Source organism: Maribellus sp. YY47 (assembly GCF_023111095.1).
Taxonomy (GTDB): domain Bacteria; phylum Bacteroidota; class Bacteroidia; order Bacteroidales; family Prolixibacteraceae; genus Draconibacterium.
In genome coordinates this window covers 115,212-159,163 of sequence record NZ_JALGYW010000013.1, presented here as the reverse complement: position 1 = coordinate 159,163, position 43,952 = coordinate 115,212, and the positions used below count along the sequence as shown (strand labels likewise).

General features: G+C 42.4%; 33 protein-coding genes (1 of these 33 only partly in view). 16 read left to right on the top strand and 17 right to left on the bottom strand.

The features are described from left to right. Window positions 1–333: 333 nt before the first annotated feature. Window positions 334–1,206: a transglutaminase-like domain-containing protein gene (locus MR764_RS12485; protein WP_247979755.1), complete on the bottom strand. Its 873-nt coding sequence runs from the start codon at window positions 1,204–1,206 to the stop codon at window positions 334–336. A gap of 4 nt (window positions 1,207–1,210) precedes the next feature. Further along, the gene (locus MR764_RS12480) at window positions 1,211–2,080 is read right to left on the bottom strand and encodes a nucleoside phosphorylase (RefSeq protein ID WP_247979754.1); all 870 of its coding nucleotides are present in this window, start codon (window positions 2,078–2,080) and stop codon (window positions 1,211–1,213) included. A gap of 240 nt (window positions 2,081–2,320) precedes the next feature. Between MR764_RS12480 and MR764_RS12475 the strand changes: the two genes are divergently transcribed. Together MR764_RS12475 and MR764_RS12470 are read left to right on the top strand one after the other, a co-directional pair. Continuing rightward, a complete protein-coding gene (locus MR764_RS12475; RefSeq protein ID WP_247979753.1) occupies window positions 2,321–4,135 on the top strand; it encodes a hypothetical protein in 1,815 nt (604 codons plus the stop codon). Beyond that, entirely contained in the window at window positions 4,132–4,485 is a 354-nt protein-coding gene (locus MR764_RS12470; protein WP_247979752.1) for a PAS domain-containing protein, read from the top strand. The genes MR764_RS12475 and MR764_RS12470 overlap by 4 nt, the downstream gene beginning before the upstream one ends. A 2-nt stretch (window positions 4,486–4,487) precedes the next feature. Here the strand turns inward: MR764_RS12470 and MR764_RS12465 are convergent, their stop codons facing one another. Then, window positions 4,488–6,779 carry a patatin-like phospholipase family protein gene (locus MR764_RS12465; protein WP_247979751.1) on the bottom strand — a complete coding sequence of 764 codons (2,292 nt, stop codon included), beginning with the start codon at window positions 6,777–6,779 and terminating at the stop codon, window positions 4,488–4,490. Window positions 6,780–6,977: 198 nt separating this feature from the next. Between MR764_RS12465 and MR764_RS12460 the strand changes: the two genes are divergently transcribed. Both MR764_RS12460 and MR764_RS12455 read left to right on the top strand, forming a co-directional pair. Further along, window positions 6,978–7,841 carry an alpha/beta hydrolase family protein gene (locus tag MR764_RS12460; RefSeq protein ID WP_247979750.1) on the top strand — a complete coding sequence of 288 codons (864 nt, stop codon included), beginning with the start codon at window positions 6,978–6,980 and terminating at the stop codon, window positions 7,839–7,841. A gap of 28 nt (window positions 7,842–7,869) precedes the next feature. Continuing rightward, window positions 7,870–9,237 (top strand): M23 family metallopeptidase, encoded by a 1,368-nt coding sequence (locus MR764_RS12455; RefSeq protein ID WP_247979749.1) that lies wholly within the window; start codon window positions 7,870–7,872, stop codon window positions 9,235–9,237. Between the two features lie 7 nt (window positions 9,238–9,244). Here MR764_RS12455 and MR764_RS12450 read toward each other — a convergent pair whose 3' ends face one another. The 11 genes from MR764_RS12450 to nhaC form a co-directional block, all read right to left on the bottom strand. Next, window positions 9,245–10,027 carry an MBL fold metallo-hydrolase gene (locus tag MR764_RS12450; RefSeq protein ID WP_247979748.1) on the bottom strand — a complete coding sequence of 261 codons (783 nt, stop codon included), beginning with the start codon at window positions 10,025–10,027 and terminating at the stop codon, window positions 9,245–9,247. Further along, entirely contained in the window at window positions 10,024–10,899 is an 876-nt protein-coding gene (locus MR764_RS12445) for an ATP-binding protein (RefSeq protein WP_247979747.1), read from the bottom strand. Before MR764_RS12445 ends, MR764_RS12450 begins: the two co-directional genes overlap by 4 nt. Window positions 10,900–10,903: 4 nt before the next feature. Beyond that, on the bottom strand, window positions 10,904–11,785 hold the full coding sequence (locus tag MR764_RS12440) for an ATP-binding protein (RefSeq protein WP_247979746.1): 882 nt from the start codon (window positions 11,783–11,785) through the stop codon (window positions 10,904–10,906). Window positions 11,786–11,927: 142 nt separating this feature from the next. After that, window positions 11,928–12,269: a NifB/NifX family molybdenum-iron cluster-binding protein gene (locus MR764_RS12435; RefSeq protein WP_247979745.1), complete on the bottom strand. Its 342-nt coding sequence runs from the start codon at window positions 12,267–12,269 to the stop codon at window positions 11,928–11,930. Window positions 12,270–12,299: 30 nt separating this feature from the next. Next, window positions 12,300–12,620, bottom strand: a complete 321-nt coding sequence (locus MR764_RS12430) for a NifB/NifX family molybdenum-iron cluster-binding protein (protein WP_247979744.1) — start codon at window positions 12,618–12,620, stop codon at window positions 12,300–12,302. Between the two features lie 305 nt (window positions 12,621–12,925). After that, entirely contained in the window at window positions 12,926–13,108 is a 183-nt protein-coding gene (locus tag MR764_RS12425; protein WP_247979743.1) for a DUF2892 domain-containing protein, read from the bottom strand. Window positions 13,109–13,123: 15 nt separating this feature from the next. After that, window positions 13,124–13,432, bottom strand: coding sequence for a hypothetical protein (locus MR764_RS12420; RefSeq protein ID WP_247979742.1), 309 nt, complete (start codon window positions 13,430–13,432; stop codon window positions 13,124–13,126). 4 nt (window positions 13,433–13,436) lie between these two features. After that, window positions 13,437–16,673: an efflux RND transporter permease subunit gene (locus MR764_RS12415; protein ID WP_247979741.1), complete on the bottom strand. Its 3,237-nt coding sequence runs from the start codon at window positions 16,671–16,673 to the stop codon at window positions 13,437–13,439. A 9-nt stretch (window positions 16,674–16,682) separates the two neighbouring features. After that, entirely contained in the window at window positions 16,683–17,777 is a 1,095-nt protein-coding gene (locus MR764_RS12410; protein WP_247979740.1) for an efflux RND transporter periplasmic adaptor subunit, read from the bottom strand. Window positions 17,778–17,789: 12 nt separating this feature from the next. Beyond that, the gene (locus tag MR764_RS12405; protein ID WP_247979739.1) at window positions 17,790–19,121 is read right to left on the bottom strand and encodes a TolC family protein; all 1,332 of its coding nucleotides are present in this window, start codon (window positions 19,119–19,121) and stop codon (window positions 17,790–17,792) included. A gap of 534 nt (window positions 19,122–19,655) precedes the next feature. After that, entirely contained in the window at window positions 19,656–21,119 is a 1,464-nt protein-coding gene (gene nhaC / locus MR764_RS12400) for a Na+/H+ antiporter NhaC (RefSeq protein ID WP_247979738.1), read from the bottom strand. Between the two features lie 183 nt (window positions 21,120–21,302). Here nhaC and MR764_RS12395 point away from each other — a divergent pair, with 183 nt between their 5' ends. Further along, window positions 21,303–25,640: a hypothetical protein gene (locus MR764_RS12395; protein ID WP_247979737.1), complete on the top strand. Its 4,338-nt coding sequence runs from the start codon at window positions 21,303–21,305 to the stop codon at window positions 25,638–25,640. A 129-nt stretch (window positions 25,641–25,769) separates the two neighbouring features. Here the strand turns inward: MR764_RS12395 and MR764_RS12390 are convergent, their stop codons facing one another. After that, window positions 25,770–28,427: a DUF5686 and carboxypeptidase regulatory-like domain-containing protein gene (locus MR764_RS12390; protein WP_247979736.1), complete on the bottom strand. Its 2,658-nt coding sequence runs from the start codon at window positions 28,425–28,427 to the stop codon at window positions 25,770–25,772. Between the two features lie 251 nt (window positions 28,428–28,678). Here MR764_RS12390 and MR764_RS12385 point away from each other — a divergent pair, with 251 nt between their 5' ends. The 3 genes from MR764_RS12385 to MR764_RS12375 all read left to right on the top strand — a co-directional run bounded on the left by MR764_RS12385 (window position 28,679) and on the right by MR764_RS12375 (window position 33,032). Continuing rightward, window positions 28,679–30,460 carry an L-fucose isomerase gene (locus tag MR764_RS12385; protein WP_247979735.1) on the top strand — a complete coding sequence of 594 codons (1,782 nt, stop codon included), beginning with the start codon at window positions 28,679–28,681 and terminating at the stop codon, window positions 30,458–30,460. Window positions 30,461–30,532: 72 nt separating this feature from the next. Then, on the top strand, window positions 30,533–31,525 hold the full coding sequence (locus MR764_RS12380; RefSeq protein WP_247979734.1) for a GntR family transcriptional regulator: 993 nt from the start codon (window positions 30,533–30,535) through the stop codon (window positions 31,523–31,525). Window positions 31,526–31,532: 7 nt separating this feature from the next. After that, on the top strand, window positions 31,533–33,032 hold the full coding sequence (locus MR764_RS12375) for a biopolymer transporter TolR (protein WP_247979733.1): 1,500 nt from the start codon (window positions 31,533–31,535) through the stop codon (window positions 33,030–33,032). Here the strand turns inward: MR764_RS12375 and MR764_RS12370 are convergent. Further along, window positions 33,029–33,583: an HDIG domain-containing metalloprotein gene (locus MR764_RS12370; protein ID WP_247979732.1), complete on the bottom strand. Its 555-nt coding sequence runs from the start codon at window positions 33,581–33,583 to the stop codon at window positions 33,029–33,031. The two genes, MR764_RS12375 and MR764_RS12370, sit on opposite strands and share 4 nt — an antisense overlap. Window positions 33,584–33,674: 91 nt before the next feature. Between MR764_RS12370 and MR764_RS12365 the strand changes: the two genes are divergently transcribed. From MR764_RS12365 to MR764_RS12350, 4 genes are all read left to right on the top strand, one after another. Beyond that, window positions 33,675–34,133 carry a CYTH domain-containing protein gene (locus MR764_RS12365; RefSeq protein WP_247979731.1) on the top strand — a complete coding sequence of 153 codons (459 nt, stop codon included), beginning with the start codon at window positions 33,675–33,677 and terminating at the stop codon, window positions 34,131–34,133. Between the two features lie 126 nt (window positions 34,134–34,259). Then, window positions 34,260–36,248: a DUF3078 domain-containing protein gene (locus tag MR764_RS12360; protein ID WP_247979730.1), complete on the top strand. Its 1,989-nt coding sequence runs from the start codon at window positions 34,260–34,262 to the stop codon at window positions 36,246–36,248. Window positions 36,249–36,324: 76 nt separating this feature from the next. Continuing rightward, window positions 36,325–36,702, top strand: a complete 378-nt coding sequence (locus MR764_RS12355; protein WP_247979729.1) for an SRPBCC domain-containing protein — start codon at window positions 36,325–36,327, stop codon at window positions 36,700–36,702. Continuing rightward, window positions 36,702–37,199, top strand: coding sequence for a cupin domain-containing protein (locus MR764_RS12350; RefSeq protein WP_247979728.1), 498 nt, complete (start codon window positions 36,702–36,704; stop codon window positions 37,197–37,199). Before MR764_RS12355 ends, MR764_RS12350 begins: the two co-directional genes overlap by 1 nt. A 7-nt stretch (window positions 37,200–37,206) precedes the next feature. Here MR764_RS12350 and MR764_RS12345 read toward each other — a convergent pair whose 3' ends face one another. Continuing rightward, entirely contained in the window at window positions 37,207–37,677 is a 471-nt protein-coding gene (locus MR764_RS12345; protein WP_247979727.1) for a DUF4268 domain-containing protein, read from the bottom strand. Window positions 37,678–37,730: 53 nt separating this feature from the next. Between MR764_RS12345 and MR764_RS12340 the strand changes: the two genes are divergently transcribed. The 4 genes from MR764_RS12340 to MR764_RS12325 form a co-directional block, all read left to right on the top strand. After that, a complete protein-coding gene (locus MR764_RS12340) occupies window positions 37,731–38,600 on the top strand; it encodes a M23 family metallopeptidase (RefSeq protein ID WP_247979726.1) in 870 nt (289 codons plus the stop codon). A gap of 21 nt (window positions 38,601–38,621) precedes the next feature. Beyond that, window positions 38,622–39,803: a DUF5009 domain-containing protein gene (locus tag MR764_RS12335; protein WP_247979725.1), complete on the top strand. Its 1,182-nt coding sequence runs from the start codon at window positions 38,622–38,624 to the stop codon at window positions 39,801–39,803. Between the two features lie 334 nt (window positions 39,804–40,137). Next, entirely contained in the window at window positions 40,138–43,341 is a 3,204-nt protein-coding gene (locus tag MR764_RS12330) for a TonB-dependent receptor (RefSeq protein WP_247979724.1), read from the top strand. 15 nt (window positions 43,342–43,356) lie between these two features. Then, window positions 43,357–43,952: the 5' portion of a RagB/SusD family nutrient uptake outer membrane protein gene (locus tag MR764_RS12325; RefSeq protein ID WP_247979723.1), read on the top strand. It continues 1,072 nt past the right edge of the window; 596 of the gene's 1,668 nt are visible here — the first part of the coding sequence; the start codon lies at window positions 43,357–43,359; the stop codon falls past the right edge of the window.

The window sequence follows — 43,952 nt, the reverse complement described above, 5'->3', positions numbered from 1 at the left end:
TAATAACAAACGACCTCACTGGTCCTGTGAAATGCTGACACCAGAGCAAATGCACAAACAAGATACCATTAAAATTAAAAGCTATAAAAGAACAGACCGTTTCAAAGCTAGCTTTGAAACGGTCTGTAAATCTATTAACTTAGTCCAATAATCTGTAACGCTTATTTAGGACTAGTCAAAACTTTTGCTGATCATCTTTTGCCACAGAGTTGCACAGAGTAAAACCGGAATTACACGGAGACTTTCAACATGCTTTATAAAAAAAGCTGTCGTTGTTCCGGAATTTAATGGGAATCCTGTTTAAAGTGCAAATTCAGTGAAATATAAGCTGTTTTAAAACAAACGCAGCAACTGTTTGATTTTTTCCTCTTTATCCTGAAAACCTACCGATTGATACGCCTCCTGCATCGATTCGAGCAAGCGTACGATAAACAAAGTATCGGGTTTAGGCTCTGTATAGTCGTACATCGGGAGATAGTCGTTCTTTTTCAGATGATATTCAATTTCTTTTCGGCTGGTAACCGCTCCTTTGTTCGATGGATTTATATAAAACAAAACATCCGAATCAACCGCTGCTCCGTGTACCTTCTTCGCCAATTCGGCATCGACAATGGCCACCAGCGGATTTTTTGGAAAATCGACAAGATGGGCTGGTATTTCCAGCATTCGGGCAACTATGGTGTAAAAAATACTCATCGAAACCGGGTTCCCTTTTTTGGTGTCCAGAAGTTGATTCAGAAAACAGTTCTGGGGCGAATGAGGATTGCTAAGATTAACCGCAAATCCGTTGATATTGAATAAAAAATGATTGAGGATTGTGGTTTTTTCGAGTATGGTAAGCGAGTTGTTAAGCTCCAGCCAGATACTTTTCCTAAGGGTTTCGATTTTCGCCTGAATGTTTAACGGATTGAGATCGGGATACTGAAACCGATCTACATGGCAAAAGCCATTGACCAAACTACGTTCACCGGGATCTTTAGCCAACCATTTTTTTAAGCGCCTTTTGGTTTCTTTAAATTGTAAATGCTGGATAATATTCTCGATCCGTTCCTGGCTATGCTCATCAAAACTCGATTCCCATTTCTTTTCAAGCATGGGAATAATGTCACCTTTACTTTTTAGCAACGCTTTCTCCACTAACGCATACACCATTTCGTCCGGGTCGTCGAGGAGATTAATGAGCGCATCTAAACGGTTTTTGTCCATAGGTTTATTTTGATAGGGTAGTAAGTACAAGTTGGATTAGTTTTTTCATTTCGTCGCGGTAATTCCCGTTGGCGGTAAGCGTTACCCGGTTCGCAATAATCAGGCAAACGGTTAATGCGTGGTGCCCCAGTAAGCGGGAAAGTCCGTAAATCGCAGAACTTTCCATCTCGAAGTTGGTAATGCGAAGGCCCTTGAACGAAAACGATTCAATTTTCTCGTTTAAATGCGGGAAGGCCAGAGGAATTCTCAACTCTCTGCCTTGCGGACCATAAAATCCGGGAGCAGAAATGGTCACTCCGTGCGAGAATTCTTTTGTGCTAAACCGCGATAAAAGTTCCGGTGAAGCATCTACCACATAAGGCGATGCCAATGAACTGTCCCAGGCGGTGTAGGCTTTAAATGCTGCTTCTAACTCCAGATCAGCCACTTTGTCTCTGCCTGCGTAAAAATTCAGCAGACCATCAAAACCGATCGATTTTTCGGAAACAACAAACGAATTTACCGGCAAATCGGTTTGAAGTCCTCCCGATGTTCCAATCCTGACAATGTTCAGGCTTTTATGCTCTTTTTTTATTTCACGGGTTTCCAGATCGATATTGACTAAAGCATCGAGTTCGTTTACTACAATGTCGATGTTATCGGTGCCAATTCCGGTTGAAATCAATGTGAACCGTTTTTTATTATAAATGCCGGTAACTGTTTTGAATTCCCGGTTTTGGGTGGTAAACAATATTTCGTCGAACAAGGTGGCAATGGAATCAACTCTTGCAGGGTCGCCCACCAAAATTATATTGTCTGAAATATTTTCCGGTTTCAGGTGTAAGTGAAAAATGGTTCCGTCGGGGTTCAATATCAATTCAGAATTTCTAATCATACTGGAAATTTAGATGAAAACCAAAACTATTTAAAATTAGATGAATCGCCAATTGCGGTGCGGAAAACATATAAACAACACGTTCTTGAAAATTCATCGGTGTTTTTTATTTTGTTAAAAACTGATGTTTTTGAGACAGTTTCGCTAAAAAATGCCCGCAACGGGAAATGTGTGGCGTTGGTTTTGCAAAATAATGCCCGAAATTTCTATTTTTGAGAAACGAATCTAACATACAAACGGATGTCATTCAAAATCTTTTCACTTCAACTAACCGGTAAAATAAAACCTACATCTACCGTTGAGCAACAACGAATCCAGTTAAAAAGCGATTATGAAGCATTTCTGCAAACGGAGGCTTCTGAAGAATTAAAGGCTTTTCTGGAGTTGGAAGCTTGGGTGAACTCGGATGCCTTCAAAAACAAGAAAAAAGAAGTTGAAGGTCTTTCTTTTAAAGGGAGTAAAGAAGAAAAAGAAGAAAAGGAATTTCAGCGACTAAAAAAGTCGGGACCGATAAAAAAATATTTTGCGGTTGAAAGCTCTTCCGACTTAAAAAGATTTGAAAAAGAACAGGATTCGGATAAGCTGAAAAACTATTACACGCTGCTCGACTATATGAAAGAAGGGCAGTTTGAAAAAGAAAAAAAGGAGATTGTCAGCCAGGTATTCAAAGGATCGGTAGAAGAAAAACATCTGCAGGAATACATGCGCTTAGCAAAATCGGCTGAAATAAAAGCCTACCTCGAGTTGCACGGTTCGGAGACCTTGAAAAAACATGAGGCAACAGAGAATTCAGAGAAGTTTAAGAAATACAATGAGCTGAAAAATGCTTCCGACCGAAGTAAAGAAGACAAAGCTGAATTTAAAAAGCTGAGCGGAGATGCAGCGATTAAAGCCTACTTTAAACTGGAGAAATCGAAAAAACTCAAACTATACAAGGAAACCAACGGCAGCCACAATTTGAAAAGATACGAGGAGCTGAAAGCTTTGGTGGAGTCGAAAGAGTTCAGGGAAAAAGAAGCTTATTTGAAAGACAAGAAAAAGTTTGAAAAAAGTGAGGCGTATAAAAAGCAATCCGAGTTTAAGCAATTGGCGGCGGATGGAACGGTTAAATTTGTTTTGAAGTACGAGAAATCACCGCTTTACAAAAATTACCTCGACGTAAAGGATTCTTTCGACTTGAAACGTTACTATGAGCTGGAAGCGCTGTTGCAGTCAGAAGAATACAAGAAACAGAAAGCCTGGCTGGAAGATAGGAAGCGTTGGGAGAAAACACCCGAATACGCCAAGTATCAGCAGTACCTGAAAGACAAACAGAAGCCTGAATTTGTCAACTATTTCAAATACAAAAACTCAAACGATTTTGAATTCTTTAAAACCTGGGAAGTGGTTTTTGAGGATCAATTCACCGGAAAATCATTGGATGCCGGAAAGTGGTCGACAACCACACCGATGGCAGGAAAAACATTGGGTGAAAACTATGCTTTACCGGGCGACCTTAATATTTTTACCAATGGCAGTAACCTGAAAGTGGATCAAAAGCTTGTAATTCAGGTAAAAAAAGAAAAAGCATCGGGAAAAGTTTGGAGAATGCCGGCAGGATTTGTGCCCACCGATTTTGAATATACTTCGGGACTCGTCTCCAGTGCACCCAATTTTGTGTTGAATGATGGAATTCTGGAAGCGAAAATTAAGTTCGATCCCGTAAAACAGGTAATGAGTTCGTTGTACCTTACAGGAGAGAAACCAACCAACCGTGTAAATCTTCTGGAAATGGGAGCAAGAAATCATCTGGGTTTTACGTTCCTAAATGGAAACGGAAAAGTGGAAAGTCAGGGAATCGACATTTCAAATCTGAAAAAAGACACCTACATTTTTAGTGTGGAGAAAGCGGGATCAACTTTTACCTGGAAAATCAACAATGTTGAGATTCTGAAGGAGGAAAAGCCAGAAATGAACAAACAGTTATTTATTGAAGCTTCAAGTCTTGTAATCGACCCGGTATCGTCATCGGCCAATTTCGAGATTGAGTGGGTAAAATGCTACTGTAAAAAATGACCTTGAACGATTTGAATGTTGATTGGGCCGAGGAGTTTAGCGGCGCCATAACTGTCTGTGATCGAAAGGGAACCATCGTTTATATGAATCAACGTTCGGTGGAACAATTCCATAACTACGGAGGTGCCGGTCTTTTGGGAACCAACTTACTGGACTGTCACCCCGAGCCTTCCAAAACGAGGTTAAAGGAAATGTTGGAACAGCCGGTTGATAACATGTACACCACAGAAAAAGACGGAAAAACAAAGATTATTTATCAAACACCCTGGTATCAATCCGGAATGTTTCGGGGAGTGATCGAGATCTCGTTTCAGCTGGATGGAGCTATGCCGCATTTTTTCAGAAAATAAAATTACAGTCCGCGTTTGTTGAAGAGAATGTAGCCAAAATTAAGGGTGATATACCACTTGGTGTTTTCTTTATCGTAATAGTTCACGGCCAAACTAACCGGGCCTATTCCGGTTTGATAGACCATAGCCGCCATTCCCTGCCAGTACACATTGTGGAAAATATCGTTGCTTTTGTAAGCCGTTAAATCTTCAGCTATTAGTTCCTCTTTAATGGGCAGAAAGCCGTAACCTTCGAGCCGCAAATGCATGTCGGGAGAAAAGTGAAATATTGTTTTTAATCCACCTGCGGTAAACTGGTTCGAATGAAAATTGTTCAGAAACAGTGAGTTGCTGTGTGGCGTGGGTTGAAAGCCCGGAGCATTCAGCTTCACCGCCTTGTAATTCCGAAACAAGTCTTTAGTACTCAGCAAACCTTCCGCATGAAGGCCCAGTGTGAATGCTTTGCCAAAATTGAAATAGCGGAGCAGCTTGGCATTCATCTGGAAATATTCCTGATGCTGGTGTATTTTTCCGCTTATCTCCGAAGTGCTTCCGGGAAAGTGACCTTCTTCTCCCACAACATATTTAGTGTCGAGCATTCTGAGAAGTCCTTCCGTCGCATATTGTTTGTAATTCAGAGAGTTGGTTTCGAGCCGGATATCAACAACAAAGGCATTTAATGTACTTTCATCGGGTTCGTCTTCTTTGTTAAAAATGTCGGTTTGGTAATACTGGTCTGAAGCTGATGAATACGCAACTCCTGTATAGAATTTACTGTTGAGCCCAAGCGGGAAACCACCTTCTACTCGAAAATTCAACTCGTCGCGGATGATGTAGGGCGGGCGCACATTTTCGAAAAACAATTCGGAGCTTGAGGCAAAATAATCCCATCGGTTGAGCGTGAAATAAGACGCCAGATAAAAAGGCAGTCGCGAGGGGTAATCAATCCGTCCACCCAATTTAAATGAGCTGTAAAAACGCCCGAAAAACAGGTTCGAATTTAACAGGTAAGCCCGTCGGTTGTAGGCTCGGTAATTTACACCCACGTATCCCTGATTGATGGGCTTTGTCGAAATATTTCCGCCAATGTTTACATCTATTTTTTTCTCCGGTTCCACTTTTAAATGTAAATCGAAATAACCGGTTTCCTTGTTGTAATAGGTGAGGGGTTGTATCGATTTTACCTGCTGGTCGGCTACCAGTTTGAAATATTCCTTTTTCAGGTTTTCCAGCGATACAATCGGCATGCCGTGTTTCATGCTTTGGATAATAAACTGCCGTTGCATATTATCATCAACGCCTTCCACTTGTATATTTTGAAAGTAGAGGGCAGGTTTACCGGCAACAAAATTTTCACGTTTAGCCTGCAGGTCTTCATGCCGAACTCTCCTTGCTATGAGCATTTTTATACTGTCCAGTGCATTTTTTGCCGTTTTTTCGCCGGCTGCCATTGCCTGATCAATTTTATCAAAATCAAGAAGGCCAACGTCTTCAAATTTTGTTTCGAGCAAAATCCCGTCTTTCGGGTCAATCTCGAAATTAGTGGGGCGCATTACCAGGTTCGAGATCTGTTGCATTACATCGTCGGCTTCAGCTGCTTTGGCATTATTGGCGACCTTATGTCCGATAATAATATCAGGTTTGAAGATCTCCTTCATTTGCTGAGTTGGGAAGTTATTAAGCAAACCACCGTCAAACATCAGGCTGCCGTTTATTTTTATCGGCTTGAAATAAAGCGGCACCGTCATCGATGCCCGGATAGCATTCCCCAGATCGCCGTTTCGCAGAACCACGGGTTTGCTGTTATACACATCGGCGGCAACACAAAAAAACGGAACCATCAGCTTATTGAAATCGTAGTCGCAGGCGGCGCTGGTGGCTGCCGTGAGTTCCATAAAAGCAAAGTCCATTTGTTCGGCCGGAACAATGTTGGTGGGGGGAAGGAGTTTCACTTTTTCATTTTTCCGGGTAACTCTCAGCTGAAGCCAGGTGGGATCGGCTTCCGGCTGCTTGAAATAATAGCGATATCCGGTTTGGATTTTCCCCGTGGACCAGAAATAAAAATCGTCCGACTTAAATAACTCTTCCATTTCATCGGGGCTGTACCCGGCGGCATATAAACCGCCTACGATTGCACCGATAGACGTACCGGCAATGTAGTCGATAGGGATATTGTTTTCTTCCAATACCCTTAAAACGGCAATATGAGCCATCCCTTTGGCACCGCCTCCGCTTAATACCACGCCAACCGATTGCGCATGGCTCTGAAAGCCGGTTAATACTACCAATAAACTAACAAGAAGCTTTAATTTCATTTGGTTTTTCTGCATGCATTCTGAACGCAATCAAATTTACAAAATCTATGGAATGTTAAGTAGAAATACATTGAAAAATCGGCAATTTTTAAAATAGATGTGCTTAGTTTTCCGACTATTGGCGAAAGTCTTTCGAATGTTTAGGACATTGAACTAAATAATAATAGATTTGTAAAACGTACTTTAAAAACCTAAATCATGTATAAACACTTTTTTATTTGTCTTTTGATTGTTCTTCCGTTTTCCTTGTTGGCTCAAAATGGAAAAGTGATGGAATCGCTGGAGTTTGAAAGCAAGCTGGTTTCATACCCTGTTAAGTATTCGGTTTATTTGCCGGCCGATTATGAAACTTCCAATCGCAGTTATCCGGTGTTGTATCTGTTACATGGATATTCTGACGATGAAACCGGCTGGATTCAGTTTGGTGAAGCCAATACCATCGCCGATAAAGGAATTGCCAACGGAGATTTTCCTCCCTGCATCATTATTATGCCTGACGGAAAAGTGAGCTGGTATGTAAACAGCTTTGACGGGAAAGATCCCTGGGAGGATATGTTTATAAAAGAATTTATTCCGGCAATGGAAAAACAGTATCGCATCCGGGCGAAAAAAGAATTTAGGGCAATTGCGGGCCTCTCGATGGGTGGGAACGGTGCTTTGCTTTTATCCATGCATCATCCGGAATTATTCACAGCTTGTGTGGCCCTGAGTGCAGGAACTTTTACCGATGAAGAAATCAGTGGAAACGGCCGGTATGATCATTATTTCAAAGATATTTACGGCAAGAAGGCAGAAACCGGAGTAAGTGATTACTGGAAAGCAAACAGCCCGATCCACCTGCTCGACAGTGTGGAGAAAGATAAACTCAAATCGGTTCGTTTTTACATCGATTGTGGCGATGACGATTTTCTGTATAAAGGAAATTCTGCACTTCATGTGAAAATGCGCGACCTGGGTATCCCGCACGAATACAGGGTTCGGAACGGCTCGCATAGCTGGGAGTACTGGCGTACCGGTTTATTCGACGGGCTGAAATATATTTCGTCGTCTTTCCGCCGTTGATCAGTCGTTTTACCTTTAATCCGAAATATTGAAATGCCTCTTTTCCATAGGATTTGCGATAGTGCTGCTGAGTTTTTCTTTCAGTGTTGCGGGGCAGACCCAACCAGATTTTAAGTGGGGAAATTCTGCTTATTTCAACCTTAGTATTGGCGAAAGTATTTGGTGCGACAGTACTGAAATAAAATTGCTGAGGATTGAGAACCGGTACAATACGTTGAAAGTAGGGCATGATACACTTTGTTTAAAAGCGAGTGGTCGTTCGCTTCCGCACGCCAGTTCAACTGGTTTGCCTTTTTTTGTGGCCGACAATAAAAACCTTAAAGCTTTGTCGGTCGATTCAACGATTCACGGTTTGCTGAAAGAAGATGTATTGCTGTGTGTGGCTGGTGCGAATAAATCCCTGCTGGAAAAACAGCAGTTTGTCTTCCCTGTAAATTTTAGTCATGGTTTTACCTGGGGTGGAGACGAAGATGCGTACATGTATTCCTTTTTGTACGACAGTAAGAAACAGAGCTATGAAACTTTTCCCGGAATTGGAATTGATTTAGACGATGCCAAAGGACTGGAAAAACATTGGCTGGTGGCGCTTGAGAATAGCACGGTGGTGTGGATTGACAAACAAGCTGAAGACAGAGCGGCTTGTGTTTTACTGGCAAGCGAATCTTATTCCGGCATTTATTATGTGTACGATAACCTTTACGATAAGAATCTGGAAGTAAAAAAAGGGCAAAATCTAACGAGAGGCGAATTAATAGGCACAGCTTGGGGAGACGCCGATTGGGGACATGTACACCTGGCGGTGGTTTACAGCGACACCATTCCTTCGTACAAGAATCGGTTTGCGAATTGTATCAATTTCTTCCCGCAATTATACGAGTTGTATTATGGTCATATTTATAATACTACAAAGTCGTACTCTAAAGGACAAATTAGTTTCGGAAAAGCGATTTCCGCTGCAGGAGCCGAAAAAAACAATGATGCATTTGAAGAATATTTGGGTAAAGGATGGATATGGGGGAGTTGGAATGTGGCGGACAAATTAGCTTCTGTATCAAAGCGCGAAGAGGGAAATGTGCGGATGGAAAAACAGATCTTCTCGGGGACACCTGCCCAATGCGTTAATCCACGTGATTATTTTGATTATGAGATCAATGTTAAAAACGGAGTATATCGTATTCGGGCAAAGGTGGGAGATGTGGACAGGGAATCGTGGCAAAAAATAGAGTACGAAGGCGTTATGGCCAACACCTTGTCGTTGGCTCGTGGAGTGCAGGAATGGACGGATGAAAGAATTGTAAAAGTGGAAGACAGAAAACTGACCGTTCGTATTTACATCGATCCAAAGCATCAAAAAGTAGCCGGATTAAGTGAAATTGTCTTTCAGATGGCGTACTAGAGGCGACTCAAAATTCAAATACCATTCCCGTTTTTACCTGTCTTGAGTGAAATGCATCTTGAAATAAGGCAAGCGCAGGTAGTTCCGTGCAATGTGAAGGAAAAACTTGCTCCACTTTATTGTCAGCGAAATAACGAAGGGTTTCACGGGTTTGGTGATTCTGCTCTTTCAGATGAAAGCCACCGATTACTGCTTTGATTTTTGAGATTCCAGTCACTTTTTTTGCGTATTCACAAATATTACAAATGCCGGAATGGGCACAACCCGAAATAATCACCAGTTGGTTGTTTACAACCGCAGCCAGCGCAGAATCATCAGAAACGAAATCTTCTGAGCCATCCGAAAATTCAAAGCTTGTTGCTTGGGCTTCAAATTCGTTGGTTCGGGGTATCTCGCCCAGGTACCAAAGCTTATCTGTTATTTGCACAGGTTCTCTGGCTGTTATTAAATCGAAGGACGCAGTAATTTCTTCCCGGCTCATTTCAAGTCCGACAGGAGAGTGGTTCTTTTTTCGAAAACGTTGCTGAAAAGCTTCCGGATGGGTGATCAGTGTTTGCCCCCGAAGAAATTGAAGCCCGTTTCCATGATCCCAGTGCCCGTGGCTTAATACAATTTTTTGAACTTCGTGCTGAATGTCGATTCCCAGCTTTTTTGCATTTTTCAGAAAAACATCAGAATGACCGGTATCGAACAGAATTTTTTCAGTGTCCGTTTCAATCAGGTACGAAAGACCGTGTTCGGCCTGAAACCTGCCACCAGCGACGTTGTCCGTTAAAACTGTCAGCTTCATTGTACTTTTTCGTTTAGTTTTCTCCAGATATGCTGAAGCTCTTTTCCCGTTTCAGACTCGGCAGCGTATTCCATCATGGTCTGGCTGTGTACCATCGATTCCACCATTAATCTGTCGAACGGTATTTTTCCCAGTAAGCGAATACCATTTTTTTGCAGAAAATCCTCCACAACGCTTGTCATTTCCGGGTTGATATCGCATTTGTTAATCACTGCAAACATCGGAATTTTGAATGAATCGACCAGCTTTTTTAAACGCCTGGCATCGTGCAGCCCCGAAACTGTTGGCTCGATCACCAGCAAAACCACATCCGTTCCGGTTATGGAAGCAATGGCAGCGCATCCAATTCCGGGAGGGCCATCGTTCAACAAAAAATCGGCTTTTGCCGATCGTGCTATTTCTTTTGCGCGTTCACGAATGTGCGTCACCAAATGTCCGGAGTTATCCTCTCCCGGGCCCATTTTAGCATGAACCATTTTCCCAAAGCGGGTGTCGGAAACAAACCACTGGTTATTGAAATTTTCGGTAACCGAAATGGCTTCTGCCGGGCAAATTCTTGCACACAAACGGCATCCTTCGCATTGAAAGGGATTTACTTCTGGAAACGAATCGGTGTTTGTGTGTATGGCGTCAAAACGACAGGAAGATTCACACAAACCACATTTTGTGCATTTTTCAGGATCAATTTTCGCGAAAGAACCACTGTTGAATGCATGGATTTCCTGAATGCTCGGTTGAAAAATAAGATGTAAATCGGCTGCATCCACATCGTTATCGCAAAACACTGCGTTGCTTGCCAACGAAGCCAATGCCGCTGTAATACTGGTTTTTCCGGCTCCTCCCTTTCCACTTACTATTGCAATTTCCTTCATTTGCTCAGTTGTTTAATTTTCTGATTCCGGTTAACTCCAGCAGTCGTTCAGCAGTCGATTGATAAAAAATCTCCATCTCTTCCGAAATCTGATCTAATAGTGCTCCGCGCGAATAATTGACCGCAAATTCCTTTGAAAAAGGTATTTCGCCGATCAATTCGATTTTGTTTTTGTTTAGAAATTCGTAAACCGAATGATTCCCCAGTCCGGCTTTGTTCACGATTACTCCAAAAGGAATTTTAAGATCGTTTAGTAACTCCACAGTCAGCATTAAATCATATTCGCCAAAAGGAGTGGGTTCGGTTACCAAAATGACATAAGCTGCGCCTGAAACCGTTTCGACAACCGGGCAACTGGTTCCCGGTGGAGCATCGAGTAATTGAAGCATCTCTGGGTTGTTCGTCTGCTTTTTTAGTGCCCGAATCAGTGATGTTTGCATGGAAGATCCGATTTCGAGCCGGCCTTCAATAACGCCCGATCCAAAGGTGGTTGTATATTCCGAAATGGTCCCAATCGGATTCTGGTATTCGCTGATAGCATCAAAATTGCAGGCAACAGAGCAGGCGCCACACGAGTGGCAAAGGTCTTTGTTGACCTCGGCAAATTTCAGGTTCTTAACAATACTGATGGCGTTGAATTCGCACCATTCGGAACATTTTTTACAAAAAGTACATTTCTCTCTGTCAATTTTAGGAACTAATGAATAGACCTTGTTTGTATTGGATTTTTCAGCCTTAGGAATAAAAAGAAGGTCGTTGGGCTCTTCTACATCGCAATCGATCAGCTGGACCTGGTTCTCCAAATATTTTGAAAGCTGGTAATAGAGGTTAACCGCAACCGTTGTTTTGCCGGTTCCTCCCTTACCGCTCGCTATAGCAATACGCATACCGATAGTTTTTAGGTGTCTGTTTATTACAGCTGTTTTTCGGCTAAAAGAAATCCCCGAAATATTATTCCGGGGAAATTCTCAGTAGCTAATTCAAATCCGGACTATAAGGTTCTACTTTCCGGTTTTAAAAAACAATATATTAATGGTCACAGTAGTTGGTCGTAAAACTGATGGTTCCATCAAGAAATCCTTTGGTTAGCTCGCGGGCTGGTAATTTGGGCGCTCCCACAAAAACATTCACATCGTTGTATTTAAAAATTTCGATGGCTTTTTGTCCCATTCCGCCAGCCAGAACATCGGTAACTCCCTGTTGCGCCAGCCATTTGGGGAGCAAACCGGGTTCGTGAGGGGGAGGAGTGACAGTTTCTTCTTCAACAATTTGTTGATCGTCCAGGGTCAGTAACGAAAAATACTGACAGTGTCCGAAATGCCCGTCAAGAATGTGGTTTTGGTCAACGGGTATTGCAATTTTTTTTCTCATATCGATAGTTCTTAAATGCTGTTATTAATTCTAATCTTTATTGATCTTGTCGATAATTTTCTGGACACTTTGACCTTCCTCTTCCAGAATAATCATTTGTATTTTGAATTTTTCGAGCATGGTTCTTGCTTTGGGGCCAAAATCACCCGAAATCACTTGCGCAGCTCCTAACTCAGCTGCCATCTCCGAGGTTTTTGTTCCGGCTCCTCCATTTACATTTTTAAAACTGTTTTCAATAAAATGAGTTGATCGGGTTTCGTTGTCGTATACACAAAACCATCCGGCACGCCCAAATTTTGGGTCAAATACCGATTGTAAATCATTCCCTTTGGATGTTATGATCGTCTTCATGGTAGTATCTTTGAATTCATTAATTTGAAAGTCTTAAACAAAGATAAAGTAAATTATTAATAAACATATGTGCAATATGATTTATTTTTGATTCGGTGTTTTTTCCAGGTGTTGAATGTTCTTATTTGTTGTTTCCAATGGTGGATTTGTGAATTTGGCTGAGCTACATCAGGGGAGAAGTATTGGACTTGAAATGTGCAATATGTTGAAATTGAAGGGAGGTATTTATTTTGGAAAAAACACAAAAAAGAAAAGGCTGATGAAATGAATCACCAACCTTTTACTTATCAAAAAACCAAATGCTACTATTGAATTCCCCCTTTTTTCAAAAAGTATTCAAGCGGACAAAATTTTGTCAGGGACGACTGAAGCAGGTTTATGCCTACAAACACTGCCAGCCCCAGCCAGTAGATATGAACAAAAATTGCCAAAAGAATGCTCACCAGAACAAAGGTTCCGGCTACCGCGCGTATGATTCTCTCCCTCATGATTCTTTATTTTCGTTAAACATATTTCTCTACATTCATAATGTAAGCGTTAATCGGGCTTATTCTTTCTACGGAATCATTGAATTCCTGAACCCTTCGCATTAATTCTTCTGCTTTGTCTTCTTCCAAAAATGTGAAGGAAATAATGTAGCGGTACGGACGTTTCATCGATCCAAACCAGTTCGAGATTTCTTTTTTACCCTCCACATCTTTCATAAAACCCTCCACTTCGGTTTCGCTGTACGAGTTTATGTGGAGCTGGTCAAGGATATGAGCCAGATTGTGGTGATGTGCTTCCACACATTGAATCATTACAAACTTCATAGTTTTATTCGTTAGTTGTTATTTTGTCTGTTATCGTAACTTCCGCCGGTTCCACAGGATACTTTTTCTTTTCAGTCATGAAATAGATAAGCGGAACGATTACCAGCGTTAAGAATGTAGAGGCAATGGTACCTCCTATGAGCGAAATGGCCAAGCCTTGGAAAATCGGGTCAAACAGGATGATTACTGCTCCGATGGCCACGGCACCTGCTGTTAACAGAATAGGGGTGGTACGAACAGCACCAGCCTCAATAATGGCTTCTTTCAGCGGAATTCCATCGGCAAGCCGCAGGTTTATAAAGTCGATAAGCAGTATCGAGTTTCGGACCATTATACCCGCCAACGCAATCAATCCAATCATGGATGTGGCAGTGAAGAAAGCTCCCATCAGCCAGTGTCCGACAAGGATACCAACCAGTGATAAAGGAATAGCGATCATCATAACGATTGGTACTTTGAAATCCTGGAACCAACCGATGATCAACAGGTAAATAACTACCAATACCACTGCAAAAGCGGTTCCCAAATCTCGGAAAACCTCGTATGTAATCTGCCATTCACCGTCCCATTTCAAACTGTAATTTTCTTCAGAGAATGGTTGTTCTGTGAATTCTTCGTTCAAAGCGTAGCCTTCGGGTAATTTGATGCCTTTTAATTCATCAGAGATACTGAGAATTCCGTAAACCGGACTTTCCAGTTTACCCGCTACATCGGCAGTAACATAAACCACCCGGCGTTGATTTTTGCGGTAGATGCTTTTGTCCTGCAAACCTTTCTCTACTTCCACTACATCGCCAAGTGAAACCATTTGTCCCATCGGACTCATGATGTTTATTTTCTTCAGATCGTTTACTCCCGACCGACCTTTTTCATCCAGTCGAAGTTTAATTCCAATCTGTTTGTATTCGTTTTCCTGGTACAACTGCGCCACTTCCTGTCCGCCCAATGCCATTGCCAGACTTTGCGTAATTTGTTGTGTTGAAAGCCCGTACAATGCGGCTTTTTCTTTCAGTACATTGAATTTGTATTCGACCTGGTCATCTTCCGGATACCAGTCGATATCTACCATATCGGCAGTTTGCGCGAACAAACCTTTTACCTGCTCTGCAATGTTCATCTGAACTTCTTCATCGGGACCATAAATTTCTGCCACCATGGTGGATAATACCGGAGGTCCGGGCGGAACTTCCACTACTTTTACGTTAGCATTGTATTTTTTGCCAATCTCCTGCAATCCGGGACGGATGGCTTTGGCAATATCATGGCTCTGAAGCTTACGGTCAGTCTTATGCGTTAAATTCACCTGAATATCGGCAACGTTCGATCCCTGACGCATGTCGTAGTGACGCACCAGCCCGTTGAAATTCATTGGAGATGCAGTTCCAACATAGCTCTGGTAATCGAGCACATTGTCTTGTTCCGCGATATAGGAAGCCAGTTCTTTGGTTACTGCAGCAGTGCGTTCCAGCGTGGTTCCTTCCGGCATATCGATAATCACCTGGAATTCGTTTTTATTGTCAAACGGAAGCATTTTCACCGCTACCAGTTTGAAATAAACCAAAGTCATCGATCCAAACAATAAAACAGCAACACCGATAATGAATCCCCATCGTTTCCATCCTGATTCCAACATCGGATTGATGGTTCTTTTATATAATTTGTAGATGATGGAATCTTCCATACGGAATTCTTTCTCTTCGTGTCCTTTTTTATCGTGACGAAGTAAGCGGTAGGCGAGGTAGGGAGTAATGGTCAGTGCTACCAGCAATGAAAAGATCATCGCGATGGAAGCTCCAATTGGCATCGGGCTCATATAAGGCCCCATCAAACCGCTTACAAACACCATCGGCAGTACGGCTGCAATTACCGTAAATGTTGCTAGAATGGTAGGGTTACCTACTTCGTCGATCGAACGGATAGCTGCCTGAATAAAAGGCAGTTTTTTCATTTTAAAATGGCGGTGCATGTTTTCGGCAATAATGATCGAGTCGTCAACTACGATCCCGGTAACAAACACCAGAGCAAAGAGCGAAATTCGGTTCAGCGTATAATCAAGGAAATAGTAGCTGAACATGGTAAGTGCGAACGTAATCGGCACCGATATAAATACAACCAGACCTCCGCGCCAGCCCATGGCCAGCATTACTAAAGCAGTTACTGCGCCGATTGCAACCAAAAGGTGTAACAGCAATTCAGAAACTTTATGCGATGCTGTTTCCCCATAATTTCGGGTTACAGTTACCGTCACATCTTCAGGAATAAGGTCTTTTTTTAGTAATTCCAGTTTGGTCAGAATTTTATCCGAAACGTGCATCGCATCAGCTCCGCGGCGTTTTGCCACTGAAATGGTTACTGCAGGATATTCTCCGGGGTGATTCTCACGCTCCGGATCCATTTTTGCATATCCAAACTGAACGTATTGAATTGGCTCTTCTGGCCCGTCGATGATTTGGGCAACCTGCTTTAGGTAAACCGGGTTTCCACCATTAATGCCAACTACCAGGTTTTCCACATCTTCTGATGATTTCAAAAAATCGCCGGCTTCCACCAGGTATTCTGTATCATTTTTATCAAAACTTCCGGCCTGGAACTGCCCGTTTGCCAGTTGAATTTGCTGTGCAATCATTAAGGCATCCACATGTGCGGCTGCCATTAATTCGTTGTTTAAAACAACTCTGATCTCACGTGAGCGTCCGCCAATCACTTTGGTTTCCGAAACGTTTTCAACCTGTTCTATTTCGTTGTTCAGTTCTTGCGCAATACGTTTTAATTGATAGTCGTCGTAGTTTTCACTCCAAAGCGTAAACCCCAACACCGGAACATCGTCGATAGAGCGTGTTTTAACGAGTGGGAGAGAAGTGCCTTTGGGCATCTCGTCCATGTGTTTCATAATCTCGTTGTACATTTTTACCAGCGAGCGTTCAATGTCTTCGCCCACATAAAACTGCACAATCATCATTGCCTGGCCGGGCATACAGTTTGAATACACATATTCAACACCCGGAATATTAGCGACCACTTTTTCTAGTGGCTGCATTACACGCGATTCAATTTCTTTCGGACTTGCACCCGGATAACGGAAAAGAATGTCGGCAATCGGTACATCGATCTGCGGTTCTTCCTCCCGGGGTGTAAGATATGAGCTGTAGATTCCAATGGCCATGAAGGCAATCATCAGAAGTGGCGTCAGCTTTGAGTTTATAAATGCTTTGGCTATTCCGCCAGAAAATCCTGTCTTCATCTTTCTTGCTTATTTATTTTCAACAATGGCTCCATCGTATAATTTACTTTCGCCCGACAGAACATACTTTTCGCCATCGTTTAATCCGGAAAGAATTTCGATGGAATCTCCATACGTTTTACCCGTGCGTACCCAGCGCAGCAACGCTTTGTTGTTTGTTCCGATGGTATACAGGCCAACAAGCTGGCCGCGTGTAACAAGGCTGTTTTGTGGTACACGGATCATTTTCTGAGTGCCTTTTTCGTGAAGCACAGTTGCAAACATTCCGCTGTACAAATCGACAGATTTTGCAGCATCGGCATTTAATAAGATTTTGGCTTCAAACTGACTTCCTGTATTCGTAGAAGAAGGATTAACTTCCGAAACGGTTCCTTCCACTTCTACTCCGGGTAAAGCAGTAAAGCGTACTTTTACCGGATCGTTCAATTTAACATTGGCAATTTCCAGTTCCGGAACACGTGCATAAACTTTCCACAAGGCGGGACTTTCGATGCTGAGTAAAGGCATTCCAGGATTTGCCATGTCTCCTTCGGTTACAAATTTGCTGGTAATAATGCCACTGTACGGCGCCCTGATAGAAGAATAACGGATGTTTTCTTCTACTTCGCGTTCCATTTGTTCAACGGCCGACACACGGGCTTTTGCCATTTGAAAACGGGTGCGCATATCGTCCAATTCTTTGTCTGATGCACTGTTAGATGCGTGCAACGCTTCAAAACGTTTCAGATCCTTTTCAGCACTTTCGTAAGCCGTTGTGGCTTCTGCCTTGTTGGCTTCAACCTGCGCTTTTTTTGCCAGAATATCCTGGTTTCGGATTTGAATTAAAAGATCGCCCTGATTTACTTTCTGGCCGGGTTTTACATAGATGGAGGTGATCTGTCCCATGATCCGGGTACTCAGGTTACTTTGTTTATCGGCTTCCAGTTTCCCTGAAAAACTGGTTTCCATCGGAAATTCTTCCAGTTGGGCAGTGGCAATTTTTACCGAAATTTTATTCGTATTTTCGGTTGTTGCAGCTTGTTCCTTATGGCCACACGAGGCCAGAAATAATCCCATCGCAGTTACAGCGATGAGCAGGTTTTTATTAATTGATTTCATTTTCATTTTATAAGGCTTTTATTCGTTAATATCTTTTTCAAGGAGCAGTTCCATTTCGAAAATGGCTTGCTTGTAATTATAAATCGATTGTATGTATTCCAGTTCTTTTCCCGATGCGAGGGCTTCCGACATTAGCAAATCAGCTGTTTTTTCAAGTCCCTGTTCAAATCGGTTGGTACGTATTCTCAACGATTCATTCGCCTGTTCTTTGGCCAATTTGCTCGATTGAATACGATTATAGTTGAGGTTTACTTTTCTGATGGCATTGTTTACTTGTATCTGGCTTTGAGACAGGTAATCCTGGTAATTGTATTTGGCTTCGTCTAATTGTGCTCTGGATTGCTGAACCGCTCCGGCATTTTTGTAACCGTTAAATAATTTCCAGCTGAGCGATGCGCCCACGATATAATTATTGGCCGAAGTTCCCAGCAATTTGTCGTCGTTCCATTCAACGGCACCAAAGGCGTTCACCCGTGGCACAAACTTCATTTTATTGCTTTTAACCATGTTTTCGCCGGCTTCAATTTGTTTTTGAAATGCCAGTACATCCGAACGATTTTCGATACTGTACCCGGTTTGAGTGCTCAGCAACTGAGCCGGAGGTTGAACCAGTGAGTCTGTTGTGGTGATTTGTTCGCTGAATTCCAGCCCAAGCAAGTGCGCCAGAAAATCGTGCGCAGCTTCGCGGTTGTTTTTGGCTTCCTGAAGCTGATTGTTACGTTCTTCATATCGAACCGAAGCCTCCAGCACATCGGCATGTTTCGCAAAGCCTTGCTCTTCGTTGTTTTTGGTTAATCGAAGCGCTTCTTCGGCCACTTTTACCGATCGTCCCAAAACTTCAACCGACGATTCTGCCAGTTCCAGCATAAAATAAGCGCGTTTTACTTCATACTCAATGTTTTTCCGAACGCGTGTTGCCTGGTAGTTCATGGCTTCGAATTGGCTCTTGGCAGCTTTACGGGCATAAATTCCATCCAGATTCAACAGCGGTTGCTGAATCTCGAGTTTTGTGCCGAAATTCTCCGAACTTCCCGGATCATTCAATCTTGCCGGATCAAAATCGGCTTGTTGAACGATTTCCTGTTTTAGTTTAAATCCAAAAGCTGAAAGGGGATCGTTGGTACTTACGCCGGTATGACTGGCTTCAATTCCCGGAAGGAAAACCGAATTGGTCATCCGGTACGAGGCTTTAGCCGCGTTTATACGCGCTTCAGCACTTTTGATGTTCAGATTATTTTCCGCTGCCAGATTCAATGCTTCCTGCAAACTCAGAGAACGGGTTTGAGCATTATTAAAAAATGGGATAGCAACGAAAAAAATCAGTACTTTGGTAAATCGATTTCTTAACATATGCAAATGGTTTTTTATTTCTAATTTTCGCTGCAAATATATGTTTTGAAATCTATATATCTACATAAATAGATATATAAATAATTTATCGGATATATTCAGAATCTATCGTGAAGAAATCCAGATATAGTAAGCGATTCACTTTTAATGTACATCAACGGTCCTAAACAGCTTAAACACAAGAAAGAGTTTCGATTTAGTCTTTTTGTGTAAATGGTTGACGAAAGTTTAAGAACAAAAGTTACATTGGTTTGATCATAAAACGGTTGCTAACAATTTCTTAAGGTTTAAAGGGATGTTGCTTCTCGTTAGCATTAAGGAAGTCTGCAATTCTTAAAATAATCTTTCAATTAGTTACTGCAAGGAGTATCTATGCGATTTAAAGTGTTGAAAAAGAATGCGTTGCAAGAGGAGGAGCCTGAATACAGAAGTGCTTTAATCAGCTTCCAGCTACGAGCCACTAGCTGCCAGCTTTTATCTGGGAAAAATCTGAAAGCTATTAAAATACTGTTAACTGCGACTGAATACTGAAACCTAATCTTCCACTTCCGCAACAACCGGCTTTTCTCCCGGCGCATACCTTCTGATTTTGATATTGAGGTAAGCAAACAGTATGGTCATAAACGGGCTTATAATGTTAAAAAAGGCATAAGGCGCATACGACCAGGTATCTACTCCCAGCACCCTCGATTGTGTTGCTCCGCAGGTATTCCACGGAATTAATACCGATGTGACAGTCCCGCTATCTTCCAGGGTACGACTTAGCAATTCGGGTTTCAAACCCTTTTCTTCGTAGGTTTTACGATACATACGACCCGGAACTACAATTGCAATGTACTGATCAGATGCCGTTGTATTAAAAAACAGACAGGTTCCAACAGTTGAAGCGACCAGGCTACCTGTACTTTGTGCATATTTTACAATGGGTTGCGTAATCCGTTTTAGTAGTCCGGCAGATTCCATTACACCGCCAAATATCATCGCCGAAAGGATCAGCCAAACCGTGTCAAGCATTCCGCTCATTCCTGTAGTGCTCAGCAAATTATTTACATTCTCATCCGGTGTTGTTAGGCTGATGTCGCCAAACATGGCTTGCATTACCGAGTAGTAGGACGCAGTGGCATAATTTTCAAGATGTCCGGCTACTTCTTCAATAATATGTGGCTGAAAAATAACGGCAAATATTCCGCCGAGCAATGTTCCAATAAAAAGAGAAGGCAGCGGCGGAACTTTCATCACGATAACCGCCAGCAGTGCCACCGGAACGATAAAAAGCAGGGGAGAAGTATTAAATGTTCCTTCGATGGCTGATTTCACGTTTTCAACATCAACTACGGCTGTCGAGAAATCGTATCTGAAACCTATTACGAGGAAAATAATCAGCGTAATGGTCAGTGTGGGAACCGTGGTAAACATCATGTAACGGATATGAGTGAAAAGATCGGTTCCGGCCATGGCGGGAGCCAGGTTGGTCGTATCGCTCAGGGGGCTCATTTTATCGCCAAAATAGGCGCCACTCACGATGGCACCGGCAACTATGGCTTCGTTGATACCGATCGCTTGCCCAATTCCTAAAAGGGCGACTCCGATGGTTGCTATGGTCGACCACGAACTTCCGGTAGCTACACTCACGATTGAACTCACCACAACCGCTGTAAAAAGAAACAATCTTGGACTGATCAGATCCAGCCCGTAATAAATCATCGCCGGTACAACTCCGCTAATCAGCCATGTTCCGGCCAGCGAACCGATCAGCAAAAGAATCAAAATGGAAGGCATCGCAGAGCCAATGGTCGAAACAATTTTTGCGCTGATTTCGCCCCATCCGTATCCGAGCCTTGTTGCCACCAAGCCTGCTACCGCAGCAGCCAGCATCAATGCAATCTGGTTGGCACCCGCCAAAGTGTCGTCAAACAAAATAACATTCAGCGTCAGCAGGGAAATGAGAATGCCAATTGGTAACAGTGCCATCAGAAGTGATGCTTCTTTTTTGATCATGATTTTATATCGAAATTTTAAGGATGCGGCAAAATAATACTTTTGAATCGAAAAGTGTCATAAAACGTATGTCGATTCTTTCAAATGTAAAAAATAGTACAGGATTTAAATTCTGCCGGCATTTTTAGAAATGGATAATTAAATAGTCTTATTTTCGTTTAGATTTAAATTAATTGCGTTTTTATGAGGGTTTTTTTCGTCCGGACATTCATTTGTATTTTTTTGATTTTAAATGTAAATGCCGCTTTTTCGCAACGAAGCAGCGGACTTGCTGTTGAAGGTAAAATTTCGGTGGAAGACGGCACTGCCGAAGGTGCCATTATCCAGATGTACCGCGATGGTCAGCGTTTGGATAATTACGGTGTTGGAGCCGATGGGAACTACAAGGTGGAGCTGAGTTACAATCATAAATATGAACTGGTATTTGAACATGCCGGACACTTTTCGCAAAAAATCGCAGTGGAAACAGCTGTTCCCAAAGCTATTCTGGATTCCGATCCGCGTTTTCCTCCTTTTCCGGTAGATATTACCTTGTTTACTGAAATTCCGGGAATTGACGCGTCTTTTTCCGAAAACAACATTCTGAAAATATTTTACAGTCCAAGTGTAGATAACTTTGTGAAGGAGTTGTATTACAACGATGCGCAAATCAAAAAGCTGATTGAGCAGGCTGTTATGCAGGCTCAGATTGTAGACAAACGCGCCGATTACATGGCAAAGCTTACCCGTGCCGAACTGGCCGAATTGCGCCAGGAATACAATAAATTACTGGAGCAGGCGGGTAAGGAATACTCTGATGAGCAGTTTCTGGATGCGCTGGACGGTTACAAAGCGGCGAGCAAAATCTTTCCGAAAGAACAGTTTCCCAAAGACCGGATCAACGAAATCAACGATTTGCTGGGCTTGATAATGGCGGCCGAAGAGCTTGATAAAGCAATGCTGGAGCGTTTTGATAAACTGGTGAAAGAAGGTGATTTGTTATTTGGACAGCGTAATTATTCTGATGCGAAAAACTCGTATAACCGGGCGCTTTCCATTAAGCCATTTGATCAATATGTAAACGATCAGGTTAAGAAAATAACGGCTTTACAAAAACAACAATTGGAAGAGCGGGAGTACCAGGAACTGATCGCTAACGGCGACAAGTCGATTAAAGAGATGTTGTACACCGAAGCGCTGGGGCTGTTTCAAAAGGCGTTGGAGATTAAACCCAACGAGCAGTATCCTAAAACCAAAATCAATGAGATTAACGGCTTGATCGCCGATCAGGCAAGAGATGCCGAGAAACAAAAAGATTACAAAGAGGCCATGATGGAGGGCGAACGTCAGTTTTCGAAACAGTTTTATGATCGGGCGCTTACCCAGTTCGAAAATGCACTGACCTATAAACCCGGAGATTTGGAAGCCACCCGCCGAATTGAAGATACCAAAAAGATTATGCAGGGCATTCTCGATCAAATGTCGTTTGACCGTTTGGTGGCCGAGGGAGACAAAGCCTACAAAAAAGAAGATTACCCTACCGCGCTTACGAATTACGAAGAAGCGCTGATCCTGGTCCCCAATGAACCACGAACGACAAAACGGGTGGAAGAAATTCGCGAACTCCTCTACATCAAAGAGAACATTGAAAACTACCTGACAGAAGGAGATAAGAAATTTAACGAACAAAAATATCCGGATTCAAAAGCTTTGTTTGAGAAAGCGCTTGAGCTGGATGGGAAAAATGAACATGCCCGCGAACGTATTGCTGAAATTAACCGGATTGTATCTGAAATGGAAGTGGATGCACGTTATGCCCAAGTATTGGCTTCGGCTGACGATCAGATGGCGGGGAAAAATTATGAGCTTGCCCGGAACGGATACACCGAAGCGCTGGGTATAAAACCCAACGAGGCATACCCAAAACAAAAGCTGGCTGAGATCGGAGATATTCTGGCAGCCATTGCCAAAACCAATGCCGATTATCAAAATGCGGTGGCCAATGCCGACAGATTGTTCCAGCAAAAGAACTACCCCGATGCAAGAACTGCTTTTGCAAATGCTGCAAAGATAAAACCGGAAGAAACGTACCCGGCGGAAATGATGGGTAAGATCGATGGTTTGGTAGCGGAGCAAACACGTCTGGCGCAGGAAGCTGCCGAAGCGGAAGCCGCTCGTTTGGCTGCTATCCAGGCAGAGAAAGATAAAAATTACGCCGATGCGATTGCTAGGGCCGATAATCTGTTCAATGAAAAAGATTACGAAAAATCGAGAACAGAATATCGCGCAGCTTTGGAAATAAAACCCGAAGAAAGCTATGCACAGCAACGGATTGATGAAATCGGAAATGTACTGGCTCAACTTTCAGCTGCTCAGAAAGCATATGAAGATGCTGTGGCAAAAGCTGACCGCGAATTTAAAGCCGAAAGTTGGGAGGCAGCCATTGCGGCCTACAACGAAGCCAAAAATGCCAAGTCTGAAGAAACTTATCCGGATGAACAGCTGGCCAAAATTGATTCGATCGTAACCACACGCGAACGCCTGGCTAAAGAAGCAGCGGAAGCGGAAGCCGCTCGTTTGGCCGCCATTCAGGCAGAGAAGGATAAAAATTATGCCGATGCAATTGCCCGGGCTGACAAGCTGTTCAACGATAAAGACTACGAAAAATCGAGAACAGAATACCGCGCGGCACTGGAAATAAAACCCGAAGAAAGCTATGCGCAGCAACGGATTGATGAAATCGGGAATGTGCTGGCTCAACTTTCAGCTGCTCAGAAAGCTTACGAAGATGCTGTGGCAAAAGCCGACCGCGAATTTAAAGCCGAAAGTTGGGAGGCAGCTATTGCCGCTTACAACGAAGCGAAAAATGCCAAGTCTGAAGAAACTTATCCGGATGAACAGCTGGCCAAAATTGATTCGATCGTAACCACACGCGAACGCCTGGCTAAAGAAGCAGCGGAAGCGGAAGCCGCTCGTTTGGCCGCGATTCAGGCAGAGAAGGATAAAAATTATGCCGATGCAATTGCCCGGGCTGACAAGCTGTTCAACGATAAAGACTACGAAAAATCGAGAACAGAATACCGCGCGGCACTGGAAATAAAACCCGAAGAAAGCTATGCGCAGCAACGGATTGATGAAATCGGGAATGTGCTGGCTCAACTTTCCGCAACTCAGAAAGCTTACGAAGATGCAGTGGCAAAAGCCGACCGTGAATTTAAAGCCGAAAGTTGGGAGGCAGCCATTGCCGCTTACAACGAAGCCAAAAATGCCAAGGCCGAAGAAACTTATCCGGATGAGCAGCTGGCCAAGATTGATTCGATCGTAACCAACCGCGAACGTTTGGCAAAAGAAGCTGCGGAAGCGGAAGCCGCTCGTTTGGCCGCGATTCAGGCAGAGAAGGATAAAAATTATGCCGATGCAATTGCCCGGGCCGATAATCTGTTTAATGAAAAAGACTACGAAAAATCACGCACCGAATACCGGGCCGCAATGGATATAAAACCGGAAGAAAGCTATGCTCAGCAACGGATAGATGAAATCGGCAGGATTGTTAAAGAACTGGCAGATGCCAAAGCTGCACAGGATGCGCTTAACCGGCAATACGCTAATCTGATTCAACAGGCCGACCGGCTGTTTAATGCCAACAGTTATACCCCGGCAAAAGAAAATTATGTGAAAGCTGCTGATCTGAAACCCGAAGAAGTCTATCCTAAAGATAAGATTGCGGAAATTGACCGGATCATGGAACAGCGGGCGCTGGATGAAAAATACCGCAATGTGATTGTAGTTGCTGACGGATTTTTCAGGACACAAAAGTACAGCGATGCAAGAGTTCAGTACGAAATTGCTATGGCGGTTAAACCTGAAGAAGAATATCCGAAGTCGCAGATAAGAAAAATAGATGAAATGCTGGCCCAGGCCGAAGCCCGTAAACAATCAGAAGCCGACGCTGCTGCTGACGTGGAACGCCGCAGGGCCAACATCGCCAAAATGCAGGAAGAGCTGGATGAACAAAAGATTTTGGCTGAATCAGGGTTAAATGCATTGTATGATCAGCTTATAATAAAGGCCGATGCTTTCTTTGAAGATAAACAGTATAACGTGTCGCGTGCCTGGTATTTCAAAGCGCTCGATCTGAAACCGGAGGAAGCCTATCCGCAGAAGCGAATTGACGAAATCAACCGTTTATTAAGCGGAATGATAATTAGTGAACGTGACCGTGAATACCAACGATTTATTGATTTGGCCGACACTAATTTCCGCGAAAGTGAACTGGCGGTTGCCCGCGGTTGGTACAACCAGGCGCTCGGACAGAAACCCGAGCAGCAATATCCGAAAGAACAGCTTGCTGAGATTGAACGCCTGGTGCAGGAACGTTTGCAGGGAAGATCTGCAGAACGTGTAGTTGAAATCAATGCAACCGCGAAAAAAGCTTTCGAAGATGGAGACATTACCATAGCACGTTTCTGGTATAAAAAGGCTCTTCTGTTGGATCCGGCCAACCAGGAAGCCCGGGATGGCTTGAATGCAACAAGGAATTAACAAGTGACAATAATACTCTCTGTATTAGAAGCTATTGTCAAGTAGTTTTTAGATTGAAAAGACCGATGAGATTGAGTAAGAACATCAAGCTCATCGGTCTTTTCGATTTCGTGAAGTTGAAACTTTTTATTAATCGGCTAAGGAGAGGGAGAATTTGAAACCAACGCTTTTAAATTCTCCACCTTCAAATCCGGTAAAAACACCCAGATTTCCTACAAAAAAGAAATTGTTTAAACTGTATCCCAATTCCCAGTAATTGTGCAGCGCAGGAGTTGTCAGGTAGTTGAAATGCAAACTTTCGCTCCAGGCTTTTTTGTTGATCAGTGATAAATAGCGGAGTAAAATATATTCCGACCGCAACTCGAATGTCCCGTTCAGGTAGCTGTCGTTGGTACTGAATTCATAATCATTGATCAATTGCATCATGCCGGTAAACGATTTCATACTAACTGCGATGTTGGAGGTATTAAAGTGCTTGAATTGCGAGAAATGCAACTGGTCGGCATTTAAAAAGTATCCGGCGTTAATGCTCCAGTCAATTCCGGTGCTAATGGAAACATTGGCCTGATGCTGAAACTTCAAATCGATCCGGCTAAAATCTGAAACCGACGAAAATACATCTTTTACTCCCTGGTAAAAATTCAGATCGATACGGTAAAAATCACTCATAAATAAAAAGGGTGATTGTTGTGCCCAGGGTTTTCGAATACGCTTGCGGTAGGTGGCTCCGGCTGAATAGGAGAAACTTTTCTGTTCGGTCAGGAACGGACTGTCGCCTTCGTAACCTGCGGGAACGTTCGGATCGAAATGTTTGTTGTCGCCCAAAGGGAAAGAAGCGTGGTTCGAAAGCGGATAAAAATGATTATAGGAAGCATCGGCATGTAACGACAATTTCTTGTTGATACGTTGAAAAGCACTCAGTGTAACAAATCCGGTTTCGTAAAGACGCATATAATTCTTGGCAAAAAAGAACGAACTTGCCGCATTTACAATGGGCGTAATTCCGTAGTTCAAACCTTTCAAATCCCGGCTTTCCTTGCCAACGGAAAAATTCACACGATTTTGTTTCGCAAAAACGTTTTCGAAGCTGGTTCCAAAGTTTCCAAACAGTGTTTTTCGGTTAAAGGCATAGCCTAACTGTCCTTCGATACTGATTGTTTGTGCAGAATCAGGATAATAGCGCAAACGTGCGTACTGCATGTATTTGTAGCCATCAACCGCGTTGTAGTCAAAGTTTTTGAGATCGATCAGTCCCCGGTAGCGTAAGCGCGTTAGCGAATCAGTAGTCAGGTCGAAACTGCCGGTAAGGAGCGTTTTAAAGAACCTGCTTTGGGTGCCCGTAGCCGATGTATCTCTTCGCATGTCCTGAAGCGACTGGATCGAATCGGCCATTTTATAGCTCTGAACTTCAGCAGGAGTTAATGGAATGGTTCGTATCGAATCCCAGGCTTCTTCGCGGACAGCGGCGGTTTTCTTGTCTTCAATATCATAGCTTTGAAAATAGCTGGTGGTTTCCATCTCCTTGAATTGCTCTTTGGTGATTTCCCGGTTTAAGCGGGCAGCTTTTCGAACGTCAGCATTACTCATATGTTCTTTTTGAGTGAGGCTCTCCATCTCCCGGCGCATTTGTTTTATGTTTTCATTTTCTTGTTTTTCTGCAACTGTTTCAACTTTATCTGTATCAATTTCAGCTGCTTCAGGCAAAACCTTAGACGTATAATTGTCAATAATTGAATCGTATTTTACGGAAGCTCCGTAGTAAAAATTTCCACGCATTCCGAGTGCGCCAAAATTCCCGGTCAGATGATGTGTCACGGGAAGCCAGTTTTCATTTCCCAGATTTTCAAACTGCTGTTTTATACGGTATTCCACAAATTTAATGGTCGAACTGAAATCGAGGTTGTAAATGCACCAGAGCTGATCAACAATATAAATATAGCCGTCGACCAATTCGTCGCTTTTTCGTTTGGGCGTAACCCGGATTTTGAAAACATCGAAATCGCCGACGGTTATAAATCCTTCATACATAAAATTGTAGTGACGAAGCGCCATGGGAGCGAGCGGCGAAATAACATCTGCCGGGCGTTCCTGGTAAAAAGTTTCGGTCATCAATCCCATTACCGGCGGTTCATCAATGCCGGTTAGCGAAGTGCGTTTACTGATTACCTCTTGTTTGTAGGAATTGGGATAGTCGTAGGTTATTTTGTTATGCGATTCAATTACGTATGTCACATTTTCCTTGAAATAGTCCTTGAATTTCCGGCCGTCTTCCATTTCCTGTTGTTTGATGATCTTCGGAATATTTTGAAATTCAAAATTACTTTTAATGTAAAGGTCGGCCGTGTAATGTTTGATCCGGTCGCGGTAGTAGGGCGCTTTTGCAATGGCTTTTCGCATAATCAGATAAGCCGGATCTTCTTTCCCCGGAAATATTTTGATCTCTTTCAATTCGAACTTTTGGACGTGTAGCGTAACCGGCAAAAACAAGCTGTCGCGGTCGAGCGTAATTTGCTTATTTTGCTGAAGATAACCCATCGAACGTATGGTGAAGTGATAAGAACCTTTGGGAAGCTGAAGCTCAAAATTGCCGTCGATGTTGGAAGTTGTGCCTTCTTTTGTTTCGCTGATAAATATTGTAGCGTAGGGGACGGGCATATTTTGTTCGTCGGTTATTTTTCCGGCGATAACCTGTGCCTTAACCGACAGAATATGAAATGTGCTGAATAATAAAATAAGGACAATCAACAATGTCCAGTTAAAAGAGGGAATAACGTTTGCTGTTTTCATTGTTTCTTTTGTTTTCTGTAATGCTAGTATAACAAATTTACAACAAGCATTGCATTATTTTATGTTTCATTAAAATATTATACCGATTGCTTTTACTCTGATTGAATACGGTTTAAACTTCCTTTTTACTACAAAACATGTTTTAAAAGCTATTTTTTATGATCATATTTATCTGTAAATTGCAGCACAGTACAGGACAGCATATCGAGCCTGTCAGCAAAGAAAATTGAATCAATAAAATAATCAAAAAGATGGCAAACAGATTAATTGGAAGACTTCCCAAAGTCGGTATTCGTCCGGTAATCGACGGGCGTGAAAGAGGCGTACGCGAGTCGCTGGAAGTACAAACCATGAACATGGCTAAAAACGCAGCCCGGTTGATTGAAGAAAATCTTCGCTTTCCGAGCGGCGAAAAAGTGGAATGCGTTATCGCAGACACAACCATTGGTGGCGTGGCTGAAGCAGCGATGTGTGCTGACAAATTCGAACGCGAGGGCGTTGGCGTTTCGCTGACGGTAACTCCATGCTGGTGTTACGGAACCGAAGTGATGGATGCAACACCGCTGGTGCCAAAAGCAGTTTGGGGGTTTAACGGAACCGAACGTCCGGGAGCGGTTTACCTGGCAGCGGCATTGGCAGGTTACACTCAGAAAGGATTTCCGACTTTTGGAATTTATGGCCGCGATGTACAGGATGCAGGCGATGAAACCATTCCGGATGATGTACGCGAAAAGATTCTTCGTTTTGTAAAAGCTGCTTTAGCAACCGCTCAGATGAAAGGCAAATCGTACCTGTCGCTGGGATATACTTCAATGGGGATAGCAGGTTCGATGGTAAATGCTGATTTCTTCCAGGATTACCTGGGAATGCGCACCGAATTTGTGGACATGGTGGAAGTGAAACGTCGTCTGGATGAAGGTATTTACGACAAGGAAGAATACCAAAAGGCGATGGCGTGGACCAAAGAAAATATTACCGAAGGTGATGATTACAACGCACCGGAAGCACAATCGGACCGCGCGCGCAAGGATTGGGAGTGGGAAGTGGTTGTGAAGATGACACTGATTATGCGCGACCTGATGATCGGTAACCCAAAATTAAAAGAAACCGGTTTTGGGGAAGAATCCCATGGGCACAATGCAATCGCCGGCGGTTTCCAGGGCCAGCGTCAGTGGACTGACTACTATCCAAACGGTGATTTCTCGGAAACGATCCTGAATACCTCATTCGACTGGAATGGAATTCGTGAAGCCTTTGTATTTGCTACCGAGAACGATAGTTTGAATGCGGTTCCGATGTTGTTTGGACACCTGCTTACCAATACAGCTCAAATTTTCTCTGATGTTCGTACGTATTGGAGTCCGGATGCAGTGAAACGCGTTACCGGCAAGGAACTGACAGGAATTGCAAAAGATGGTATAATCCACTTGATTAACTCGGGTTCAACCACAATGGATGCTACCGGGCAGCAAAAAGATGCGGATGGAAATTCAGTAATGAAACCGTTCTGGGATGTTACCGAAGAAGACGTGAAGGCTTGTTTGAAGAATACAAAATTCTGCCCGGGAAGCAAAGGCTATTTCCGTGGTGGCGGTTATTCCAGTCAGTTTAAAACACAGGGAGAAATGCCGGTTACCATGAGTCGTGTGAACCTGGTAAAAGGGCAGGGGCCGGTGTTGCAAATTGCCGAAGGGTACACGGTTGATCTGGAAAACGATATTCACACCGTGCTGGATAAAAGAACGGATCCAACATGGCCAACTACCTGGTTTGCTCCTAAAGTTACTGGTAAAGGCGCCTTTAAAGATGTTTATTCAGTAATGGCAAACTGGGGCGCCAACCACGGTGCAATCAGTTACGGCCACATCGGAGCCGACCTGATTACGCTGGCTTCTATTTTGAGAATTCCGGTGTGCATGCACAATGTGGACGAGGATAAAATCTTCCGACCAAGTGCCTGGAATGCTTTTGGCGAAGACAAAGAAGGATCGGATTACCGCGCTTGCGCTAACTTTGGTCCGATTTATAAATAAAAGTTTTAGAGTGGAAGATGGTGGTACTGAAATTACTGCCATCTTCCTTTTACTACCTGGTCAGCATCACTTATGAAACTGCAATCGACACAAATAGCGGGAGGACAAACCAAACTGCAGCAACTGGTTCATTCCATTACTGAAGCCATTGCGAAGGGTGAATTAAAGGCTGGAGATCCGCTTCCTTCGGTAAACCAGTTAAGCAGTGAAAGTGGTTTTTCGCGCGATACGGTTTTTAAAGCCTACAATATTTTAAAGCAGCGTAGTGTTGTTGAATCGGCGCCTACGAAAGGGTATTTTGTGGCCAACGAATCGTACCGGGTTTTTGTGTTGCTCGACGATTTTAGTGCGTTTAAAGAACAACTTTACCAGTCGTTAAGACAAAATCTTCCGGAGTCGTATGCCGTTGATTTGCTTTTTCATCATTACAACCGCGAAGTTTTTACCCAGCTTATCGAAAGTAGTTTGGGGCGCTACAGCATGTATGTGGTTATGAACATCGATCATCAGTCGATGGAGCCGATCCTGAACAAAATCGATTCAAACAAGCTGTTGCTGCTCGATATGGGAAAACCTGCCAACGATAAAGTCAACTATTTGCTTCAGGATTTTGGCGAATCTGTTATTCATTGTCTGGATGAACAAGCGGATCGATTTCGTAAGTACAACGAGCTGGTTTTGGTTTATTCAGAAAAAGACACTCCGCATCCGGGGGAAGTGGTTCCGGCCATCCAGTCGTTTTGTAAAAAGCATTCCATTATATTTTCACGGGTCAGCCGATTCGATTCATCTAAATTAAAAAGCGGGCAGGCGTATTTCGTAATCCGCGATTCCGATCTGGTGGAGGTGATAAAATCATGTCGCTCAAACCAACTGGAACTTGGGAAACAAGTAGGAATTATTTCTTACAACGATACCCCGATGAAAGAAATCGTGGGTGGCGGAATAACCGTAATTTCGACCGATTTTGAAGAAATGGGACGAGAAGTAGCAACATTTGTACAACATAAACATAAAATTGGGAAAGTTTTATCAACATCATTAATTTTAAGGGATTCACTTTGACCTTAAAATGATGATTAAACTTTATACTTTTCTGATTGCCCTGAGCCTCTTAACATGCTCCTTTAATTCAACCTGTCAGAGTACGTTTGAACGATTTTCAGGCATTTCAATCGGTGTTCCAAAATTTAAAGGAAGCACCGACTTTGACGAGCAAAATCAAGTGTTCACGCTTACGGGAGCCGGAACAAACATGTGGTTTGATAAGGACGAGTGCTGGTTTGAATCCACCAAGATCACTGGAGATTTTATTCTTTCGGCGAATGTTGCATTTGTAGGCGAAGGTGTAAATGCACATCGCAAACTTGGAATTATAGCACGTGCTACATCAGGAGAAAGTTCGGCGTATGTTGATGCCTGTGTACATGGCGACGGACTTACCGGCATGCAGTTCCGGGAAAAGGAAGGAGAGAATACCGATGAAGTAAAATCGGATGTATCGGCGCCTGAGTTTATTCAGCTCGAACGAAAAGGAAATACTTATATCGTCAGGATTTCAAAAGATAACAAACCTCTTGTTACGGTTGCGGAAAAGGAATTCGATTTGGGTGAAGAAATACTGGCCGGATTGTTTATCTGCTCGCACGACGAAGATGTAGTGGAGACGGCACGGTTCAGCAATGTTCGCCTCGAAATACCGGCGGTTGAAGGTGTTGACGGTTATCAAACACCATCGCCCAGCAGGTTGGAAATTCTGGATGTTGAAACGGGACACAGAACCGTTATGTATGAAACCGATACACACATTGAAGCTCCAAACTGGTCGCGCGACGGGAAATTTCTGATTTACAATTCCGGAGGAAAGTTGTACCACTTTGATTTGGAAAAGAAGACTCCGGTTGAGATAAACACCGGCTTTGCACAGTCGAACAACAACGATCATGGAATTTCGTTCGACGGAAAAACGCTGGCCATAAGCAACCATGTTCAGGAAAACGGAAACGGACATTCCATTGTTTTTACTGTTCCGGTTGAAGGAGGAATTCCCAAAAGAATCACGGCAAAAGGCCCTTCATACTGGCATGGCTGGTCGCCCGATGGAAAATGGCTGACATACTGTGCCGAAAGAAACGGAAACTATGATGTGTATCAAATTCCTTCGAGCGGGGGAGAAGAAATTCGACTGACAACCGCAGAAGGTCTCGATGACGGCCCTGAATATTCGCCCGATGGAAAATTTATTTATTTCAATTCAACACGCACCGGGATGATGCAAATCTGGCGGATGAAACCCGACGGCTCTGATCAGGAACAGGTAACTTTTGATGATTTTCAGAATTGGTTTGCTCACCCTTCTCCGGATGGAAAACAGCTGATAATGATTTCTTATCCGAAAGAAGTGCCGGCAGGTTCGCATCCGCGCAATCAGCGGGTGATGCTGCGTGTTATGCCGGCAAATGGCGGTGAGATAAAGTGCAAAGCCTTTTTATATGGCGGACAGGGAACGCTTAATGTTCCGTCGTGGAGTCCCGATTCAAAAAAAGTAGCCTTTGTTTCTTACACTTATTAAAGTCCCAGCTCGTCGCTGATGGTTTGCATGGCGCTTACTGCAAGCTCTGCAAATTCGTTCATCGGAATACCGATGGCTTCGCATTCCAGAATATTTTCGCGTTTAACCGACGCTGCAAAAGCTTTCTGGTTCATCCTTTTGGTAACCGATTTGGCTTTTACACCAGCTATCTTTTTATCCGGATAAACAAGTGTGGTAGCAGTAATCAGTCCGGTGATTGTTTCCCCTGCGGCTAATGCATGCTGAAATTCGGTAGTTCTTTCTTTCCCGGTTGCAACTTCGTTGTGCATCACAATGGCATCCAGCATTTCATCCGTTACTTTTCCTGCCAGAATATTGGTTGCATAAGGACCGTGCGTATAAGGATCGGCATGGGTAATTTCCACATCAATATCGTGTAAAAGACCTGCCAGACCCCATTCGTCTTCGTTGCGGCCCAAACGTTTGGCCATGGCCCGCAGTACCACTTCCGATGCCAGACAGTGTTTTCGCATGTTTTCCGACGTAATATTGTCGTTCAGTAGGCGGATGGCTTCTGTTCTTGAAATCATAGATGTTAATTTTTACAGCATCATAAAAATAATAATAATTTTGCCGGACAGCCATTTTACTTCGGCTGCAATTCATCCAAATTGATCGAGTATGTTTGAAATAGAACGCAAATATCTGGTAGATAAAAGCAAGTGGAACCCGGCGGTTACTGGCGAAAAGATTTTGCAGGGGTATTTGTCAACCGACAAGGAAAGAGTAGTTCGGGTTCGGACAAAGGGAGAGAAGGCCTTTTTGACCATTAAAGGGAAAATGGAAGGAATTACCCGTGCCGAATTTGAGTACGAAATACCGGTTGATGATGCCTTGCCAATGCTGAAAATGTGTTTAAATCATCCGATTGAGAAAACCAGATACAAAGAACTTCATCATGGAAAATGGTGGGAAATAGATGTTTTTGAGGGTGAAAATGCCGGATTGATCCTGGCGGAGATCGAATTGCAGAGTGAAGAGGAACAGGTGCAATTACCAGTTTGGATTACAGAAGAAGTAACACATGATCTGCGGTTTTACAATTCATATATGTCACGTAATCCCTATTCCCGTTGGTAATTTGTTCAAAGAGCAGCTAAATAATTTATTAATAGTTAATTGTTGAAAGTAAACCGGGAAATTTATTTTTCTGAATAACATAAATACTAATTTTACGTTTCCAACTAAAAGCTAAAAAACAAGTCAATGTTCCATTTCAAGAAATCAATACTATTTGTTCTCCTGGGGGTATTATTTTTCCAGTATTCGTATGCGCAAGAGCTGGATAAAACTGAAAACGAAAAGGCATTGGAGGACGGAATTCGTATTCTCAGGAATTATTTTCTGGAGGATCGTACCTGGCATTTAACTCAAAAAGATGTTCATTCAAACATCACCGGTTTAATCAATTTTCTGGAGGATGCACCAATCGATGCGATCCTTCAAAATTTGAATCAAGCACAGATGAATGACAGTATTTACGTTTTTCGTCTTCCGGAGAATGTAAAAGACAGCTTGTCGGTTCCGGGGTATGTTTCAGCCAGTCTGGTTCAGCGCAATATTGAAAAAATAATTGCGGATTATACGGCAGAAGTAACAAAAAATCCGATTCCGGTGCCCGAGCGGGTTATCATAGAGGCCAAACAGCAAGCTCCTGTTGTTCCCGAAGGAAAAGGGCTGCAGCTTTTTTCCGATTCAATATACTCTTTCCCGAAGGAATTGGTAATGCCGGAAGTTATTCCCGATTCGGTGCTTAATTCGCCCGAGCAGTTCAAAAAACTGGTGGCTATCGACAGCTTGCGGAACGTGTATGTAGAAAATAAACGGTTGGCATACAACGATTCTATTACCAGTGTCTATGTGAACCGGATGTCGGCAGATTACCGGAATCGTACGTTTGAAGAGCAAATTCGTTTCAGAATTAAAAGCTACAAAGACGTGGTGGCACTTAGCAACTACGATGTATTGAAGGCATACAACAGCCAGCAGATTGCCTTGGTTAACGACAGTATCCGGTCGGTAATCAATATTTTAACGGCATACGCTGATTACATTGATACGGCAACTATCGCCATGACGAACATGAATGGTGAAGGAAGCGAGATCGTGTTGCAAAAAGACAGGGAACGCTATGCACGTGTTTGGCTGAAAAACGAACAGAAAGATTCGTTGCAATTGCTCGTAAAATCTACCGGAAAACGCGAAATGCAGTTCCTAATTAACGATGGAGTTACTTTTAATCGTTTTTCTGAGCGTCAGACAAAAGACTTTGATTTTGAGAGCTTGAAAGGCAATCACTCGAAATTCACAAAAGTTGGTAATGCCTATGAGCTGGAAACGCCCTGGTCGCTGGGCGGCGACGGGAATGCCGGATTTACCCAAACCTATTATGAAAACTGGAAAAAAGGGGGACAGAACGCCCTTTCGATTTTGTTGGTGTTAAAAGGATTTGCCAATTATGGCAGCGCCAATGGCAAAAAGAAATGGGAAAATTCGGTTGAAATACGTAACGGATGGATGAAACCCGGCGGAGGTGAGGAAGTACGCAAGAACGACGATAAATTCGAAGTTACATCACGTTTTGGATTAAGTGCTTTCAGAAAATGGTACTACAGTACAGAATTAAACTTTAATACCCAGTTTTTCAGAGGTTTCAGATATCCAAAAGCCAATAATCCTGATCCTATTTCAGCTTTTTTAGGACCTTCTAAAACGATTTTTAAAATAGGTTTGGATTACAAACCCAGCAATAAATTCTCGATGTTGCTTTCGCCGATTTCGCTGAAAAACGTTTATGTAAGAGATACTGCCTTGATTGATCAGGTAAAATATGGAATTCCAGCCGGCAAAAAGGCTTTCTGGGAGGTGGGTTTAAACGCCGACATAAACATGAATAAAAAGATTACAAACGATATTACATGGAACATGAAATATAAAACGTTCATGAACTACCGTAACACTTTTGATAATCTTGATATGGAACTGGAAAACCAGGTATCAATGAAACTGAACGATTACATGAATATGACGGTGATGCTGCATATGATCTACGATGCTAATGTTATGTTTCCCATTTATGATGACACCGGAGCACAGGTGGGACAGAAGTCAAAACTTCAGTTGAAAGAATTCATTACATTAGGTTTTAACTATAAAATCAATAAGAAGATAATGAAAACCAGAAGAGTGAGATAATAATTTATCTTGCTTCTTATAGCGGGTTGTTGCTTCTGAATTTATGTAGAATTACTGTTGACAAAAAGATTAATCGATGAAAGATTTAAAAAGATACTATACGTTGCATGCCGATCCTAAGGACGTTTATAATGCGCTTACCAACCAAAGAATGCTCGAGATATGGACAGGGGAAGAAGTGATCATGCAAACGGAGCCGAATACCGAATTTTCGTTATGGAACGGCAGTATAACAGGTCTTAACCTGGAGTTTGAAGAAAACAGAAAAATCGTTCAAAAGTGGTTCTTTGGCGAAGAGGAGGAAGAATCGATCGTTACCATTAAACTGCATCCGCATAAAAAAGGAACCAGTGTCGAATTAATTCATGTCAATATTCCGGATGATGCCTATGATAACATTTCGGAAGGCTGGGATGACGATTATTTTGGCGCTTTGAATGAATTATTTATCTGATGCAATTCTCTTCCGCTTATTGGATTGAAAAGCTGGATCTGGAAAGACATCCCGAAGGTGGCTGGTTTAAAGAAGTCTACCGGTCGGAAGATCTGATGTTTCCTGATCCTGCTTGTTTTCAGCCAAATGTCAGGCGAAATATTTGTACCTCCATTTATTACCTGTTGGAAGGAAGTGATTTTTCATCTTTTCACCGAATCAAATCCGACGAAATCTGGCATTATTACACCGGAACTTCCGCCACCGAAATTCTTTGGATTGATGGGAATAAACTCAAATACTTTGTGCTGGGAGTGGGAGAAAAAGACGCATTCCAGGCGGTAGTACCAAAATACGCTTGGTTTGCAGCGAGGTTAGCGGATAAGACCGGTTATGCATTGCTTGGCTGCACGGTAGCTCCGGGGTTTCATTTCGACGATTTTGAAATGGCCGATCAAAAACTTCTGGAAGAATATCCAGAACTGGCGGAAGAAATTGCGGGCTTAATCAGGATGTAATTTTTTGCTAGTTTTTGAGTTCTTCCTGTAGTAGATCTTTGATCGACATAAAGTTATCTTCGAGACGAAGCATGTTTTCAATATAAAAATTGTAAATCTCAGGCCATTGGTTTTGGCGATGGAAATCCACTCCGTTCAATTGCGTGTAAATTCGGCAGACTTCCTTATTGCTGTCTTCTCGTTCGTGAAAGAATTCCCATATCAAGCCATTGTCAAAACCCTCTTCCATCACCACCTTATATTGTTCGAGAAATTCAAAGGCACGTAAACGAAGGTTTTCATTACGACTCCCCAGTTCCAGAATCACCTGGGCGTTTTCGCGGTTCACATCAAAACGTAAAGCAACATCTTTGATTTTTGTACGGTGTAATATCCATTTTCGTTTTTTGTACATCAAATCAGGGTGAATCTCGCACCGTTGCCCAAATTTCTCCCAAAAACTGACACGCAGTTGTTTAACTTCTTCTTTCGAATACATGCGGCAAAGTTATTGGTTTAAATCATTATTTTTGAGTTTGAAATACGCAACTTATGAAAAGACTCCTGATTTTTATTTTCGCAGTATTTGTAATAAACAACCTGAAGGCGCAGGTCGAAGTGCAAGCCGATTACAATGCAGTTGGCGATTGTTTATTCTCTGCCTATAATAATTCTCCGGTACCGGTTTATCTTCAGATAAATTTTGCCGATCTGGAGAACACTTACTTTAGCGAACCGCTTCCCTATGTAAAAAAAATAAGTACCGGATTTAACAGTCTGTTTACCTTACCTCGCGATCCGAACGCCGGTGTACCGCGGTTTAACTACGATATAAAAATGTTTCGCTCTGATCCGGTTGCCAGGGTGGATCTTGATTTCCCGTATTTAATTCCCTTTGAGCTGGGAAAGAAAGTGAAAGTTTTTGATGTAAAGCAGATCGATGGTTTTTGGGGTAAAGAAGGCCTTGACTCGTGGACAGCTACAGGTTTCTATGCCAGCCCCGGCGAGATTGTTTGTGCAGCCAGGAACGGGATTATTGCAGAAATAGCCGGAGCCGTAAAAAACGGAGATCCAAAATCATGGTATCATACCTGGAACAATTCCATTACATTGTTGCAGCCCGATGGTACCCTGATTTGTTACCACAACGTTACTGTTGATCAAGGGAAATTTAAGATTGGAGATCCCGTTTATGCCGGGCAGGAGATTGCCCGGGTTACAAATGCTGATAAAGTAATAGTTCTCATTTTTCACGATTCGCTCTACGCCAAGAATCTGTTGTTTGTAATTCCAAAATTTGTGATTGACGAAAATACCACCGGAATTCTGAATTCGAGCACCGAATATTTTGTTGTTCATCCCAAAGAGGTCCGTGGTCGCGAAATGAATAAAAAAGAACAACGCCGGTTCCTGGGAAAATAATATCATTAAACCAATGTGACCATGACAGAATCAAAACGTGTACTTTCAATCGATGTAATGCGCGGAATAACCCTCTTTCTGATGCTTTTTGTAAACGATTTGAATGTTGCTGTTGTGCCCGAATGGCTGACACATCGCCCGGCCGGTTATGATGGAATGGGACTCGCAGATTGGGTATTTCCGGGCTTCCTGTTTATGGTTGGGATGGCTGTTCCCTTCGCTGTTCAAAACAGGTTTAATAAAGGTGAATCGACACATAAAATAGTTTTACATATCATTATCAGAACAATAAGTCTTTTGTTGATTGGTGTTCTGATGTTAAATAGCGGCCGGCTGAATCCTGATTTGGCAGGAATATCGAAAAACTTGTGGGCTATTTTGATGTACGTTAGCGTTTTTATGATTTGGAACCGATATCCATCAAGCTTGTCGTGGAGAGCGCTTGTGTTAAAAGCGCCGGCTGTTTTGTTGCTGGTTTATCTTATTTTCAAATTCCGGTCCGGCACAGAAGCCGATCCCGAATGGTTAGTGACAGGTTGGTGGGGGATTCTTGGATTAATTGGATGGGGATACCTGGCTGCCTCATTAACTTATTTACTGGTTCGCGATAGTTTGATAGGTACAGCTATGGTTTGGGGCGTGTTTCTTTTCCTCAATATTATTAATCAATTGGGCTATCTTCAGACTCTTGACCCGTTGAGACCGGTTTTCGGAATAATATTAGAAGGTAATGTGCCATTACTTGTTGTCTCCGGATTATTTGTCAGCCTGCTTTTGCGAAAATTAAAACAAATGCCAGTCCGGTTTATTGTAATTGTAACAGTATTGGGCATATCGCTGATTTTGCTCGGCTTTTTCCTGAGAAATTGGTTTATCATCTCAAAAATTAAAGCTACTCCAAGTTGGGGTGCAATTTGCAGTGGTATCAGCGTCTTGGTTTTTGTATTGTTATACATCGTTATCGATAAATTCAATATAAGAAGATGGACTGATTTGTTTGTGCAAGCAGGAAAGAATTCTCTCACCACATACCTGTTTCCGAGCTTACTATATTATATAATCTGGTCTCTGAATCTTCCTTTTTTCTTTTACAAAAATTCGGGTTCTGCATCTCTCGCAATATGCGGATCTGTTATTTGGGCATGTTTAATGCTTGTAATTGCATTGAAATTAGGATCAATAAAAATTCAGCTAAAACTGTAATGAACAAAATACTGTTCTTATGGTTTTAGATTTCTATTTGCAAGTTTTTTAGTGAAAATTATTGTATTGTTAATCCATACATGCAACAAATTTTACTGTTTCAAAGGTCAAATTTTAACTGTCTGCAAGCTAATATTTTATGCTGTGGTCGATGAAGAACTAACTTTTTGCTGCAGTTAACCAATTGATTCAAATTTGCAGCCCTATTAAATTTACAATAAGAAGTAACCCTGCGGAGGTAATAAATATTGAAAATATGTTAATCGATTTGACTATTTTATTACATTAGTTAAATTATTGAGTGAGTGAGTTATTAATATTTAAATTTTATTCTATGAGAAAAATTGCGCTAATGCTGTTTAGCATTGCCTTTTTTGGCATGCTTGTAGCTGAGGCTCAGGTTAAAACTATTGCCGGAACGGTCACAAGTTCAGAAGATGGTTCTGGTATACCTGGAGTCTCAGTGAGTGTTAAAGGAACGACAATTGGTACTGTTACAAACATTGATGGCGAGTATCGTTTAGATATTCCTGCCGATGCAAAAGTGATGGTATTTTCGTTTGTTGGGATGAAAACACAGGAGCTTTCAATAAGCGGATCTACTCTTGATGCTGTTTTATCAGCCGATGTTATTGGAGTAGATGAAGTAATGGTAGTAGCATATGGAACTACCAAACGCTCTCAGTTCGTAGGGGCTGCGAAAGCAGTAAAAGGAGAGGAGCTGGCCATGAAAGCTACATCAAATGTTACGAATGCTTTGCAAGGAGCTGTTGCGGGTGTTCAGGTTGTTAATGGTAGTGGGCAGCCGGGGTCTGAAGCTACCATTCGTATCCGCGGAGTTGGTTCGATTAATGGTGGAACCACACCGTTGTACATTGTTGATGGAAGTCCATATGAGTTTAACTTAAACACAATTAACCCCAACGACATAGAGTCGATGACTGTTTTAAAAGATGCAGCGTCAACTGCGATATATGGTGCTCGCGGGGCAAATGGTGTTATTCTTATTACCACAAAGAATGGATCTAAAGATGGTAACGTTATTATTGATGTTGATGCCAAATGGGGACACTCAACCCGTGGTGTTCCAAATTATGATGTAATGACTGACCCTGCTATGTATTATGAAACTGCTTATAAAGCGTTGTATAATTCACAAGCCTATAACGGAGTTTCTGCGACAGATGCATTTGCTTATGCTGATGCTAATTTTTTCACCCAGCAGGGTGTCGGTTATCAGATTTACTCTTATCCTGAAGGTGAGCGTTTAATCGGAACCAATTTTAAATTGAATCCCAAGGCTACTTTAGGTTATACTGATGGCAAATATTATTATACTCCGGATAATTGGGAGGATGAGACACTGGCATCTGGCAACCTCCGCGAGGAATATAATGTTTCTATACGCGGGGGACAGAACAAATCTCAATATTTTATTTCAGGAGGTTATTTGGAAGATCCGGGTATCATAAACGGTTCAGGTTTTAAACGTTTCACTCTTCGTGGAAAAATTGATGCTCAGGCAAAAGAATGGTTGAACGTAGGATTGTCAACATCATATGTAAATACGCAACTGGAAAGTCCGGGTTCTCAAACTTCATGGGGAAGCACAGGTAACGTATTCTATGCAAGTAACATGATGGCTCCGATCTATCCGTTTTATGTTAGAAATACCGACGGTTCTATTGCATACGACAACAATGGAAATAAAATTTACGATCAGGGAACATCAACTAATTTTACCAGACCTGGATCTGCTCCGAGAGGAAACAATGCTATTAACCTGATATTAGATACCGACAATGAAACCAGGGATCTTTTTACCGGATCTTTCTATGCAAAACTAACTCCGTTTGAAGGATTTTCTTTTACGGCTCGTGTATCTCCTGAGGCATCGAATATCCGCTCAAATTATTTGTCTAACCCTTTCTATGGTTCAAAAACAACTGAAGGTTATGTATCAGTTAGCCATAGACGGTTATTTACAATGAATCAGCAATATTTGGCAGATTACAAAACAACTATTTCAGACATACATAGCTTGCAGTTTTTGGTAGGTTATGAGAGTTTTGAATTAAAAAACCAGGAGTTATCAGCCAATAATGATCACCTGTATGATCCTTTCATCCCTGAATTGGATAACGCCTTTGGAACACAACCTACCAGTTCAAATGCAAGTTCTTTTGTAGACAATTATGCAACCCGGGGGTTTGTTGGCCGTGCACAATACGATTTCCAGGAACGTTTCTTCTTTAATGCTTCTATGAGGTATGAAGGGTCATCACGTTTTGCGAAAGACAACCGTTGGGGACTTTTTGGAAGTGTTGGTGCAGCCTGGATGTTAACGAAAGAAGAATTTATGCAATCGACTTCCGGCTGGCTTCGTGAGTTGAAATACAAAGTTAGTTTCGGAACCCAGGGTAACGATCAAATTGGAACCTATTATGCCTATAGAAACAGGTACCAGATTTCTTACAACAGTGATACCGGTGAGTACACAAAAGTACTTTCTGAAAAAGGAAATCCCGAATTAACCTGGGAAGCGCAAAAGCTGTTTAATACAGGATTTGAATTTTCGTTGGTGAATAATATATTAACTGGTAGCGTTGACTATTTTAGTCGCTATAACTCTGATATGTTATTTAATGAGCCACAGCCTGTATCATCTGGTTTGGCTACCATTCCAAAGAACGTAGGAGCAGTGCTTAATCAAGGTTTTGAAGTTGATGTAAAATCGGATGTATTGCGCACAAATGAACTGACCTGGAGTGTATTTGCAAATATTACTAACATTAACAGTAAAATTAAGGAATTACCAGAATACACGAAGTCATCAGGAGGTATTAAAAATTCTTCATATATCTTGAAAGAAGGTGGTTCTTTAAATCAGGCTTACCTGGTTGAATATGCAGGCGTTGACAGTGAAACAGGAATGTCGTTGTATTATGTAGATCCTGACAATGATGATTATTCAACAACAACTGATTATAGTGCAGCAAAGCAGACTGATTTAGGAGATGTTAGTGTTAAGTGGTATGGTGGTTTTGGTACAAGCCTTAACGCATTCGGTTTTGACCTTGGAGTTCAGTTTGCTTATCAATTAGGAGGAAAAGCGTATGATGGCTCTTACCAGGAATTGATGCACACAGGGAAAGAGATAGGCCGTAACTGGCACACTGATATTCTGGACGCCTGGACTCCGGATAATAAAAACACGAACGTTCCACGTATTTCATCTTCTGATGATTTTGATCAGAAGAACTCTAGCCGTTTCCTGACTAGTTCTAATTACTTGAGTCTTAATAATGTTACTTTGGGATACACTTTCCCGGTAACACTCACTCGTAAAATGAACATTCAGAAACTTAGATTATATGTTTCAGGCGATAATTTAGCTCTATTGTCTGCACGTAAAGGATTCGATCCTCGTCAGACTCAAAACTCCCGTGGATCAGGTGTTGCTATTTCTACCTCTTCGGGTAACTATGTTTATAGCCAGTTAAGAGTAGTTTCCGGAGGTGTATCTATTTCATTCTAGAAAATATATAGGATTATGAAAGTAAAAAATTATTTATTAGTATTTGCAACAGTTGTTGTTGCATTAGCCTTGTTTTCATCTTGTGATGACGATTTTTTAGAAAGGCATTATGAAGGTGGTACTTTAGATGATGACCAGATACAGGAAACTGTAGAAGCATTGCCCAATAGAATTAATTCATCGATTAGCGGAATGTATTCATTGTTAGGTAAACCAGATGGATTTTTCGATCGCGGAAGTAGTTACCGGGCAGATGACGCCGGTTATCCTGGGATTGCCCTAAGTCAGGACCTGAACAGTGGTAATATGGTAAATGTCGTTTCAGGGTATGATTGGTTTTCTGCTGCTTTAGAGTATTCTGACCGTACTCCCACCTATGCCAACCCACGTATTCGTTACGGACTGTTTTATAAAATTATATATGCAGCCAATGATGTATTAAGTGCAATCCCGGCAGATACGGATAACAAGCAGCTGATTTATGCGCGAGGTCAGGCAAAGGCAATGCGTGCATTCTGTTACCTTTCATTAGCTCCGTATTTTCAATTTAAATATGTAGGAAATGAAGATAAACCCTCAGTCCCAATTGTTGAGGAAGGCACAGATTTCAG

What these genes read in the sequence shown, in the direction of transcription:
- MR764_RS12485 (WP_247979755.1), bottom strand. Translation starts at nt 1,206, where the DNA reads ATGGACAAAAACCGTTTAGATGCGCTCATTAATCTCCTCGACGACCCG.
- MR764_RS12480 (WP_247979754.1), bottom strand. Translation starts at nt 2,080, where the DNA reads ATGATTAGAAATTCTGAATTGATATTGAACCCCGACGGAACCATTTTT.
- MR764_RS12475 (WP_247979753.1), top strand. Translation starts at nt 2,321, where the DNA reads ATGTCATTCAAAATCTTTTCACTTCAACTAACCGGTAAAATAAAACCT.
- MR764_RS12470 (WP_247979752.1), top strand. Translation starts at nt 4,132, where the DNA reads ATGACCTTGAACGATTTGAATGTTGATTGGGCCGAGGAGTTTAGCGGC.
- MR764_RS12465 (WP_247979751.1), bottom strand. Translation starts at nt 6,779, where the DNA reads ATGAAATTAAAGCTTCTTGTTAGTTTATTGGTAGTATTAACCGGCTTT.
- MR764_RS12460 (WP_247979750.1), top strand. Translation starts at nt 6,978, where the DNA reads ATGTATAAACACTTTTTTATTTGTCTTTTGATTGTTCTTCCGTTTTCC.
- MR764_RS12450 (WP_247979748.1), bottom strand. Translation starts at nt 10,027, where the DNA reads ATGAAGCTGACAGTTTTAACGGACAACGTCGCTGGTGGCAGGTTTCAG.
- MR764_RS12445 (WP_247979747.1), bottom strand. Translation starts at nt 10,899, where the DNA reads ATGAAGGAAATTGCAATAGTAAGTGGAAAGGGAGGAGCCGGAAAAACC.
- MR764_RS12440 (WP_247979746.1), bottom strand. Translation starts at nt 11,785, where the DNA reads ATGCGTATTGCTATAGCGAGCGGTAAGGGAGGAACCGGCAAAACAACG.
- MR764_RS12435 (WP_247979745.1), bottom strand. Translation starts at nt 12,269, where the DNA reads ATGAGAAAAAAAATTGCAATACCCGTTGACCAAAACCACATTCTTGAC.
- MR764_RS12430 (WP_247979744.1), bottom strand. Translation starts at nt 12,620, where the DNA reads ATGAAGACGATCATAACATCCAAAGGGAATGATTTACAATCGGTATTT.
- MR764_RS12425 (WP_247979743.1), bottom strand. Translation starts at nt 13,108, where the DNA reads ATGAGGGAGAGAATCATACGCGCGGTAGCCGGAACCTTTGTTCTGGTG.
- MR764_RS12420 (WP_247979742.1), bottom strand. Translation starts at nt 13,432, where the DNA reads ATGAAGTTTGTAATGATTCAATGTGTGGAAGCACATCACCACAATCTG.
- MR764_RS12415 (WP_247979741.1), bottom strand. Translation starts at nt 16,673, where the DNA reads ATGAAGACAGGATTTTCTGGCGGAATAGCCAAAGCATTTATAAACTCA.
- MR764_RS12410 (WP_247979740.1), bottom strand. Translation starts at nt 17,777, where the DNA reads ATGAAAATGAAATCAATTAATAAAAACCTGCTCATCGCTGTAACTGCG.
- MR764_RS12405 (WP_247979739.1), bottom strand. Translation starts at nt 19,121, where the DNA reads ATGTTAAGAAATCGATTTACCAAAGTACTGATTTTTTTCGTTGCTATC.
- nhaC (WP_247979738.1), bottom strand. Translation starts at nt 21,119, where the DNA reads ATGATCAAAAAAGAAGCATCACTTCTGATGGCACTGTTACCAATTGGC.
- MR764_RS12395 (WP_247979737.1), top strand. Translation starts at nt 21,303, where the DNA reads ATGAGGGTTTTTTTCGTCCGGACATTCATTTGTATTTTTTTGATTTTA.
- MR764_RS12390 (WP_247979736.1), bottom strand. Translation starts at nt 28,427, where the DNA reads ATGAAAACAGCAAACGTTATTCCCTCTTTTAACTGGACATTGTTGATT.
- MR764_RS12385 (WP_247979735.1), top strand. Translation starts at nt 28,679, where the DNA reads ATGGCAAACAGATTAATTGGAAGACTTCCCAAAGTCGGTATTCGTCCG.
- MR764_RS12380 (WP_247979734.1), top strand. Translation starts at nt 30,533, where the DNA reads ATGAAACTGCAATCGACACAAATAGCGGGAGGACAAACCAAACTGCAG.
- MR764_RS12375 (WP_247979733.1), top strand. Translation starts at nt 31,533, where the DNA reads ATGATGATTAAACTTTATACTTTTCTGATTGCCCTGAGCCTCTTAACA.
- MR764_RS12370 (WP_247979732.1), bottom strand. Translation starts at nt 33,583, where the DNA reads ATGATTTCAAGAACAGAAGCCATCCGCCTACTGAACGACAATATTACG.
- MR764_RS12365 (WP_247979731.1), top strand. Translation starts at nt 33,675, where the DNA reads ATGTTTGAAATAGAACGCAAATATCTGGTAGATAAAAGCAAGTGGAAC.
- MR764_RS12360 (WP_247979730.1), top strand. Translation starts at nt 34,260, where the DNA reads ATGTTCCATTTCAAGAAATCAATACTATTTGTTCTCCTGGGGGTATTA.
- MR764_RS12355 (WP_247979729.1), top strand. Translation starts at nt 36,325, where the DNA reads ATGAAAGATTTAAAAAGATACTATACGTTGCATGCCGATCCTAAGGAC.
- MR764_RS12350 (WP_247979728.1), top strand. Translation starts at nt 36,702, where the DNA reads ATGCAATTCTCTTCCGCTTATTGGATTGAAAAGCTGGATCTGGAAAGA.
- MR764_RS12345 (WP_247979727.1), bottom strand. Translation starts at nt 37,677, where the DNA reads ATGTATTCGAAAGAAGAAGTTAAACAACTGCGTGTCAGTTTTTGGGAG.
- MR764_RS12340 (WP_247979726.1), top strand. Translation starts at nt 37,731, where the DNA reads ATGAAAAGACTCCTGATTTTTATTTTCGCAGTATTTGTAATAAACAAC.
- MR764_RS12335 (WP_247979725.1), top strand. Translation starts at nt 38,622, where the DNA reads ATGACAGAATCAAAACGTGTACTTTCAATCGATGTAATGCGCGGAATA.
- MR764_RS12330 (WP_247979724.1), top strand. Translation starts at nt 40,138, where the DNA reads ATGAGAAAAATTGCGCTAATGCTGTTTAGCATTGCCTTTTTTGGCATG.